43 protein-coding genes and 1 pseudogene are annotated in these 43,627 nt (G+C 72.4%); 21 read left to right on the top strand and 23 right to left on the bottom strand.

The annotated features are described in order from the left end of the window. Positions 1 to 69: 69 nt before the first annotated feature. The 5 genes from ACWDYJ_RS26535 to ACWDYJ_RS26515 all read right to left on the bottom strand — a co-directional run bounded on the left by ACWDYJ_RS26535 (position 70) and on the right by ACWDYJ_RS26515 (position 4,717). Positions 70 to 1,368, bottom strand: coding sequence for a DUF6986 family protein (locus ACWDYJ_RS26535; protein ID WP_451568094.1), 1,299 nt, complete (start codon positions 1,366 to 1,368; stop codon positions 70 to 72). A 162-nt stretch (positions 1,369 to 1,530) separates the two neighbouring features. Next, positions 1,531 to 2,505: an electron transfer flavoprotein subunit alpha/FixB family protein gene (locus ACWDYJ_RS26530; protein ID WP_451568093.1), complete on the bottom strand. Its 975-nt coding sequence runs from the start codon at positions 2,503 to 2,505 to the stop codon at positions 1,531 to 1,533. Between the two features lie 58 nt (positions 2,506 to 2,563). After that, the gene (locus ACWDYJ_RS26525; RefSeq protein ID WP_451568092.1) at positions 2,564 to 3,358 is read right to left on the bottom strand and encodes an electron transfer flavoprotein subunit beta/FixA family protein; all 795 of its coding nucleotides are present in this window, start codon (positions 3,356 to 3,358) and stop codon (positions 2,564 to 2,566) included. A 200-nt stretch (positions 3,359 to 3,558) separates the two neighbouring features. Continuing rightward, positions 3,559 to 4,086 carry a flavin reductase family protein gene (locus tag ACWDYJ_RS26520; RefSeq protein ID WP_451568098.1) on the bottom strand — a complete coding sequence of 176 codons (528 nt, stop codon included), beginning with the start codon at positions 4,084 to 4,086 and terminating at the stop codon, positions 3,559 to 3,561. A 259-nt stretch (positions 4,087 to 4,345) separates the two neighbouring features. Then, a complete protein-coding gene (locus ACWDYJ_RS26515; RefSeq protein ID WP_451568091.1) occupies positions 4,346 to 4,717 on the bottom strand; it encodes a thioredoxin family protein in 372 nt (123 codons plus the stop codon). A 241-nt stretch (positions 4,718 to 4,958) separates the two neighbouring features. Here ACWDYJ_RS26515 and ACWDYJ_RS26510 point away from each other — a divergent pair, with 241 nt between their 5' ends. After that, the gene (locus ACWDYJ_RS26510; protein ID WP_451568090.1) at positions 4,959 to 5,681 is read left to right on the top strand and encodes a lysophospholipid acyltransferase family protein; all 723 of its coding nucleotides are present in this window, start codon (positions 4,959 to 4,961) and stop codon (positions 5,679 to 5,681) included. A gap of 16 nt (positions 5,682 to 5,697) precedes the next feature. Here ACWDYJ_RS26510 and ACWDYJ_RS26505 read toward each other — a convergent pair whose 3' ends face one another. Beyond that, positions 5,698 to 6,273 carry a CGNR zinc finger domain-containing protein gene (locus ACWDYJ_RS26505; protein WP_451568089.1) on the bottom strand — a complete coding sequence of 192 codons (576 nt, stop codon included), beginning with the start codon at positions 6,271 to 6,273 and terminating at the stop codon, positions 5,698 to 5,700. Positions 6,274 to 6,355: 82 nt separating this feature from the next. Here ACWDYJ_RS26505 and ACWDYJ_RS26500 point away from each other — a divergent pair, with 82 nt between their 5' ends. Next, entirely contained in the window at positions 6,356 to 7,594 is a 1,239-nt protein-coding gene (locus ACWDYJ_RS26500) for an MFS transporter (protein WP_451568088.1), read from the top strand. Here ACWDYJ_RS26500 and ACWDYJ_RS26495 read toward each other — a convergent pair. The 4 genes from ACWDYJ_RS26495 to ACWDYJ_RS26480 all read right to left on the bottom strand — a co-directional run bounded on the left by ACWDYJ_RS26495 (position 7,530) and on the right by ACWDYJ_RS26480 (position 11,508). Continuing rightward, positions 7,530 to 8,129, bottom strand: a complete 600-nt coding sequence (locus tag ACWDYJ_RS26495) for a transglutaminase-like domain-containing protein (protein WP_451568087.1) — start codon at positions 8,127 to 8,129, stop codon at positions 7,530 to 7,532. The genes ACWDYJ_RS26500 and ACWDYJ_RS26495 overlap by 65 nt on opposite strands. 78 nt (positions 8,130 to 8,207) lie before the next feature. Next, positions 8,208 to 9,302 (bottom strand): threonine aldolase family protein, encoded by a 1,095-nt coding sequence (locus ACWDYJ_RS26490; RefSeq protein WP_451568086.1) that lies wholly within the window; start codon positions 9,300 to 9,302, stop codon positions 8,208 to 8,210. After that, positions 9,281 to 10,042 carry an SDR family NAD(P)-dependent oxidoreductase gene (locus ACWDYJ_RS26485; RefSeq protein WP_451568085.1) on the bottom strand — a complete coding sequence of 254 codons (762 nt, stop codon included), beginning with the start codon at positions 10,040 to 10,042 and terminating at the stop codon, positions 9,281 to 9,283. Before ACWDYJ_RS26485 ends, ACWDYJ_RS26490 begins: the two co-directional genes overlap by 22 nt. A gap of 26 nt (positions 10,043 to 10,068) precedes the next feature. Next, complete coding sequence (locus ACWDYJ_RS26480; RefSeq protein WP_451568084.1) at positions 10,069 to 11,508, bottom strand: DUF6421 family protein; 1,440 nt, start codon at positions 11,506 to 11,508, stop codon at positions 10,069 to 10,071. Between the two features lie 380 nt (positions 11,509 to 11,888). Between ACWDYJ_RS26480 and ACWDYJ_RS26475 the strand changes: the two genes are divergently transcribed. Continuing rightward, a complete protein-coding gene (locus ACWDYJ_RS26475) occupies positions 11,889 to 12,572 on the top strand; it encodes a glycerophosphodiester phosphodiesterase (protein ID WP_451568083.1) in 684 nt (227 codons plus the stop codon). Positions 12,573 to 12,588: 16 nt separating this feature from the next. On the opposite strand, the gene ACWDYJ_RS26470 is transcribed toward ACWDYJ_RS26475, so the two are convergent. Then, positions 12,589 to 13,128 (bottom strand): GNAT family N-acetyltransferase, encoded by a 540-nt coding sequence (locus ACWDYJ_RS26470; RefSeq protein ID WP_451568082.1) that lies wholly within the window; start codon positions 13,126 to 13,128, stop codon positions 12,589 to 12,591. Positions 13,129 to 13,333: 205 nt separating this feature from the next. On the opposite strand from ACWDYJ_RS26470, the gene ACWDYJ_RS26465 reads away from it, so the two are divergent. From ACWDYJ_RS26465 to ACWDYJ_RS26450, 4 genes are all read left to right on the top strand, one after another. Next, complete coding sequence (locus ACWDYJ_RS26465) at positions 13,334 to 13,903, top strand: DUF5134 domain-containing protein (RefSeq protein WP_451568081.1); 570 nt, start codon at positions 13,334 to 13,336, stop codon at positions 13,901 to 13,903. 88 nt (positions 13,904 to 13,991) lie between these two features. Next, on the top strand, positions 13,992 to 14,930 hold the full coding sequence (locus ACWDYJ_RS26460; RefSeq protein ID WP_451568080.1) for a M56 family metallopeptidase: 939 nt from the start codon (positions 13,992 to 13,994) through the stop codon (positions 14,928 to 14,930). A 45-nt stretch (positions 14,931 to 14,975) separates the two neighbouring features. Continuing rightward, on the top strand, positions 14,976 to 15,641 hold the full coding sequence (locus ACWDYJ_RS26455) for a phosphatase PAP2 family protein (protein ID WP_451568079.1): 666 nt from the start codon (positions 14,976 to 14,978) through the stop codon (positions 15,639 to 15,641). Between the two features lie 37 nt (positions 15,642 to 15,678). After that, positions 15,679 to 16,326 (top strand): TetR/AcrR family transcriptional regulator, encoded by a 648-nt coding sequence (locus ACWDYJ_RS26450; RefSeq protein ID WP_451568078.1) that lies wholly within the window; start codon positions 15,679 to 15,681, stop codon positions 16,324 to 16,326. A gap of 1 nt (position 16,327) precedes the next feature. Here the strand turns inward: ACWDYJ_RS26450 and ACWDYJ_RS26445 are convergent, their stop codons facing one another. Then, complete coding sequence (locus ACWDYJ_RS26445) at positions 16,328 to 17,812, bottom strand: LVIVD repeat-containing protein (protein WP_451568077.1); 1,485 nt, start codon at positions 17,810 to 17,812, stop codon at positions 16,328 to 16,330. A gap of 85 nt (positions 17,813 to 17,897) precedes the next feature. Here ACWDYJ_RS26445 and ACWDYJ_RS26440 point away from each other — a divergent pair, with 85 nt between their 5' ends. Genes ACWDYJ_RS26440 through ACWDYJ_RS26430 form a run of 3 tightly spaced genes read left to right on the top strand, consistent with a single transcriptional unit; the run spans position 17,898 to position 20,445 of the window. Then, positions 17,898 to 18,581, top strand: coding sequence for a DUF305 domain-containing protein (locus ACWDYJ_RS26440; RefSeq protein WP_451568097.1), 684 nt, complete (start codon positions 17,898 to 17,900; stop codon positions 18,579 to 18,581). A 52-nt stretch (positions 18,582 to 18,633) separates the two neighbouring features. Beyond that, on the top strand, positions 18,634 to 19,995 hold the full coding sequence (locus tag ACWDYJ_RS26435; RefSeq protein ID WP_451568076.1) for an FAD-dependent oxidoreductase: 1,362 nt from the start codon (positions 18,634 to 18,636) through the stop codon (positions 19,993 to 19,995). Between the two features lie 36 nt (positions 19,996 to 20,031). After that, the gene (locus ACWDYJ_RS26430) at positions 20,032 to 20,445 is read left to right on the top strand and encodes a hypothetical protein (RefSeq protein ID WP_451568075.1); all 414 of its coding nucleotides are present in this window, start codon (positions 20,032 to 20,034) and stop codon (positions 20,443 to 20,445) included. Positions 20,446 to 20,631: 186 nt separating this feature from the next. On the opposite strand, the gene ACWDYJ_RS26425 is transcribed toward ACWDYJ_RS26430, so the two are convergent. Together ACWDYJ_RS26425 and ACWDYJ_RS26420 are read right to left on the bottom strand one after the other, a co-directional pair. Then, entirely contained in the window at positions 20,632 to 20,976 is a 345-nt protein-coding gene (locus tag ACWDYJ_RS26425; protein WP_451568074.1) for an ArsR/SmtB family transcription factor, read from the bottom strand. A 108-nt stretch (positions 20,977 to 21,084) separates the two neighbouring features. Beyond that, positions 21,085 to 22,185, bottom strand: coding sequence for an NADH:flavin oxidoreductase/NADH oxidase (locus ACWDYJ_RS26420; protein WP_451568073.1), 1,101 nt, complete (start codon positions 22,183 to 22,185; stop codon positions 21,085 to 21,087). A 211-nt stretch (positions 22,186 to 22,396) separates the two neighbouring features. Here ACWDYJ_RS26420 and ACWDYJ_RS26415 point away from each other — a divergent pair, with 211 nt between their 5' ends. Beyond that, entirely contained in the window at positions 22,397 to 23,485 is a 1,089-nt protein-coding gene (locus tag ACWDYJ_RS26415) for a WD40/YVTN/BNR-like repeat-containing protein (protein WP_451568072.1), read from the top strand. A gap of 92 nt (positions 23,486 to 23,577) precedes the next feature. On the opposite strand, the pseudogene ACWDYJ_RS26410 reads toward ACWDYJ_RS26415, so the two are convergent. Further along, positions 23,578 to 23,655, bottom strand: a pseudogene (locus tag ACWDYJ_RS26410) (RidA family protein); the annotation flags it as partial. 280 nt (positions 23,656 to 23,935) lie between these two features. On the opposite strand from ACWDYJ_RS26410, the gene ACWDYJ_RS26405 reads away from it, so the two are divergent. From ACWDYJ_RS26405 to ACWDYJ_RS26385, 5 genes are all read left to right on the top strand, one after another. Then, positions 23,936 to 25,438: an aldehyde dehydrogenase family protein gene (locus ACWDYJ_RS26405; protein ID WP_451568071.1), complete on the top strand. Its 1,503-nt coding sequence runs from the start codon at positions 23,936 to 23,938 to the stop codon at positions 25,436 to 25,438. An 86-nt stretch (positions 25,439 to 25,524) separates the two neighbouring features. Continuing rightward, complete coding sequence (locus tag ACWDYJ_RS26400) at positions 25,525 to 27,078, top strand: GMC family oxidoreductase (RefSeq protein ID WP_451568070.1); 1,554 nt, start codon at positions 25,525 to 25,527, stop codon at positions 27,076 to 27,078. After that, the gene (locus tag ACWDYJ_RS26395; protein WP_451568069.1) at positions 27,078 to 28,142 is read left to right on the top strand and encodes a quaternary amine ABC transporter ATP-binding protein; all 1,065 of its coding nucleotides are present in this window, start codon (positions 27,078 to 27,080) and stop codon (positions 28,140 to 28,142) included. The genes ACWDYJ_RS26400 and ACWDYJ_RS26395 overlap by 1 nt, the downstream gene beginning before the upstream one ends. Continuing rightward, a complete protein-coding gene (locus ACWDYJ_RS26390) occupies positions 28,142 to 30,130 on the top strand; it encodes an ABC transporter permease (protein WP_451568096.1) in 1,989 nt (662 codons plus the stop codon). Before ACWDYJ_RS26395 ends, ACWDYJ_RS26390 begins: the two co-directional genes overlap by 1 nt. Then, positions 30,127 to 31,089, top strand: a complete 963-nt coding sequence (locus tag ACWDYJ_RS26385; RefSeq protein ID WP_451568068.1) for an ABC transporter substrate-binding protein — start codon at positions 30,127 to 30,129, stop codon at positions 31,087 to 31,089. Before ACWDYJ_RS26390 ends, ACWDYJ_RS26385 begins: the two co-directional genes overlap by 4 nt. 54 nt (positions 31,090 to 31,143) lie before the next feature. Here ACWDYJ_RS26385 and ACWDYJ_RS26380 read toward each other — a convergent pair whose 3' ends face one another. Both ACWDYJ_RS26380 and ACWDYJ_RS26375 read right to left on the bottom strand, forming a co-directional pair. Continuing rightward, positions 31,144 to 31,821, bottom strand: coding sequence for a uracil-DNA glycosylase (locus ACWDYJ_RS26380; protein ID WP_451568067.1), 678 nt, complete (start codon positions 31,819 to 31,821; stop codon positions 31,144 to 31,146). Positions 31,822 to 31,876: 55 nt separating this feature from the next. Further along, positions 31,877 to 32,101: a hypothetical protein gene (locus ACWDYJ_RS26375; protein ID WP_451568066.1), complete on the bottom strand. Its 225-nt coding sequence runs from the start codon at positions 32,099 to 32,101 to the stop codon at positions 31,877 to 31,879. A gap of 176 nt (positions 32,102 to 32,277) precedes the next feature. Here ACWDYJ_RS26375 and ACWDYJ_RS26370 point away from each other — a divergent pair, with 176 nt between their 5' ends. After that, entirely contained in the window at positions 32,278 to 33,207 is a 930-nt protein-coding gene (locus ACWDYJ_RS26370) for a hypothetical protein (protein ID WP_451568065.1), read from the top strand. Positions 33,208 to 33,284: 77 nt separating this feature from the next. Here ACWDYJ_RS26370 and ACWDYJ_RS26365 read toward each other — a convergent pair whose 3' ends face one another. The 3 genes from ACWDYJ_RS26365 to ACWDYJ_RS26355 form a co-directional block, all read right to left on the bottom strand. Continuing rightward, positions 33,285 to 34,352 carry a lactonase family protein gene (locus ACWDYJ_RS26365; RefSeq protein WP_451568064.1) on the bottom strand — a complete coding sequence of 356 codons (1,068 nt, stop codon included), beginning with the start codon at positions 34,350 to 34,352 and terminating at the stop codon, positions 33,285 to 33,287. A gap of 53 nt (positions 34,353 to 34,405) precedes the next feature. Beyond that, positions 34,406 to 35,545 (bottom strand): nitric oxide synthase oxygenase, encoded by a 1,140-nt coding sequence (locus tag ACWDYJ_RS26360; protein WP_451568063.1) that lies wholly within the window; start codon positions 35,543 to 35,545, stop codon positions 34,406 to 34,408. Between the two features lie 232 nt (positions 35,546 to 35,777). Beyond that, the gene (locus ACWDYJ_RS26355) at positions 35,778 to 37,271 is read right to left on the bottom strand and encodes an FUSC family protein (protein ID WP_451568095.1); all 1,494 of its coding nucleotides are present in this window, start codon (positions 37,269 to 37,271) and stop codon (positions 35,778 to 35,780) included. A gap of 346 nt (positions 37,272 to 37,617) precedes the next feature. On the opposite strand from ACWDYJ_RS26355, the gene ACWDYJ_RS26350 reads away from it, so the two are divergent. Further along, a complete protein-coding gene (locus tag ACWDYJ_RS26350) occupies positions 37,618 to 38,415 on the top strand; it encodes a hypothetical protein (RefSeq protein WP_451568062.1) in 798 nt (265 codons plus the stop codon). A 10-nt stretch (positions 38,416 to 38,425) separates the two neighbouring features. Here the strand turns inward: ACWDYJ_RS26350 and ACWDYJ_RS26345 are convergent, their stop codons facing one another. From ACWDYJ_RS26345 to ACWDYJ_RS26335, 3 genes are read right to left on the bottom strand one after another with little or no spacing between them, the layout of a single operon-like run. Next, positions 38,426 to 38,848, bottom strand: a complete 423-nt coding sequence (locus ACWDYJ_RS26345) for a universal stress protein (RefSeq protein ID WP_451568061.1) — start codon at positions 38,846 to 38,848, stop codon at positions 38,426 to 38,428. Between the two features lie 10 nt (positions 38,849 to 38,858). After that, the gene (locus ACWDYJ_RS26340; RefSeq protein WP_451568060.1) at positions 38,859 to 40,400 is read right to left on the bottom strand and encodes an APC family permease; all 1,542 of its coding nucleotides are present in this window, start codon (positions 40,398 to 40,400) and stop codon (positions 38,859 to 38,861) included. Positions 40,401 to 40,449: 49 nt separating this feature from the next. After that, positions 40,450 to 41,043 (bottom strand): histidine phosphatase family protein, encoded by a 594-nt coding sequence (locus ACWDYJ_RS26335; protein WP_451568059.1) that lies wholly within the window; start codon positions 41,041 to 41,043, stop codon positions 40,450 to 40,452. Between the two features lie 87 nt (positions 41,044 to 41,130). Here ACWDYJ_RS26335 and ACWDYJ_RS26330 point away from each other — a divergent pair, with 87 nt between their 5' ends. The 3 genes from ACWDYJ_RS26330 to ACWDYJ_RS26320 all read left to right on the top strand — a co-directional run bounded on the left by ACWDYJ_RS26330 (position 41,131) and on the right by ACWDYJ_RS26320 (position 43,501). Then, on the top strand, positions 41,131 to 41,610 hold the full coding sequence (locus ACWDYJ_RS26330) for an Lrp/AsnC family transcriptional regulator (protein WP_451568058.1): 480 nt from the start codon (positions 41,131 to 41,133) through the stop codon (positions 41,608 to 41,610). A gap of 46 nt (positions 41,611 to 41,656) precedes the next feature. Beyond that, entirely contained in the window at positions 41,657 to 42,337 is a 681-nt protein-coding gene (locus ACWDYJ_RS26325; RefSeq protein WP_451568057.1) for an HAD family hydrolase, read from the top strand. 72 nt (positions 42,338 to 42,409) lie between these two features. Then, positions 42,410 to 43,501, top strand: coding sequence for an FAD-dependent oxidoreductase (locus ACWDYJ_RS26320; RefSeq protein WP_451568056.1), 1,092 nt, complete (start codon positions 42,410 to 42,412; stop codon positions 43,499 to 43,501). Positions 43,502 to 43,627: the final 126 nt, after the last annotated feature.

Below are 43,627 nucleotides of genomic sequence, written 5' to 3'. Positions count from 1 at the left end.
CCCCGATGTCGGGGGCCGGCGGACGCCGGCCGGGACGTCCCGGCCGGGCCTCGCCGTACGTACGCGGGATCAGGCGGTGGCCGTCAGGGTCGCCGAGCGGCGGGGGATGGCGAAGGCGTCGAGCTCGGCGCGGGTCAGGCCGGTCAGGGCCGTGACCTCCTCGGTGCCGACGGCGCCGCAGTCCAGGCCGCGGACCAGGTAGCCGGCCAGGGCCTTGGCGGTGGCCGGCTCGTCCATGACATCGCCCTCGATCTTGGCGACGTACGCCTTCAGGCGCGCGGCGGCGGTCTCCAGCCCCTCGCGGTAGAAGGTGAAGACGGCCGCGTAGCGGGTCGGCAGGTGCGCCGGGTGCATGTCCCAGCCCTGGTAGTAGGCGCGGGCCAGGGCGCGGCGGGTGAGGCCGTAGTGCAGCTTCCAGGCCTCATGGACGTGCTCGGTGGTGCCGATCGGCAGGACGTTCGTCGAGCCGTCGGAGACGCGTACGCCGGTGCCGGCGGCCGCGACCTGCATGATCGCCTTGGCGTGGTCGGCGGCGGGGTGGTCGCTGGACTGGTAGGCGGCGGAGACGCCGACGCAGGCGCTGTAGTCGAAGGTGCCGTAGTGCAGGCCGGTGGCGCGGCCCTTGGCGGCCTCGATCATGCGCGCCACGGTGGCGGTGCCGTCGGAGGCGACGATCGACTGGCTGGTCTCGATCTGGATCTCGAAGCCGATCCGGCCCGGGCGCAGGCCGCGGGTGGTCTCGAAGGCCTCCAGCAGCTTGACGAAGGCGCTGACCTGCTCGGCGTAGGTGACCTTCGGCAGCGTGAGGACGAGGCCCTCGGGCAGGCCGCCGTGCTCCAGTAGGCCGGAGAGGAAGATGTCGGTGGTGCGGATGCCGCGGTCGCGGACGTTGGACTCCATGCACTTCATGCGGATGCCCATGTACGGGGCGTTCGTGCCGTTGGCGAACGCCTCCGAGACGAGGCGGGCGGCGCGGGCCGCGGCCTGGTCCTCCTCCTCGTCGGACCGGACGCCGAAGCCGTCCTCGAAGTCGACGCGGAGGTCCTCGACGGGCTCGCTGAGCAGCTTGGCGCGGACGCGGTCGTAGACCGGTACGGCCAGCTCGTCGGAGATGCCGAGCACCTTGGCGAAGGTGGCGGCGTCCGGGGCGTGCTCGTCGAGGGCCGCGAGGGCCTGGTCGCCCCAGGAGCGGATGGTGTCGGCCGCGAAGACGTCACCGGGGACGTAGACCGTGTGGATGGGCTGACGGGTGCCGGGGTCGCCCGGGTAGTGCCGCGCGAGTTCCGCGTCCACCGGCGCGAGGGAGGCGCTGATGCCCTCGCTGACCGCGCCTGCGAGGCTCGTCGCCACCTTCTCCTGCTGACCCATCGTGCACTCTCCTCTTTTCCGCTTCACGGAAGCTTAGATCCGCATTGCAGAATTTAGTCACGGGGTTCCGCTCAGTCAATGGTCCCTCGGCCGGGGGCGGCAAACGACTCGGGGCCGTGCGGTGACAATCACCACACGGCCCCGGAGAAGACTCGGCGCAGGTCAGCCCTTGCGCGCCTTGATCTCCTCGGTCAGCTGCGGGACGACCTGGAAGAGGTCGCCGACCACGCCGTAGTCGACGAGGTCGAAGATCGGGGCCTCGGCGTCCTTGTTGACGGCCACGATGGTCTTCGAGGTCTGCATGCCGGCCCGGTGCTGGATCGCGCCCGAGATGCCGGAGGCGATGTACAGCTGCGGGGAGACCGACTTGCCGGTCTGGCCGACCTGGTTGGAGTGCGGGTACCAGCCGGCGTCGACGGCGGCACGCGAGGCGCCGACCGCCGCACCGAGGGAGTCCGCGAGCTCCTCGATGATGTGGAAGTTCTCCGCGCCGTTGACGCCACGGCCGCCGGAGACGACGATCGCGGCCTCGGTCAGCTCGGGGCGGCCGGTGGCCTCGCGCGGGGTGCGGGAGACGACCTTGGTGCCGGTGGCCAGGGCGCCGAAGGTGACGGCGAGCGCCTCGACGGCGCCGGCGGCCGGGGCGGCCTCGACCGGGGCCGAGTTCGGCTTCACGGTGATGACCGGGGTGCCCTTGGAGACGCGGGACTTGGTGGTGAACGACGCGGCGAAGGCGGCCTGCGTCGCGACCGGGCCCTCGTCACCCGCCTCCAGGTCGATGGCGTCCGTGATGATGCCGGAGCCGATGCGCACGGCGAGGCGCGCGGCGATCTCCTTGCCCTCGGCGGAGGACGGGACGAGCACGGCGGCCAGGGAGCCACCGGCGGACGCTGCCTCGTACGCGGCCTGGAGCGCGTCCACCTTCGGTACCACGAGGTACTCGGTGAACTCGGGGGCGTCGGCGGTGAGGACCTTGACGGCGCCGTGCTCGGCGAGCACGGCGGCGGTGGCCTCGGCGCCGGCGCCCAGGGCGACCGCGACGGGCTCGCCGATGCGGCGGGCCAGCGTCAGCAGTTCGAGGGTGGGCTTGCGGACGGCGCCGTCCACGTGATCGACGTAGACGAGAACTTCAGTCATGGGACTGCTCTCCTGCGATTGCGAAGTGTCTGGGGGCTAAGAGGGATGACCGAAGTTCTTAGATGAACTTCTGGCTCGCGAGGAACTCCGCGAGCTGCTTGCCGCCCTCGCCCTCGTCCTTGACGATCGTGCCGGCGGTGCGGGCCGGGCGCTGCGCCGCGGAGTCCACCACGGTCCAGGCGCCTTCGAGGCCGACCTCGTCGGACTCCAGGTCCAGGTCGGACAGGTCCCAGGACTCCACCGGCTTCTTCTTGGCGGCCATGATGCCCTTGAAGGACGGGTAGCGGGCCTCACCCGACTGGTCCGTCACGGAGACGAGCGCGGGGAGGGAGGCCTCCAGCTGCTCGCTCGCGGAGTCGCCGTCGCGGCGGCCCGTGACGATTCCGTTGGGGCCCCCCTCGACCTTGACCTCGGAGAGCAGGGTGACCTGCGGGATGCCCAGGCGCTCGGCCAGGATGGCCGGCAGCACGCCCATGGTGCCGTCGGTCGAGGCCATACCGGTGATGACCAGGTCGTAACCGGCCTTCTCGACGGCCTTGGCGAGCACCAGGGAGGTACCCATGACGTCGGAGCCGTGCAGGTCGTCGTCCTCGACGTGGATGGCCTTGTCGGCGCCCATGGACAGCGCCTTGCGCAGCGCGTCCTTGGCGTCCTCGGGACCCACGGTCAGGACGGTGATCTCCGCGTCGTCCGCTTCGTCGGCGATCTGCAGCGCCTGCTCGACGGCGTACTCGTCGAGCTCCGACAGCAGGCCGTCGACGTCGTCACGGTTCACGGTCAGGTCCTCGGTGAACTGCCGGTCGCCGGTGGCGTCGGGCACGTACTTCACACAGACAACGATCCTCAGGCTCACGCCGGCTCTCCTACCGCATCGTCATTTTTGGTACCGCCTTGTGCAGGCAGCATAGGCGCCATTCCGGGCGGATCCCGGTCGGGGCGGCCCGCGCTCCGATGGGAATGTTACTCGTCAGTACATCGTGGGTCCCACCAGGGTGCAAGGCCACCGAACTGTGATGTGGCCAACGCCGCCCGAACCGCCCCAGCAGGGACGATTCAGTCCCGCAAGGCGTTGAAGCGTCCCTGGTGGTACAGCAGCGGGCGGCCTTCCCCGGCCGGGTCCCCGGCCACCGCCTCCGCGATGATCACACGATGCGCACTGGCGGGCACCCTCGCCACCACCCGGCACACCAGCCACGCCAGCACCCCGCCCAGCAGCGGCACGCCGTGCGGGCCCTCGGCCCAGTCCGTGTCCGCGCCGAAACGGTCGGCGCCGCTGCGCGCGAAGAGCCCGGCGAGCTCCCGCTGATGCTCGCCGAGTATGTGCACGCCCAGGTGCTCGGAGTCCCGTACCGCCGGCCAGCTGGAGGCCCCGGTCCCGATGGTGAACGAGAGCAGGGGCGGGTCGGCGGAGACGGAGTTGAGCGAGGTCGCGGTGAAACCGGCGGGCCTGCCGTCCGTCTGGGCGGTGATCACCGCGACTCCCGCCGCGTGGCGACGGAAGACGGAGCGGAGCAGCTCGGGAGAGCCGGGGGTGCCGGGCAGGCCGGAGCCGCCGGGGCCGAAAGGTGCGGGCCAGGTCATCGGGACCGTCGGGGCCGTCATGGGAGGACTTCCTTCTGCCGCGGGAAGCGCGGACGCGGTGGGGATCGGGGGCGGGGCGTTCAGTGATCCCAACAGCGCGCGCTCGCGTGGCGGACGAGGTCCACATGGACCCGCCCGTAAAGCAGGAGTTCATACCGCATGCCGCCAGCCTGGCGATCTCCCGTGTACACAGTCAAGCCGCAGCGGGCAGATGTCAGGCGCGTCACGCTGCGTACGGGCGCGCGCACCGGCGCGCCGGTCATACCGCCGCTCCGAGTGCGGCGATCACATCCGCGGTACGGGGCATCCCGGCGGCCCGGCGGACGATGCCGCCGGCGGCGTCCAGGACGAGCACCGTCGGGGTCTTCTCGATGCCGAGGGCCCGCACCAGTTCCAGGTGCTGTTCGGCGTCGATCTCGATGTGTTCGACCCCGTCGACCATGGCGGCGACCTCGGTCAGGATCCGGCGCGTGGCCCGGCAGGGCTGGCAGAAGGCGCTGGAGAACTGGACCAGGGTGGCCCGCTCCCCCAGCGCCCGCCCCAGCTCGCCGGCGCCCAGCGGCCCGGCCGGGCCGGGGCTGCCGGGGCCCCCGCCGCTCGCTTCGCGACCGCCTTCTCCTTGCCCGCGCACGCGCGCTCCCCTCTGCCTCTGTTCGCATGTCCGTATGCCCGAGTCCGCTGGGCGGTGCTCCCTGTCCGAGCACCCGTCCGGCTTCCGGCATTCCCCGCGTGACGAGAATCTCCCCGGGCACGGGCGTCTGGGCTGGCCAGCGGGCCGTGTTTGGGGCACGATCCCCATGGTCGCGTACCTACGCTTCCGTAACTTCCGGCCGGGAGCACCTCCCCAGGACAGAAAGCGGGATCTCCCCACCATGGCTGAGCTCATCTACCCCCCAGTGATCGGCGCCGCGCACGCCCTGTTCCGTGCGCTGGACATCCGAATCGACGTGCAGGGCACGGAGAACATCCCGCGCAAGGGCGGGGCGGTCCTCGTGTCGAACCACATCGGCTACCTCGACTTCATCTTCGCCGGCCTGACCGCGCGGCCGCAGAAGCGTCTGGTGCGCTTCATGGCCAAGGAGTCGGTCTTCCGGCACAAGGTCTCCGGTCCCCTGATGCGCGCGATGAAGCACATCCCCGTGGACCGCACGCAGGGTGAGACCGCGTACGAGCACGCCCTCGAATCGCTGCGTGCCGGTGAGATCATCGGGGTCTTCCCCGAGGCGACGATCTCCCAGTCCTTCACGCTCAAGAGCTTCAAGTCGGGTGCGGCGCGCATGGCCCAGGAGGCCGGGGTCCCGCTGATCCCGGTGGCGCTGTGGGGTACCCAGCGCCTGTGGACCAAGGGCCGCCCGAAGAACCTGGGGCGCAGCCACATCCCCGTGACGATGCGGGTCGGCGAGCCGATCGAGGCTCCCACCGACCAGTACGCCGGGGCCATCACGCGCCGGGTGCGCGAGCGGGTCCAGGAGCTGCTGGAGGCGGCGCAGCGCGCGTATCCGGCCCAGCCGAAGGACGCCGAGGACTCCTGGTGGCTCCCGGCGCACCTGGGCGGCACCGCGCCGACGGCGGCCCAGGTCAAGGAAGCCGGCTGAGCCACCCCTGAGGCGCTCAATTCACGGCGCCGTCCCTCCTGCGGCGCCGGTGGGCCGCGACCCGGGCCCGCGCGCCGCAGGTGGTGGAGCAGTAGCGCCGTGCGCTGCCGGGCCCGGTGGCGAGGAAGAGCCGCCCGCAGCCCGGAGCGGCGCAGGCGCCCCAGGCGATGCGTCCGTACTCGGTGAGCAGCTGCGCGAGTACGAGGGCGCCGGAGGCGAGGAACCAGTCGCTCCAGCCGGCCCCGTCGCCCCGGTCCACGTGCAGGTGCCAGGGGTGGCCGTCGTGCCGGGTCAGCCGGGGCCGCGTGCCGCACTCCTCCAGCAGCGCGTTGAGGGCTTCGGCCGCGCGGTCCTCGTCGCTCTCGGCGAGCACGAGCGCCATCCGGCGTGCGGCGGCGCGCAGTTCGGCCGCGTCCGCCTCGCCGAAGGCCTGCGGGGCGAGGTCCGCCGGGTGCTCCCCGTGCCGGGCGAGCAGTTCGGCGAGGTCGGCGCGCGGCAGGTTGGGTTCGGCGCGTACCGCCTCCGCGAGGTCGATGAGCCGCTGGGCCGCCGAGAAGCCCCTGCCGTCCGCACCGGAGTCCCCGACCGCCATCCGTTCTTCCTTTCGGCCTGCACCCTCATGACGTAACGTCTTGTTCGGTTATCACGTTACCGAACGCGGAGGGGGTTCGTCGGTGGGCGGGTTCGGGCGGTATCTGGGGGCGGCGCTGGCCGCGCGCTTCGCCTCCGAGGGCATGGGCATGGCGGTGGTGCTGCTCGCCCTCGAACGTACCGGCAGCGCGGCCCACGGGGCCTTCGTCCTGACCGCCTGGCTGGCCCCGCACGTGCTGGCCGCTCCCCTGGCGGGGGCCGCCGCCGCCCGCGCGAGCCGACCGCGACTGTTCTACGTGGGCTCACTGGCCGGGTTCGCGGCCGCCGTCGTGGGGCTGGCCCTGCTGCTCGGCCGGGCCCCGGCGCCGCTGGTGTTCGCGGTGGCGGTGCTCGGAGGGACCTGCGGGCCGATGGTGACGGGCGGGCTGTCCAGTCTGGTCGCGGGGCTCGTACCGGCCGGTGCGGGCCGCGACCGGGCGTACGGCTGGGACGCGTCCACCTACAACGCGGCGGCGGTCACGGCACCGGCGGCCGTCAGCCTGGTAGCCGCACTGGCGTCGGCCGGACCGGCGATGCTGGCGCTGGCGGCTTCCGGGGCGCTGGCGGCGACGCTGGCCGCCACCCTCCCGTACGAGGACCCGGGCGCGGGCCCGTCCGACGACGGGCCCCGAGCCGGGCTCGGCGCGGGGCTGGCCGCCTTGTGGCGGGTCCCGCAGCTGCGGGCCGTCACCTCGGCGACCACCCTGGCGTTCGTCGGCATGGGCGCGCTGACCACCACCTCGGTGCTGCTGGCCACCACCATCGGCAGTCCGGGCGCGAGCGGGGTGCTGATGACGGCCTTCGCGGTGGGTGCGCTGGGCGGCTCGCTGACGCTGGGCCGGATGACGGCCGTGGCGCCGGGCCGGCTGGTGCGCTGCGCGCTGGCGGGGACGGGGGTGGCGCTGGCGGCGGCCGCCTTCACGCCGTCGGTGGCCCTGACGGCGGTGGCGTTCGCGGTGGCCGGGGTGTGCGACGGGCCGTTGTTGACGGCCACGCTGCGGATCCGCTCGGCGCACGCCCCCGACGCCGTCCGGGCCCAGGTGTTCACCCTCGGGGCGGGGCTCAAGCTGACCGCCGCCTCGGCGGGCGCCGCCCTCGTGGGGCTGGTGGCCGCCGCTCCGCCGTGGACGCTGCTGCTCGGGATCGCCGGGCTCCAGCTCGCGGCCGCCGCGGTGCACGTGCTGGCTGCGGCGCGGGGGCCCGTACCGGTGGCGGGGGTTACAGAGCCGTCGGCAGGTTCCGCCACAGCTCAGGCCGGTCCACGGACTCCTGGAGGGCCTTGAGCGCGGCCGGGTGCGGAGCGGCGTACAGCTCGGGGTAGTCGATCTCGCCCAGCTCCGGGCGGACGGGGAAGGCGAGTTGCTCGCGGTCCAGGCTGAACCGGGCGTCGACTCCCGGCTTGTTGCCGCGCGGGTCCACCCGGGACCAGCGCGCGCTGCCGGGCAGGCGGAGGGCGACCAGGCCGTGGACGGCCGGGTTCGAACCCTCGTCGTCGGTCAGCCGCTGGTAGCACAGGGCCGCGGGGATGCCCTGGGCGCGCAGCAGGGCTGCGAGGGCGTGGGACTTGGCGTAGCAGATGCCGTTGCGGGTGCTCAGCACGTCGGAGGCGCGCCAGGTGACGCGGAGGTCGCCGGAGTCGGCGGAGTGCGGGACGGTGTCGCGGACGAAGTCGAAGGCGACCTCGGCGTAGGCGCGGGCGTCGCCGGTGGCCGTCCAGAGCGCGTCGGAGGTCTCGAGAACGAAAGGGTGGTCATGGTCGATCGCCTCGTCCGCCGCGAGGTAGGCGGCGAGGTCGGGTTGCTCCTGGATCAGTTCCATGATCCAGGAGCATAGCTATGCAGCATCCCGTATGGCTATCGACTTTTGCGACAGTGTGATCGGGCGTCGAGGGACGTCCTAACGCGCCAATTCTTCCTTCAGCGCCTGGAGGAAACCGTCCACGTCCTCCTCCTGGGTGTCGAAACCGCACATCCAGCGGACATCGCCGGCGGCCTCGTCCCAGAAGTAGAAGCGGTAGCGCTCCTGGAGCCGGCGCGTGACCTCGTGCGGCAGCCGCGCGAAGACCGCGTTGGCCTGCACCGGGTAGAGGATCTCCACCCCGTCGGTCTCGCGCACCCCCGCCGCGAGCCGCCGCGCCATCGCATTGGCGTGCCGGGCGTTGCGCAGCCACAGGTCCTTCGCGAGCAGCGCCTCCAGCTGCACCGACACGAAGCGCATCTTGGAGGCGAGCTGCATCGACATCTTGCGGATGTGCTTCATCTGCCGGACCGCGTCCGGGTTCAGCACGACCACGGCCTCGCCGAACATCATGCCGTTCTTGGTGCCGCCGTACGACAGCACGTCGACGCCGACGGCGTTCGTGAAGGTACGCATCGGCACGTCCAGCGAGGCCGCCGCGTTGGCTATCCGGGCACCGTCGAGGTGCACCTTCATGCCCAGGCCGTGGGCGTGGTCGCAGATGGCCTTGATCTCGTCCGGGGTGTAGACCGTGCCCAGTTCGGTGTTCTGGGTGATCGAGACGACCTGCGGCATCGCCCGGTGCTCGTCCTCGAAGCCCCAGGCCTCCTGGTCGATCAGCTCCGGGGTGAGCTTGCCGTCGGGTGTCGCCACCGCGAGCAGCTTGAGGCCGGCCATCCGCTCGGGCGCGCCGCCCTCGTCCACGTTGATGTGGGCGCTCTTGGCGCAGATCACGGCGCCCCACCGGTCGGTCATGGCCTGGAGGGCGACGACATTGGCGCCCGTGCCGTTGAAGACCGGGAAGGCCTGCGCGTACGGTCCGAAGTGGCTGCGGAAGATCTTCTGCAGGTGTTCGGTGTACTCGTCCTCGCCGTACGAGACCTGGTGGCCGCCGTTGGCCAGCGCTACGGCGGCGAGCACCTCGGGGTGCACGCCGGCGTAGTTGTCGCTCGCGAAACCACGCACCGCCGGGTCGTGGTGGCGGCGGGCGTCGGTCTTGCCGGCATCGGTTCTCACGGTTGCGGAGTGAGCCACAGACGCTGTCCGTTCACATCGGAGGCGGGCCGCTCCCAGACTCCGGCGATGGCCTCGGCCAGCTCCGCGACGTCGGTGAAGCCCGCGAACTTCGCATTGGGTCGCTCGGCGCGCATCGCGTCGTGCACCAGTGCCTTGATGACCAGGATCGCAGCCGCGGCGCCCGGGCCGTCCTCGCCCCCCGCCTTGCGGAAGGAGTCCGCCATCGCCAGCGTCCAGGCCTCGGCGGCCGCCTTGCCCGCGTTGTACGCGGCGTTGTTGGCGACCGGCTTGTGCGCGCCGGACTGGCTGACCAGGACGAAGCGGCCGCGGTCACTGCGCAGCAGCCCGTCGTGGAAGGCGAGCGAGGTGTGCTGGACGGTGCGGATGAGGAGCCTCTCCAGGAAGTCCCAGTCCGCGAGGTCGGTGGCGGTGAAGGAGGTGCTGCCGCGCCAGCCGCCGACGAGGTGGACCAGCCCGTCGATGCGGCCGAACTCCTTCTCGGTGCGGTCGGCCCAGGCCTTGGTGGCCTCCAGGTCGAGCAGGTCCACGGTGTCACCGGTGACGGTGGCGCCGCCGTGGGCGTAGCGGGCCGCGTCCACGGCCTCCGCGAGGCGCGCGGGGTCGGCGTCGGACGCGACGACGACCGCCCCCGCCTCGGCGAGGCGGAGCAGGGCGGCGCGACCGGCGGGCCCGCCGGCCCCGGCCACGGCCACCACCGCTCCCTGGAGCTTTCCGTTGCCGTTCCCGGAGCCGTTCATCCGTGCAGCCTCCTGAGGGCGAGTGCTCACGCGGCGACCCGCGCGGCGCTGTGAACGTGCTCTGCCTGGACGTGCTCTGCCTGCTCTGCGCCGCGGGCGGTGATGCCCTTGGCCGAGGCGATCACGCCCTTGAGCTTCTTGGCGAGGGCCTCATAGAACATGCTGAGCGGAAACTCGTCCGGAAGCACGTCGTCCACGAGCTTGCGCGGAGGCTGCGTCAGGTCCAGGGCGTCGGGGCCCTTGGCCCAGCGGGATCCCGGGTGCGGGGCGAGGTACTCGGCGACCAGCTCGTACGCCTTGAACCAGTGGACCAGCTTCGGGCGGTCGATCCCCGCCCGGTAGAGGTCCTCGATCTCGGCGCACAGCTGGTTGGTGACCTGCGGGGCACGCATCCAGTCGATCTTCAGCTTGTTGTCCGTCCAGCGCACCACGTCGTGCTTGTGGAGGTAGGCGAAGAGCAGCTGACCGCCGAGGCCGTCGTAGTTGCGGTTGCGGTCGCCGGAGACCGGGAAGCGGAACATCCGGTCGAAGAGGACGGCGTACTGCACGTCACGGCCGTGCTCGTTGCCCTCGGACTCCAGCTTCACGGCCTCCTTGAAGGCGGTGAGGTCGCAGCGCAGCTCCTCCAGGCCGTACATCCAGAACGGCTGGCGCTGCTTGATCATGAAGGGGTCGAACGGCAGGTCGCCGTGGCTGTGGGTGCGGTCGTGGACCATGTCCCACAGGACGAAGGCCTTCTCGCAGCGCTCCTGGTCGGTGACCATGGCGGCGATGTCGCCGGGCAGCTCGATGCCGAGGATGTCGACGGCGGCCTCGGTCACCTTGCGGAAGCGGGCGGCCTCGCGGTCGCAGAAGATCCCGCCCCAGGTGAAGCGCTCGGGGGCCTCGCGGACGGCGATGGTCTCCGGGAAGAGCACGGCCGAGTGGGTGTCGTAGCCCGCGGTGAAGTCCTCGAAGGTGATGCCGAGGAAGAGCGGGTTGTCGTACCGGGTGCGCTCCAGCTCGGCGAGCCACTCGGGCCACACCATGCGCAGGGCGACGGCCTCCAGGTTGCGGTTCGGATTGCCGTTCTGCGTGTACATCGGGAAGACCACGAGGTGCTGGAGCCCGTCGACGCGCTCGGCGGCCGGGTGGAAGGCCAGCAGGGAGTCGAGGAAGTCCGGCACCCCGAAGCCGTCGGCGGCCCACTTGCGCAGGTCGGCGACGACCGCCTGGTGGTACGCCGTGGCGTGCGGCAGCAGCGGGGACAGCGCCTCGACGGCGTCGATCACGCGCTCCACGGCAGCCTCGACCGCGGCCCGGGCGGGGGCGCCCTCGGCCTCGAAGTCGATGGAACCGTCCTTGGCCTGCCAGGGGCGGATCTCCTCCACGGCGGCCTTGAGCTCGGGCCACGCCGGGTGGTCGACCACCCGCGCCCCGGCGGTTTTCGCGGCCCCGCCGGCACCCGGCACAAGAGTTTCCGTCATGTCACTTCCTCCACAGGAGAACCTCACGTTAAGACAGCGTATGCATGTCGGGCTCTTCTACTCAAGAGGAAACTCGGGAAATTATCCTGTGCGACCCCCTTCTTCACCGAAAGTCTTCCCGTTCTTCAGTGTGGAGACGCTCGAGACCGCGCCCCGTCAAGGTGGCGGGGACGCGCCCACCCCCGGGTGACGCGGCGGTGCGCCCGCGGCCCGTCCGGCGGCGCGCGCCCCTGGCGGGAACCGGCCGGACGGCCGTTTCGGGCTGCCGCACGGGCGGTCCCTTCGTACCCCCGGCGCACTAACATGCGTCCTCACCGCGCGCGGCCGGTCGGGACACCGCGACCGCGCGGAGAGCCGCCGTCGACGGAAGCGAGAGAACCTTGACTTTCCTCACCATCGGTCACCGCGGGGTCATGGGCGTCGAACCGGAGAACACCCTGCGGTCGTTCGTCCACGCCGAGCGTTGCGGGATGGACGTCATCGCACTGGACGTCCGCCTGAGCAAGGACGGCGCCCTCGTCGTCCTGCACGACGCCGAGGTGGACCGCACCACCGACGGCGTGGGCGCCGTCGCCGATCTGACCCTCGCCGAGCTGCGCGAACTGGATGCCGGTCAGGGCGAGCGCGTACCGGTCCTGGAGGAGGTTCTGGACGCCGTCCGGACCCCGCTCCAGGTGTCGGCGCAGGACCAGGGCGCCGCCGAGGCGCTGGCACGGCTGATCGCGCTCCGGGACCTGACCTCCCGCGTCGAGGTGGCCTCCTTCCACGGCCCGGTGCTCACCGCGGCCGCCCGGTCGGCCCCGGGCGTACGGACCACCCTGTACGCCGACCCGCACGGGGAGGACATTCTGGACCGGGCCGCGGCGGCCGGGGCGCGGACCCTCGCGCTGGACATCCGCCGGCTCACCCTGGAGACGGTGGAGTCGGCGCACGCGGCCGGCCTGCGCGTGACCGGCTGGACGGTCAACACCCTCGACCAGCTGAGGCTGGCGCGGGCCCTGCAACTGGACGGCGCGGCCACCGACTTCCCGGAGATCCGCAGCACCGGCCGCTTCACCGCATGAGCCCGCGGCGCCCGCGCTACAACGGCTTGACCAGCAGTTCGAAGGCCAGGTCGGCGCGGAGCGGAATGCCGAAGCGCTCGTCGCCGTAGGGGAAGGGGCTGAGTTCGCCGGTGCGCCGGTAGCCGCGTCGCTGGTAGTAGGCGATGAGCTCGCCCCGCACGTTGACGACCGTCATCCGCATCTCCGTGGCGCCCCACGTCGCGCGGGCGCGGCGCTCGGCCTCGGCCAGGATCTCCTTGCCGAGGCCGCCGCCCTGGAGCCCGGGGCGGACGGCGAACATCCCGAAGTAGGCGTGGTCGCCGCGGTGTTCGAGCTGGCAGCAGGCGACGAGCTCGTCGGCGCGCTCGACCACCAGGAGGGTGCTGTCCGGGGCGCCGATCACCGCGCGGACGCCGTCGGCGTCGGTGCGCTGCCCCTGAAGGAAGTCGGCCTCGGTGGTCCAGCCGGCCCGGCTGGCGTCGCCCCGGTAGGCCGACTCGACGAGCGTCACCAGTTCCGGTACGTCCGCCTCCACGGCGCTGCGGAAACTCAGGGCGGCGGGGTGGACGGTCGACATCGGACGCTCCGTTCAGTGCGGCGGCACGTGACGTGCCTCGTGCGGCACGCAAGAGCCTAATGGGTGTCGCGCGGGCCGGGTCGAACAGTCGGGCGCAGCGGCCGGGCCGTGATCCACGGGATACCGGCCGCCGGACGGGGGCATCTCTTCCGGTGACGCCGACGACGCCGACGAACCGGGAGGTTCCGCCGTGCACGGTCCCGCGATGTCCGTCTCCCCTCTCTCCGCCTCAGCCGTCCCCTCCTGGCTTCTCGTACTGCTCTGCGCCGTGAGCGGTGCGTACTGTCTGCTGCGGGCGCGCAGAGCGGGCCGGGAGGCGCGCGGCGCGGCGGCGGGCGAGGCCCTGATGGGCTTCGGGATGGCGGCGATGGCCGTGCCCTCGGGGACCGGACCGTGGGGTCCGGAGGTTTTGCTGGCCGTCTTCTGCGGGGCGGCGGTGCACGCCCTGTGGCTGCTGCGCGGCGGGGCGCACCACGCGCACCACCTGGTCGGCTCGCTGGCGATGGCGTACATGGCGCTGTCGATGACCGCCGGGCACGCGCACGGCCGGGCGGGGCTGCCGGTGGTGACCGGGGCGCTGCTCGTCTACTACGCGGGGTACGTGCTCCTCGGCGGGGCCCGGCTGGTGACGGCGGGCGACGGCGCGCCGCCCGCCGCCATGGCCACGGCCACGGCCCTCGCGCCGGCGGCGCTCGCGCACGGGCCCGGCGACCTCACCCGTGCGTGCCGACTGGCCATGGGTACGGGCATGTTGGCGATGCTGTTGACCATGTGACCGGTCGAAGAGCACCCCGGAGGTGACCCGCGTCACCAATGCCTCTGACCCTACCCGTAGGTAGCTCCCCGCTCGTAGGCTGGCGGCCATGATGGTCCCCGCCGTTCTCCTCCTGCTCGGCGCACTGACCGCGGTGCTCGCCCCCCGCCTCCTGGCCCGCGCCGAGTGGCCCGAGCGCGAGCCCGTCGTCGCGCTGTGGGTGTGGCAGTGCGTCGTGGGCGCGACGCTGCTGTGCCTGGCGCTGTCGATGCTGCTGAGCGCTGCCGCCGCCTGGTACGCGGTACGGGGCCGGCTCTTCGCGGTCGCTCCGCACGGGGTGGTCGACGCGTACGCCCTGGGGGCGGCGGGGGGCCCCTGGGCCGCCGGTACCGCCCTCGCGCTGGCCTGCGGGGGGCTGTGGACGGGGGCGATGCTCACCCGGGAGGTGCTGCGGGCGCGGGCCCGGCGGCGTGCCCAGGGGGCCGAACTGCTGGTGCGCTCACCGCTGCTGCCCGGCGAGGACCCTCGGGCCGGGCGGCTCGTGGTCCTGGAGGGCCCGCGGCCGCAGGCCTGGTGGCAGCCGGGTGCCGTCCCGCAGCTGGTGGTGACCACGGCGGCGCTGGGCCGGCTCAAGGGCAGCCAGCTGGACGCCGTACTGGCGCACGAACAGGGGCACGTGGCGGCCCGCCATGACTGGCTGCTGCACTGCTCGCGGGCCCTGTCCGGGGGGTTTCCCCAGGTGCCGGTGTTCGCCGCGTTCGAGGCGCAGATGCACCGGCTGGTGGAGCTGGCGGCCGACGACGTGGCCTCGCGGCGCTACGGTCGGCTGACGATCGCGCTGGCCCTGGTCGGACTGAACGAGGACCGGGGCGTCTTCGGCCCCTGCCCGACCCCGCAGGCCCATGTCCCGCAGCGGGTACGGCGGCTGCTGTCCGCCGCCCCCCGGTTGTCGCCGGTGCGCCGGCTGCGGCTGACGGCGCTGGCCACCCTGGTCCCGGCGGTGCCGCTGGCGGTGGCCTTCGTGCCGGGGCTCAGCGCGCTGGCGTAGCGAGCGCGGTCGGGAACGGGTCCCACCCGGTGCGAGGATCGTGCGATGCGCATCAACCTGCTGGGGAAGACCGGGTGGGGCTGCGCCCTGCTGGCGGCCGTGCTGACCGTCCTGGTGGTGATCCGGTGGCAGCCTCTGGCCGGCTACGACGAGCAGGTCGCGCGGGACCTGCACCCGTACGCCGTCTCCCACCCCGGGGTCACGCAGCTGATGCGCGTGCTCACCGACTGGGTCTGGGATCCCTGGGCCATGCGGGCCGTGGCCGCGCTGGTCTGCCTGTGGCTGTGGCGGCGGGGGGACCGCTCCCGCGCCCTGCGGGTCGCGGCGGCGACGCTGGTGGCCTCGGCCGTGCAGCAGGGGCTGAAGGCGCTGACCGGGCGGGAGCGCCCGTGGTGGCCGGATCCGGTGGACTCGGCGCAGTACGCGGCCTATCCCTCGGGGCACGCGATGACGGCCACGGTGGTGTGCGGGCTGCTGCTGTGGCTGCTGCCTTCGACAACGCCGCGGGGCGTGGTGTGGGCCGCCTGGGCGGTAGCCGCCGTCTCGGTGCTCGGGGTCGGCTTCACGCGGCTCTACCTCGGCGTCCACTGGTTCTCGGACGTGCTCGCGGGCTGGCTCCTGGGGGTGGCCCTGGTGGCGCTCACGGCGTTCCGATATGCCTGCTCTGGGCGATCCCCCGCGTCGCCCAGAGCAGACGATCCCGTGCGCTGAGTATATTGGCTCGGAGCCAGTCAACGCAGGAGTAAGCATGTCCCCGCGCAGCGCAACGGTCAATGAGGAATTGCGCAGACGTTCCCGGGAGCGGCTGCTGCAGGCGACGGTCGAACTGGTGGCCGAGCGCGGCTTCGAGGCCACGACACTCGCCGACATCGCCGACCGGGCGGGCGCCGCCCGCGGCCTGGTCTCGTACTACTTCCCGGGCAAACGGCAGCTGTTGCAGTCGGCGGTGCACCGGCTGATGCACCTGACCTTGGAAGAGGCGCTGGAGCGGGAGCCGCGCGGTGACGACGGCCGCGAGCGCCTCGCCCGCGCCGTCGACGCGATCCTCGGGCTGGCCCGGGACCATCCGCGGCTGATGCGCACCCACATGGCGGGCATTCTCCAGGCGGAGGGGTTCATCCAGTGCCCCGAGCAGCAGCGCCTGGCGGAACTGCTGCGGGACACCGTCGTCCGGTACGGCTCGGCGGACGTGGACACCGACTACCCGCTGCTGCGGGCCCTGCTGATGGGCGCGGTGGTGGCGGTCCTGCTGCCGGGAGCGCCGATGCCGGCGGCCCGGCTGCGGGCCGAGTTGTTCCAGCGGTACGGGCTGGACTGGGAACTGGGAGTCCCGCCGGACGGCGGACCGCCCGGCGGAACCTTTCCCTCATACCGCTCGGGTCCGGACGCCCCCTAGATCAGCGGTACTCGGGCTGGGTCTGTACGTTGAGGCGGTCCATCCACACCCACTTGGCGCTGTCGGTACGCCGGTCGTCGAGCCTCAGCACGTCGAGGCCCTTGGCGATGTCGTTCGAGTAGATGTGGCCGTTGTAGTAGTACGCCGACCAGGATCCGCCGAGCCCGATCCGGTCCGTGGTCAACGGGCCGCGCTCGAAGTAGCCGATCTCCTTGGGGCTGGTGGAGTCGGTGAAGTCCCAGACGGAGACGCCGCCCTGGTACCAGGCCTGGACCATGATGTCGCGGCCGTCGCCGACCGGGATCAGCGAGCCGTTGTGGGCCACGCAGTTCTCGGTGTCGGCCTGGTGGCGCGGGATCTTGAAGTAGCTCTTGAAGGCGAGCTCGCGCTCGTCGCCGCGGCCGGTGATGTCGTAGATGCCGTCGGCGCCCCGGTTCGGTCCGGTGGCCTCGTTGCAGGTGGCGCCACCACCGCCGCCGAGCTCGTCGGTGAACACCACCTTGTCGGCCCGCTCGTTGAACGTCGCCGAGTGCCAGAACGCGAAGTTCACGTTGTCCTGCACCCGGTCGATGACCCTGGGCTGCTCGGGCTCGCTGATGTCGAAGAGGATGCCGTCACCCATGCAGGCGCCGGCGGCCAGGTTCTTGGACGGCAGCACGGTGATGTCGTGGCAGCCCGTGGTCTTGGAGACGCCGGGGTTCGTCGGCCCGCCCGGGTTGCCGCCGTCCGGGAAGAGGATCGGGAAGCCGACGACCGCGGCCTGCGTCGGGGCCTTCTTCGGGACCTTCACCACCGAGATGCCGTCGTGCGGAGGCTTGCAGTCCGGGAAGGCCTCGTTCGGGGAGTAGGAGGCGACGTAGACGTAGATGTCGCGGCCGTCCGGCACCAGCGTGTGGGTGTGGGAGCCGCAGGCGGTCTCGACGGACTTGATGTACCTGGGGTTCTTCTTGTCCTTGATGTCGAAGATCTTGATGCCCTCCCACGAGGACTTCTCCGTCGCCGGCTGCGAGACGCTGTTGCAGGAGTCGTCGCTGCGCGAGGAGTCGGTGGAGAGGACGAGTAGGTCCCCGTGGACCGAGATGTCGTTCTGGCCGCCGGGGCAGAGCACCTGGCTGACGGTCTTCGGGGCCTTCGGATTGCCGATGTCGTAGATCGTGAAGCCGTTGTAGTTGCCCGCGTAGGCGTACTTGCCCTGGAAGGCCAGGTCGGTGTTGGTGACGCCTTGGAAGCTGCTGGGGATGTTGGCCAGCGGTGTGATGTTGCCGCTGTGGACGATCTCGTCCTGGCCGGGTATGTCGCCGGGGGCGAGTTCCCTGCCCTGGGCGATGCCCGTGTTCGGGCCGGAGCTGTTTCCGGGAGTCAAGTCCCCCGGGTCCGGGGTGGCGGCGGCCGGACCGGCCGCCAGCAGCGTGGTGAGGAGCCCGGCCGCGGCGACGGCCACTCCCAGACTCCTGGTCCGCACTCTGGTGGTGTGCAACGAGGTCACTGTGTCCCCTCCATGGGAGTCCGATCAGTTCCGTTCGTGGTGGGAACAGAACCAGGACCCCGGCAGTATGTTCCTTTCCATGGACATGGCAAAAGACCCCCGGGTCCGAAAGGCATCGCAGGCGCGCCTCCGTCGATTCCTTGCGGCGGCCACGACCGCCGGCCTCCTGTACGCGGTCGCCGGCTGCCAAGGCGACAGCGCGTCGAACGCGGCGAAAGACGCGGAGGGCGGACAGGGCACGGTGATCGCACCGGGCAAGCCGGGCGAGAAGTCACGCACCCTCTCCCCCGAACAGGCCGCCAAGGCCCAACCGGACGACAGCCCGAACGCGGCCGACCACGCGTACGTGCGGAACATGATCGAACACCACCGGCAGGCCCTGACGATGAGCGCGCTCGCGCCGACGCGCGCCTCGGCGGACGGGGTCAAGCGGCTCGCCGAGCGGATCGCGGCCGCTCAGGGACCCGAGATCGGGGCGATGGAGAAGTGGGTGGACCGCTACCCGGCGCCGGCCGCGGGCTCCGCGGGCCACGACCACGGGGCGATGCCCGGCATGGCGACGGAGCAGCAGCTCAAAGAACTCGCGGAGGCCTCGGGCGCCGATTTCGACCGGCTCTTCCTGACGCTGATGACCGCCCACCACCAAGGCGCGCTGAAGATGGCCGGCGAGGCGCTGGCGGGCGGAAACAACGTGATGGTCGAGGAAATGGCCAACGAGGTCGTGGCCACCCAGAGCGCCGAGATCCACCGGATGCGCGCGATGGGCTGACGGCGGCAAGGGCTGGTGTCATGCTGGGACCACCTGCGGGAGGAGCTCCGCCGTGCTTCGTGTCGCCGTCGTCGGATCGGGCCCCAGCGGGGTCTACGCCGCCCAGACGCTGATCCAGCAGCGCGAGGTGCCGGGCGTGCGGATCGACGTACTGGACCGGCTGCCCGCTCCGTACGGGCTCGTACGGTACGGGGTGGCCCCCGACCACGAGAAGATCAAGTCGCTGCAGGGCAGCCTGCGCACGGTCCTGGAGGACGAGCGGATCCGCTTCCTCGGAAACGTCGAGGTCGGCGGGGAGCAGCTGTCCACGCGGCGGCTGCTGGAGCTGTACCACGCGGTGGTGTACTGCGTGGGCGCGGCGCGGGACCGGCTGCTCGGGATCCCCGGCGAGGAGCTGTCCGGGGTGCATTCCGCGACGGCCTTCGTGTCCTGGTACAGCGGGCACCCGGATGCCGCCGCCGAGGCCTTCGAGCTGGCCGGGGTCGACTCCGCGGTGGTGGTCGGGGCGGGCAACGTCGCCGTGGACGTGACCCGGATCCTGGCCCGGGGACTGCCGGAGCTGACGCCCACCGACATGCCGCAGACGGCGCTCGGCGCGCTGGCCGCCAGCGGGGTGCGCACGGTTGCGATGGTGGCCCGGCGCGGCCCTTCCCAGGGCAAGTTCACCACCAAGGAGCTGCGGGAACTGGGCACCCTGCCCGGCGTGGACACCGTGGTGGACCCGGCCGAGCTGGCCCTGGACCCCACGTACGCCGACCCGGGCGCGGCGGCCGCGCTGCCCGCGGTGGCACGGCGCAACCTGGAGGTGCTGCGCGGCTGGGCGCAGCAGGGCCCCGGTGACGCACGGCGCCGCATCGCCCTGCGGTTCTACCTGCGCCCCGTGGAGGTACTGGGCGGGCCCGACGGCCGGGTCACGGCGATGCGCTTCGAGCGGACCGCGCCCGACGGCCGCGGCGGTGTGACGGGGACGGGCGTGTACGAGGACATCCAGGCGCAGCTGGTGCTGCGGTCCGTGGGGTACAAGGGCGTCCCGCTGCCCGGGCTGCCCTTCGACCCGGAGCGGGGGACGGTCCCGCACGCGGCGGGCCGGGTGCTGCGCGACGGGCGGGCCTCGCTCGGCGAGTACGTGGCGGGCTGGATCAAGCGCGGTCCGACCGGCGTGATCGGCACCAACCGGCCGTGCGCCAAGGAGACCGCGTCCTCGCTGCTCCAGGACGCGGGGGCGCTGCTGGCGGGCCGGGACCGGGAGCGGGATCCGCTGGAGGCGCTGCGGGAGGCGGGGCTGCGCCCGGTGGAGTGGCCGGGCTGGCTGGCCATCGAGACGGCCGAGGCGGACCTCGGGCGCTCGCTGGGACGCCGTTCGGTGAAGATCCCCGACTGGGCCGGCCTGCGGGGTGCCGCGGGGCTGCCGTAGGGTGACCTGTTCCGTTACGGGACAGGGGAGTTGGCGATGGGGAAGCCGTTGAGCCGGGGTACCTGTGTGGCACTGGTGGCGGTGACGTGCACCGCGCTGCTGTCCGGATGTACGCAGGAGTCGACCAGCCCGGAGCCCGTGCGGGGCCCGACGGCGACGACGACGGCCGCGCCACCGGACGCGCTCGCGCTGGCCGAGCGCTACCGGGCCACCGGCGGGGACGCCGACGTGTACGGCATCCAGCAGGAGTCGGGGCAGGGAGGGGCGCCGCTGCTGATCGTCCGTACGCGCAACGCAGACTCGGACGGCCGGCTCTTCGACAAGCAGTCCGCCTCGATCGTCGTGTACCTGACGGCCAAGGAAGGGCTCTCGCTGAGCAAGGGCTACCTGATCGACGTGTTCGGCCCGGACGGCGCCCTCATCCACCGACAGGATTCGAGGCGGCCCTAAGGGCTGTCCCGTAATCCCCGGCGGGCGCACGACGACAGCTACGGCACCTCGCCGCGTTGTCGGAACGCCCGAATACGCCCAGTATGAGGACGCCCCTCCGCCCGGGGGCACCTCCCAGCGGTAGCTGGGGGAGATGCACCGCATCTGACGCCGTGCGCCGATCCACCGGGGATTACGGGACGGCCCTTAGGCGAGGCGGGACTCCTCGGCGGCGGCGGCCGTGAGGACGCTGTCGAGGAGGCCGGGGAAGAGGGTGTCCAGGTCCTCGCGGCGCAGGCCGTTGAACTTGGTCGTGCCGCGGTAGGTCTGGCGTACGACACCGCTCTCGCGCAGGACGCGGAAGTGGTGGGTGGTGGTGGATTTGGTGACCGGCAGCTCGAAGTGCGAGCAGCCCAGTTCGGCTCCGGAGGCGGCGAGCTCGCGGACGATGGACAGCCGGACCGGGTCGGAGAGCGCGTGCAGCACGCCCTCCAGGCGGATGTCGGCCGCCTCGGGGTGGGCGAGGGCACGGGCCGCGTCACGTTCCGTCATGTCCCTGCTCCACTCGTTCGGTTTGCTTGAGGTCCCATCGTACGAGAGTCGTCGTAGGACGGGGGCCGGGAGCGGCCCAGGCACGGGGTGGCCTGAGCCGCTTCCGGTTCACCAGGACCGGTGGTACTGGTCGGGCGTACGGATCTCCGCGCCGAGTTCGGCCGCCGCGCGGCGGGCCCAGTACGGGTCACGCAGCAGTTCCCGGCCCAGCAGGACGGCGTCCGCCTCACCGTTGGCCAGGATCTTCTCGGCGTGCTCCGGTTCGGTGATGAGGCCCACGGCGGCCACCGGGAGCGTGGTCTCCGCCTTGACCCGGGCCGCGAAGGGCACCTGGTAGCCGGGGCCGAGCGGGATCGTCACCTTGGGGGCGAGGCCGCCGGTGGAGACGTCGAGGAGGTCCACCCCGTGCTCCTGGAGCAGCCGGGCCAGCCGGACGGTGTCGTCGGCGGTCCAGCCGTCCCGCTCCAGCCAGTCGGTGGCGGAGATCCGGAAGAACAGCGGGAGCTCCTCGGGCCACACCGCCCGTACGGCGTCCACGACTTCGAGGGCGAAGCGGGTCCGGTTCTCGAAGGAGCCGCCGTAGGCGTCGGTGCGCTTGTTGCTGTGCGGGGAGAGGAACTCCCCGATGAGGTAGCCGTGTGCGCCGTGGATCTCGACGACCTCGTAGCCCGCGGCGAGCGCGCGCCGGGTGGCGTCCGCGAACTGGCCGGTGATCTCGTGGATCTCCTCGGTCGTGAGTGCGTGCGGGACCGCGTGGCCCTCGGCGAACGGCACGGCGCTGGGGGCGACGGGCTGCCAGCCGTGCGCCTCGGGGCCGACGGGACGGCCGCCCTTCCAGGTCCGGTCGGTGGAGGCCTTGCGGCCGGCGTGGGCGATCTGGATGCCGGGGACGGTGCCCCGGGCCTTGAGGAAGGAGGTGATCCGGCGCAGCGCCTCGACCTGGGTGTCGTTCCAGATGCCGAGGTCGTAGGGGCTGATTCGCCCCTCCGGGGAGACGGCGGTGGCCTCCTGGATGATCAGGCCCGTGCCGCCGGTGGCGCGGGCCGCGTAGTGCGCGAAGTGCCAGTCGTGGGCCACGCCCGCGTTCGGACCGAATGCCTCGGCGCTGTACTGGCACATCGCGGCCATCCAGACGCGGTTCGGGATGGTCACGGAACGAAGGGTGTAGGGCTGGAAAAGGGCGGCAAAGGCAGCAGGGGCGGCGCTCATGAGGCTCTCCAGATGTCACCGGACGCACACCGGGGATCGGCGGCTAAGTACGAGAGTCACCGTACTACGAAATCTCTCGTAGTACGAGATCTCCCGTACAACTACTTCGTGCCGTGCGCGCCGCCCGCTCCCTGTCAGTGGCCGGGTGCACACTGGCGGGAAAGCTGCCGAAAGCTGCCATGCAGGACATAGACGTGCGGAGGTGTCGGCCATGACCGACGTGCTACTGCTCGCGGGTACCCGAAAGGGGCTCTTCATCGGCCGGCGCCGGGAAGCCGGTTCGTGGGAGTTCGAGGGGCCCCAGTTCAACGCCCAGGCCGTGTCCGCGGTCGCCATCGACCGGCGGGGGCCCACCCCCCGGCTGCTGGTCGGCGGGGACAGCTTGCACTGGGGGCCGTCCGTCTTCAGCTCGGACGACCTCGGGGCGACGTGGCACGAGCCCGCCGCGGCCGCCGTGAAGTTCCCGCCGGACACCGGCGCCTCCCTGGAGCGGGTCTGGCAGCTGCACCCGGCCGGCCCGGAGGCCCCGGACGTGGTGTACGCCGGGACGGAGCCGGCCGCGCTGTTCCGCTCCACCGACCGCGGCGAGTCCTTCGAGCTGGTCCGGCCCCTGTGGGAGCACCCGACCCGGCCGGACTGGATGCCCGGCGGCGGCGGCGAGTGCCTGCACACCGTACTCACCGACCCCGCCGACCCGGACGCGGTGACGGTGGCCGTCTCCACCGCCGGGGTGTTCCGGACCCGGGACGGCGGTGCGAGCTGGACGCCGTCCAACCACGGGGTCTCGGCGGTGTTCCTGCCCAATCCGCACCCCGAGTTCGGTCAGTGCGTCCACAAGATCGCCCGGGACGCCGGGAACAAGGACCGGCTCTACCTCCAGAACCACTGGGGGGTGTACCGCAGCGACGACGCGGGCGGCGAATGGACCGACATCGGCGCCGGGCTGCCCTCCGACTTCGGTTTCGCCGTGGCCGCGCACCCGCACCGGCCCGACACCGCCTATCTCTTCCCGCTCAACGCCGACTCCGACCGCGTCCCGGCGGAACACCGCTGCCGGGTCTTCCGCACCCAGGACTCGGGTGCGAGCTGGGAACCGCTCACGAAGGGCCTGCCGGCCGAGGACCACTACGGCACCGTGCTGCGCGACGCGCTGTGCACGGACGACGCGGACCCGGCGGGCGTCTACTTCGGCAACCGCAACGGCGAGCTCTACGCCAGCCACGACGACGGCGACAGCTGGCAGTTGCTGGCCGAGCACCTGCCGGACGTGCTGTGCGTGCGGGCGGCGGTACTGAGCTGACGCGTCGCGTCCGGTCGGCGGAAGTCGAGCCGATCGCCGCCCCGCGAAGGTCCTTCGTCATCGCGTTGGGGCGGCGATCGGTGCCGTGTGTTCCGTACCGCCACCGCGTCCACCTCGAACAGCATCCCCGGCAGCGCGAGGGAGGCGACGCCGCTCAGCGTCTGGGCCGGCGTACTGACCGGCGATGAAGACGCGCTCGCCCGGTGACGATGCGGCGTGGAGCTGATCGGTCGTCATGTCCCTGGAGCGTCCTCGCGCGCCCGCCCATTCCGTGCGCGGCCCGGCGCGCGACATGCTCCTGCCGCCGGACAAACGGGTCACTACATGAGATCCGCACATGACACATCTCACTTTGCGAAGACCAGACGCATGCTGCTCCAGGCCACGGGCAGACGCGCCAAGCATCAAAGGACCGATGCCGACCAATCGGAAAAAGAAGGCCTTCAGCTCTTGCCCATACAAAGAACCATCCACACTGACGGAAGCTGGCGAACCGCCCTCGCAGGCGGCACGCGCGAGATCCTCGATCCGGCGGACGGACTGACCTTCGCCGTGGTCGCCGAAGGCGGCGCCGAGGACGCCGACGCCGCTGTCGCCTCCGCGCGCACCGCGTTCGACGCCGGAGCGTGGCCGGGTACGCCGGTCGCCGAGCGGGCCGCGCTGCTCCGCCGGGTCGCGGATCTGCTGATCCGCGACCGCGAGGAGCTCGGCCTGCTGGAAAGCCGCGACACCGGGAAGACCCTGCGGGAAGGGCGCATCGACATCGACTGCGTCGCCGACGCCTTCCGGTACTTCGCGGATCTCGTCATCGCGGAAGGCGCCGGGCGGGTCGTGGACGCCGGAACCGACACGATCCACAGTGTGGTGGTGCACCAGCCGGTCGGCGTCTGCGCCTTGATCGCACCGTGGAACTACCCGCTGCTCCAGGCCAGTTGGAAGATCGCTCCGGCGCTCGCGGCGGGGAACACCTTCGTCGTCAAGCCGAGCGAGCTCACCCCCCTGACCACGGTCGCGCTCATCCGCCTGCTGGTGGAGGCGGGCCTCCCGGCCGGTGTCGCCAACATCGTGACGGGCGCCGGCCACACCGTGGGCGCCCGCCTGGCCGAGCACCCGGACGTGGACCTCGTGTCGTTCACCGGCGGACTCGCCAGCGGGATCAAGGTGGCCCAGGCCGCGGCGCCCGGCGTCAAGAAGGTGGCGCTGGAACTGGGCGGCAAGAACCCCAACATCGTCTTCGCGGATGCCTGCGCGACACCGGACGGCTTCGACACCGCCGTGGACCAGGCCCTGAACGCCGCGTTCATCCACAGCGGGCAGGTCTGCTCCGCGGGTGGCCGCCTCATCGTCGAGGAGCCGGTGCGCGAGCGGTTCGTGGCCGAGCTGAGCCGCCGGGCCGGCCGGATCCGGCTGGGCCGGGGTACCGAGGAGGGCGTCGAATGCGGACCGCTCGTCTCCCTCGGCCAGTTGGAGCGCACCGAGGAGTACGTGGCCTCCGCGCTGGCCGAGGGCGCCGTCCTGCGCAGCGGCGGCGCCCGCCCCCGGCCGGGCGACGTCCGTCCGGCGGGCGGGTACTTCTACGAGCCGACGGTCCTCGACCGGTGCCACCGCGCGATGCGCGTGGTCCGCGAGGAGGTCTTCGGCCCGGTGCTGACGGTGGAGGCCTTCCGTACCGAGGAGGAGGCCGTGGCCCTCGCCAACGACACCGAGTACGGGCTGGCGGGCGCGGTGTGGACGGCCGACGCCGGACGGGCGCGCCGCGTCGCCGGACGGATGCGGCACGGCACCGTCTGGATCAACGACTACCACCCGTACCTGCCGCAGGCCGAGTGGGGCGGATTCGGGAAGTCGGGCACCGGGCGCGAGCTCGGTCCGGCGGGCCTGGCCGAGTACCGCGAGGCCCAGCACGTCTACCAGAACCTGGCGCCCCGCCCCGTGCGGTGGTTCTCGGGGTGACCCGGCAGCGCGACCGGCGCCGCCCCACCGCGCGCCCGGTCCGCGACCGCCCCCGCAGACACCCGCACCACCTGGAGAAACCCCCCATGCCGAAACCCCCCACGCCCCACCACACCTACGACTACGTCGTCGTCGGCGGCGGCACCGCCGGCTCGGTGATCGCCTCCCGCCTCACCGAGGACCCGGACGTCACGGTCGCCGTCATCGAGGGCGGCCCGAGCGACATCGACCGGCCCGACGTCCTCACCCTGCGCCGCTGGACGGGCCTGCTCGGCGGTGAGCTCGACTACGACTACCCCACCACGGAGCAGCCGCGCGGCAATTCCCACATCCGCCACAGCCGGGCCCGGGTGCTCGGCGGCTGCTCCTCGCACAACACCCTGATCGCCTTCAAGCCCCTGCCGTCGGACTGGGACGAGTGGGCCGGTCACGGGGCCGAGGGCTGGGACGCGGCGTCCATGGACCCGTACTTCGACAGGCTCCTCAACCACATCGTTCCGGTCGCCGAGAAGGACCGCAACGCCATCGCCCGCGACTTCGTGGACGCCGCGCGGTCCGCGCTCGGCGTGCCGCTGGTGGAGGGGTTCAACGCGAAGCCCTTCCACGAGGGCGCCGGCTTCTTCGACCTGGCGTACCACCCCGAGGGCAACCAGCGCTCCTCCGCCTCGGTCGCCTATCTGCACCCCTTCCTCGACCGGCCGAACCTCCACCTGCTGCTGGAGACCTGGGCGTACCGGCTGGAGTTCGAAGGCACCCGGGCCACCGGCGTGCGGGTACGCGGCAAGGACGGCGCGGAGACCTTCGTACGCGCCGAGCGCGAAGTGATCGTCTGCGCGGGCGCCGTGGACACCCCGCGGCTGCTGCTGCACTCCGGGATCGGGCCGCGGGGCGACCTGGAGGAACTCGGGATCGAGGTCCGCCACGACCTGCCCGGTGTCGGCGAGAACCTGCTCGACCATCCCGAATCCGTCATCGTCTGGGAGACGAACGGTCCCCTCCCCGACAACTCCGCGATGGACAGCGACGCCGGCCTGTTCGTACGGCGCGACCCCGGGTCACCGGGTCCCGACCTGATGTTCCACTTCTACCAGGTTCCCTTCACCGACAATCCGGAGCGCCTGGGCTACGAGCGCCCCCCGCACGGCGTGTCGATGACCCCGAACGTCCCCAAGCCGAAGAGCCGCGGCCGTCTCTACCTCACGAGCGCGGACCCACAGGTCAAACCCGCCCTGGACTTCCGGTACTTCACGGACGAGGACGACCACGACGGCCGGACCCTCGTCGACGGGATCAAGATCGCCCGTGAGATAGCCAAGGCCGAACCGCTGGCGGCGTGGCTCGGCCGTGAGGTCTGCCCCGGCCCCGAGGTGACGGGCGACGAGGAGCTGAGCGAGTACGCGCGGAAGGTCGCGCACACCGTCTACCACCCGGCCGGAACCTGCCGGATGGGCGCCGCCGACGACGAGCTGGCCGTGGTGACCCCGGATCTGGCCGTCCGAGGACTGAGCGGGATCCGCATCGCCGATGCGTCCGTCTTCCCGACCATCCCCGCGGTGAACCCGATGATCGGCGTGCTGATGGTCGGGGAGAAGTGCGCCGACCTCCTCGTCTCGGCCCTCGCACAGGGAGGTGCCGTCTGATGGACGCCGCCACCGATCCGGTCTTCTCCGTACGCGGCCTCTGGAAGGTCTTCGGGCCGAAAGCCGACCGCATCCCCGGCGACCCCAGGTACGCGGGCCTGTCCGCCGAGGAGATACGCGCGCGCACCGGCTGCACCGCCGCCGTCCGTGACGTCTCCTTCGACGTCCGCAAGGGCGAGGTCTTCGTCGTCATGGGCCTGTCCGGCTCCGGCAAGTCCACGCTGGTCCGCTGCCTGACCCGGCTGATCGAGCCCACCAGCGGCTCCCTCTCCATCGACGGCGAGGACGTTCTGGCCATGGACGGGAACCGGCTGCGTGAACTGCGACGGCGCCGGGCCGCGATGGTCTTCCAGCACTTCGGCCTGCTGCCGCACCGGTCCGTCGTCGACAACGTCGGCTACGGACTGGAGATCCAGGGGATGTCCAAGGCCCGACGCCGCGCCCGGGCCCTTGAGGTCATCGCCAAGGTGGGGCTCACCGGACTGGAGGACCGCCGTCCCGACCAGCTCTCCGGCGGCCAGCAGCAACGCGTGGGGCTGGCCCGCGCACTGGCGTCCGACCCCGAAGTCCTGCTGTTCGACGAACCGTTCAGCGCACTCGACCCGCTGATCCGCCGCGACATGCAGGAGGAGGTCGTCCGCCTGCACCGCGAGGAGGGCAGGACCATGGTGTTCATCACCCACGACCTGTCCGAGGCCCTCAAGCTCGGCGACCGGATCGCCCTGATGCGTGACGGAGCCGTGGTGCAGCTCGGCACCCCGGAGGAGATCGTGACCCGGCCCGCCGACGACTACGTACGGGACTTCGTCCGTGACGTGCCCCGCGAGCAGGTCGTCACGGTGTCGCGGGCGATGCGTCCGCCGGTCGTGGGCGAGTGCGCCACCGGAACGGCCCTCGCCCCGGACGCCACCGTCGCCGAGGCGATCGCGGCCGTCGCCCGTGACGGCGTACCGGCCCGGGTGATGGCGGACGGCAGGCTGCTCGGTGTCGTCGACCACGAGCGGCTCCTCGCGGTCGTCGCCGGGATCGACCTGCCCGCCACCGCCGAGGTGGTGACGGCGTGATCACCACCGTCCCCGCCCCGGCCGTCGAAGGCGACGACCGTCCTCGGACCAAGGAGGCGGCCGTGGCGCGGCGGCGCACCTGGCGCCCGTCGCGGCCGTCCGCCCGCACGGCGCTGCTCGTCCTTGCCCTGGTGCTGCCGCTCAGCGCCCTGCTGTGGGACGGCGGCTGGCCCACGGCCCTGCGCGTCGATCTGGTGCCCACCCTCGATTCCTTCGCCGACTGGGTCGTGGCCAACCGGGACACGCACCCGCTGTTCCTCTACTTCCTGCTGCACCTGTCGAACACCGCCACGGACGCGGTGGACCTCGTGCAGGAACTGCTCACCGCCGTCGGCTGGACCGGGGTGCTCGCGTGCGCGGCGGCTCTCGCCTGGTACGTGTCGGGCGGCGGACGCAAGGGCCTGAGGCAGGCGGGGGTGGCACTCGCCGCGCTGGGCGGCTGCGGCCTGCTCGGCCTGTGGGAGCCGGCCACCGGCACACTCGCCCTGATGCTGGTGGCCGTGGCCGCCGCCGCCGCGCTCGGACTCCTGCTCGGGCTCGCGGCCGGACTGTCCGACGCCGCCCAGCGGGTGCTGCGCCCCGTGCTGGACACGATGCAGGTGCTGCCGTCGTTCGCGTACCTGCTGCCGCTCGTCCTGATCTTCGGCATCGGCACTCCGTCCGCCCTGATCACGACGGTGATCTACGCGACTCCGCCGATGGTACGGATGACCGCGCTCGGACTGCGGGGCGCCGACCCCTCGGTGCTGGAGGCGTCCCGGTCGCTCGGCTCGACCCGCCGGCAGCGGCTGCTCACCGCCCGGCTTCCGCTGGCCCGCCCGCAACTCCTGCTGGGGCTCAACCAGACGATCATGATGGCGCTGTCGATGGTGGTCATCGCCTCCGTCGTCGGTGCGGGGGGCCTCGGCGAGAGCATCTACCAGGCGCTCAGGACCCGGGACTTCGGGCAGGGCCTCACCGCGGGCCTGGCGATCGTGCTCATCGCGGTGTGGCTCGACCGTACGACGGCCGCCGCGGGTGCCCGTACGGCCCGTGCGGGCGCCGACGCCGTCCGGGCGGCAGGTGTCGCCGCCGCGGTGGCGGCAGCCGGCATCGTACTGGGCCAGATCCTGACACGGGGCTGGCCCGAGGGCCTGAGCGTGGACTTCAGCACCCCGCTGAACACCGCCATGGACTGGGTCGTGGGCACCTTCTACCAGGACGTACCGGTAGTCGGCGGCACGGACGTCTGGGCGGGCGCCTTCACCACGTGGGTGCTCAACCCTCTCGACGCCGGCCTCCAGGCGCTGCCGTGGTGGTCGGTCCTGATGCTGGCCGGCGCCGTCGCCTGGCTGGTCGGCACCTGGCGCGGCGCCGTCACCGCCGTCCTGGCCCTGTCCTGCATCGGCGTGCTGGGCATCTGGAGCAAGTCCCTGTACACCCTGTCCCAGGTGCTGGTGGCCGTGGCCGTCACGCTGCTGCTGGGCTTCGCGCTCGGCATCCTCGCGGCCCGCGTCGGCTGGGCCGAACGGCTGCTGCGACCGGTGTTCGACGGCATGCAGACGCTGCCTCAGTTCATCTACCTCATCCCCGTGGTGCAGCTCTTCAACGCGGGCCGGGTCGCGGCGATCACCGCCGCGGCCGTCTACGCGCTGCCCGCCGTGGTGCGCATCACCACCCAGGGGCTGGGGCAGGTCAGCCCGGCCACGATGGAGGCCTCGCGCTCGCTCGGCGCCACCACCTGGCAGCAGATCCGCCAGGTGCAGTGGCCACTGGCCCGGCCGGCCCTGCTGGTCGCCGCGAACCAGGGCGTCGTACTCGTCCTCGCGGTCGTCGTCATCGGCGGCCTCGTCGGCGGCGGTGCGCTCGGGTTCGACGTGGTCAAGGGCCTGACCAGCAGCGAACTCGGCACCGGCCTGGTCGCGGGCGCCGGCATCGTCTGCCTCGGCCTGACGCTCGACAAACTCACCCAGCCCCGTCCCCCGTCCACGAAAGGCACTCCCTCATGACCAGGAACACCCGCACCGCCGCCCGCAGAACCGCCGTCGCCGCCGCGGGCGTGGCGGCCCTGCTGACCGTCAGCGCCTGTGGCGCCGCCGACACCGGCTCCGGCGCCGGCTCCAAGGTCGTCAACCTCCACACCCCCTCGTGGGTCGGCGCCGAAGTGAACACCGCCGTCGCCGCGTACCTGCTGGAGCACGAGCTGGGCTACACCGTGAAGACCAGACAGATGGACGAGACCCCGGCCTGGGACGCCATGAGCCAGGGGCAGATCGACGCCATCCTCGAAGACTGGGGCCACCCCCAGGAGCAGAAGCGGTACGTCGAGGGCAACAAGAGCGTCGTCTCCGCCGGCGGGCTCGGCGTCACGGGCCACATCGGATGGTTCGTTCCGAAGTACGTCGCCGACCAGAACCCGGACGTCCTGGACCACAAGAACCTGAACAAGTACGCCGGTCTCTTCAAGACCCCCGAGAGCGGCGACAAGGGCCAGTTCATCAAGGGCGACCCGTCCTACGTCTCCCACGACAACGCCCTGATCAAGAACCTCGGCCTCGACTACAAGCCGGTCGAGGCGGGCGCCGAGGCGACCCACCTGGCGCAGCTCGAGCAGCTGTACAAGAACAAGAAGCCCTTCCTCACCTACTGGTGGACGCCGCAGTGGATGAACGCCACGATGGACCTGGTCGAGGTGAAGCTGCCCGAGCACAAGGAAGGCTGCGACCAGGACAAGAACGCCGTCGCCTGCGCCTACCCGGACGTCCCGCTCCAGAAGTGGATGAACGCCGAGTTCGCGCAGAAGGACGGCGAAGCGGCGCGGTTCCTGAAGAACTTCACGTGGACGACCGACCAGCAGAACCTCGTCGCCAAGTACGTGGCCGCTGACAAGATGACGCCGGAGAAGGCCGCCGAGAAGTGGGTCAAGGAGAACGAGGCCACCTGGAAGGCCTGGATCCCCAAGAAGTAGGCTCCGCGGCAGTCCGCGCCCCTCCGGAAGCCGGACCCGCCTCCTCCTGAAAAGCTAGGGCAGCTGCCAGTTCACCGGCTGCGCTCCCTGGCGGAGCAGGAGGTCGTTGGTCCGGCTGAAGGGCCGCGAACCGAAGAAGCCGCGGTCCGCCGACATCGGCGAGGGATGGGCGGATTCGATCGCCGGGAGGTCGCCGAGGAACGGCCGCAGATTGCGGGCGTCCCGCCCCCACAGCACCGACACCAGCGGCTTGCCCCGCGCGACCAGAGCGCGGATGGCCTGCTCGGTCACTTCCTCCCAGCCCTGGCCGCGATGGGCCGCCGGCTTGCGGGGTGCGGTGGTCAGAGCCCTGTTCAGCAACAGCACGCCCTGCCGGGTCCACGGCGTCAGGTCACCGTTGGAGGGACGGGGCAGTCCGAGGTCCGTGTGCAGCTCCCGGAAGATGTTCTCCAGGCTGCCGGGCAGCGGATGGACGTGGGGCGCGACCGCGAAACTGTGCCCGATGGCCATGCCCGGAGTCGGATACGGGTCCTGCCCCACGATCAGGACACGCACCTCGTCGAACGGCTGCTGGAAGGCACGCAGTACGTGCCCTCCGGCAGGTAGGTACGTACGACCGGCGGCGATCTCGGCACGCAGGAAGTCGCCCATGGAGGCGACGCGCCCGGCCACAGGACGCAGGGCCTCGGCCCAGCCGGGCTCGACGAGTTGGTTCAACGGAAGAGCTGCCACGAAGGGTCACCCTACTGGCGTAGGCGGCCTGCTTCCGAACCCGGTGGCGAGGCCCTTAGTCCGGCGGTTCCGGGGACGTCCGGTCCTGGGCTCCGGCCTCGTCGCCCGCGCCCGTGTCCTCGCCGGCCGTCGGGTCCTTGTCGCGTACGTCCTCGTTCTCCGGCGCCTTCCCCAGGTCCAGATCGGGGGCCGGCGGCTCGGGCTCCGGCAGGTCCGGGGTCACGGCGTGGTCGCTCTCGGGGACGGGGGGCGGTGACTCGAATTCCGCTTCAGAGCTCATCCGTCCAGCCTGCCCTCGAACGGGTCCGCCCGCTAGTGCGGCACGGTGCGTCGACTGGTGCTCGCCGTTAGTCAGTTGAACCGTGTATGACATTCAACGGATAAAAGAGGACAGATGCCGCCTGACCAGGCCCTGCCCGAACACCCGGTTCCGATAAGCCAGTAGCATGCGACGCCATGAGCTCTCCCACTGGGCCCGCAAATGGCCTGCCCGTACGAATGCCGCGACCCCGCCAGACCGGACGGCACCGCCGGCCCGAGCCCGCGGTGGCGCCGGAGGGCGCGCCCGCGCTGGTGCTCGCCGTGCCCGGTGCCCCTTCGGCCGGCTCGCGGTCGCTCGCGGAAGAGATCATCAGCATCGGCCGCTCCGAGCTGCCCGGCCTGGACGCCCGGATCGGTTACCTCGACGGCACGGACGCCGACGACCCGGCGGGCTGGGAATTCCCGTCCCTGTCCAGCACGCTGACCGCCGTCGCGAACGAGCGCGCCGCGCGCGCCGACTTCGCCCGCGCCGCGGGCCACGAGGTGCCCGCGCCGACCGGCCCGGACGCCGTGGTCGTGCCCCTGCTGGCCGGTCCGGACGCCGACCTGCTGCGCCGCGTGCGCCAGGCGCTCATGGACTCCTCGGCCGCCGCCGAGCTGGCCGACGTACTGGGCCCGCACCCGCTGCTCGCCGAGGGCCTGCACGTGCGGCTCTCCGAGGCGGGTCTGGCCCGCGCCGACCGGGCCCGGCTGTTCACCGTGGCCACCGCCGCAGACGGCATCATCCTGGCCACCACCGGCGGCGAGGAGGCCGTCCAGGCCGCCGGGATCACCGGCATGCTGCTGGCCGCCCGGCTCGCCGTGCCCGTGATGGCCGCCGCGCTGGACCAGGAGGGTTCGGTGGCCTCCGTCGCCGCCGAGCTGCGCGGCTCCGGTTCGGCCCAGCTCGCGCTGGCCCCGTACCTGATCGGCCCGGAAGCGGCCGAGGGTCTGCTGGACACGGCCTGCAAGGAGGCCGACTGCGCCGCCGCCGAGGTGCTCGGGGCCTACCCGGCGCTCGGCAAGCTCGCCGTCGCCCAGTACAGCGCCGCCCTCGGGATCACCCTGGGCGCCTCTGCGCACTGACCCGTCGTCCCGTACGCGCGAGGCCGCCCCCGGCATTCCGGGGGCGGCCTCGCGCGTACGCCGGACGGCGGCCGTGGTCAGCGGAAGACGACGCAGGCGGCGGCGGGCACCTCCAGCTGACCGGCCCGGCTCAGCTGTCCCGTCGCCGGGTCGACGTCGAACCAGGTGACATTGCCGGACCACTCGTTGGCCACGTACAGCCGCCGCCCCGAGGGGTCTGCCACGAGATCTCTGGGCCAGCTGCCACCGCACGCCACACTGTCGGTGACCTGGGGCTTCTCCGCGCCGTCGGAGAGCGAGAGGGTGACGATGACGTCGGCGCCCCGGACCGCCGCCCAGACGAAGCGCCCGTCCCGCGAGACGACCACCTCCGAGGGGTAGTCCCGTACGGCCCCCTGAGCGCCCGCCGGGACGACCGGAACCTCGACCACCGGCTCCAGCCGCCCGGCCGCCGGATCCCAGCGGCAGACGGTCAGCTGCGGCTCCAGCTCGTGGAGTACGTAGATCACCTCGCCGTCCGGATGGAAGGCCAGGTGGCGGGGCCCGGTCCCGGCGCGCAGCACGGTCTCAGCGTGGAGCCGCAGGGCTCCGGTGGCCGGGTCGAGCGAGCAGACCCGTACCGAGTCGGTGCCCAGGTCCACGCTGAGCACCCACCGGCCGGACGGGTCGGGCAGCACCTGGTGGGCGTGCGGCCGGTCCTGCCGGTCGGCATCGAGCCCGGAGCCCTCGTGCGCGAGGACGGACTCCGGGCTGCCCGGGGTGCCGTCGGGCGCGATCGGGAGGCTGCTGACGCTGCCGGAGGTGTACTGGGCGGTGAGCAGCCGGCGCCCGGCCAGGCTGAGGTGCGTCGGTCCGCAGCCCCCGACGCCGACGGGCGGGCCGAGGGGGATGAGGCCGTCGGCGGTGGGCCGGAAGGCGGACACCGCTCCCCGCTCCGTCTCGCTGACCGCGTAGAGCACCCCGGTGTCGGGGTCGAGGGTGAGGCAGGAGGGGTTTTCGGAGGCCTCGGTGACCGCGAGGGCGGTCAGCTCCCCCGTGGCCGGATCCACTGCCGCGGTGGTGATGCCTCGGCCGCCTCCCGAGGTGAACGAGCCGATGTAGGCGCGCTGTCCGCCGCCCTGTTCCGTAGTGTCCGCGCCGCCCACCGGGGTGTCCTCTCCGCCGCTTGGTGTCCGTCGGGGCGACGCTAACAGAAGGTCTAGACCAAATCCCGCCCTTGTGCCCTTTCCGGCGCGCCGGGGTGGTGGACGTACGCCGGACGGCTCTGCCGGTCCTCGTAGGTGCGGTGGAAGACCGGGGTCGCGGAGCCGGAGATGGGCGGCACGATCCAGGACCAGTCCGCGCCCACGTCGCGGCCCTTGCGCTCTTCCCGCTCCAGGTGGGTCAGGAAGCGCTGCGATTCGGTGTGGTGGTCGGAGATGGTGACGCCGGCCCGGTCGAAGGAGTGCAGGACCGCCCTGTTGAGCTCGACGAGCGCCCGGTCCTTCCAGAGCGAGCGGTCGCTGGAGGTGTCCAGGCCCAGCCTGCGGGCGACGGCCGGGAGCAGGTGGTAGCGGTCGGTGTCGGCGAGGTTGCGGGCACCGATCTCGGTGCCCATGTACCAGCCGTTGAAGGGCGCGGCGGGGTAGTGGATGCCGCCGATCTCCAGGCACATGTTGGAGATGGCGGGTACGGCGTGCCAGCGCAGTCCCCAGTCGGCCCAGTCGTCTTCGCCGTCGGGATACCGGATCGGCACCTCCAGCACGGCGTCCGCGGGGGTGTCGAACCAGCGGGGCTTGTCGTCGACGCCCTGGACGACGAGCGGCAGGAGGTCGAAGGGCGTACCCGGGCCACCGGACCAGCCGAGCTCCAGCAGGGCCTCGGTGAGCGGTCGGTTGCGGGCGTCCCCCACCGTGACGGAGGGGTGGTCGCCGTAGCCGGCGTAGCGGACGAGCTGCTCGCTCCAGATCAGCGGTCCGGGGCGGTCCGGGGCGTCCGGGGCGAAGACCGTGATCGTGGGCCGGACCCTGCCGCCGTTCGTCGCCTCGCGCAGGTGCTCGAAGCACTCGTCGGCTATCTCCTGCCCCTCGGTCAGCCCTCGGCGGTCGCGAACGCGCAGCGAGTTCCAGTAGAGCCGGCCTATGCAGCGGTTGCTGTTGCGCCAGGCCACACGGGCTCCGTGGGCCAGCTCCTGCGGCGTGTGCCGGTAGGTGCCGCTCTCCACGAGCTCGTCCCGCACGGCGGCGAGCCGGGCACGCGGATCACCGGCTTCCGGATTCTCCCGGTGGAAGAGCCGGATGAACTCCTCGGCTTCCTCCCACACCTGAGCGGTGCTCGCGTGCCGTTGACGTATGTCCATCCCGGGCGGTTACCCCCTGTCCGACTGCGCGGCTGTGCCGCTGTGCCGCTGTGCGGATGAATGTGCCATGAACCCTCACCCGTTGTACATCTCGCAGGTCAGCGGCGGACTTCACGCTCGCCCCTGAACACTCGACCGAGTGGTCTTCGCCCGTCGGCCCGTGGAGGAGGAGGGGCAGGCGTACTATCCGCCGCTGTCCGGGAGTTGGGGTCCGGCGGGCACGAGCCTGTCCCTACGCGCTGACCAGCGGGGCCTTCGGGTCGGATCGCAAGGGGGTGGCCAGCGCGGCCAGGGCCTGCTCAAGGCCGTGCAGGTGGGCCAGGGCGGGCTCGGCCGCGGCGGGCCGGGGCAGGCTCGCCAGGGCGGCGGGCTCCTCGGCGCCCTGCGGGGCGGTGAGCGCCTCGACGGCCGCTTCCACCCGCCAGCAGGCGGCGGCCAGCCGGGCGTCGTGCGAGGCCTGCGGATCGGCGGCGACCGCCACGAGCCCGCGCACCTCCCGGGCGCAGTCGTCGAGCAGGGCCAGCACCTGGCGGGCGCGGGCCTTGCGGGCGCGCAGCGGGCTCAGGGGGTGGACGAGGGGCGCGAGCGCCATCCGGACGCGGCCCAGCAGCAGTTCCAGCTCGGCGGCGTGAGGGGCCGGATCGGCGGCCGGGTCTCCGGCGAGACGGTCGAGGGAGGCCGCCGTGGAGGCCCGTACGCAGTGAAGCGCGCGCTGGATCCAGGCGGCGTTGGCGGCGTGCGTGGTCACCGGCAGCACCACCAGTACGGCGAGGGCGGCGCCCAGCGCGCCGACTGCGGTCTCCTCGAAGCGCAGGAACAGCAGCCCGGGGTGCAGGACGCCGAGCAGTCCGTAGAGCAGGCCGGCCATGACGGTGACGAAGAACATCATCCAGGAGTAGGAGGGCGCGGCGGTGTAGAAGATGCCGAAGACGCAGACGGCGACGAGGGCGGCGGTCGGCGCGGGCGCGCCGTGCAGCGGTACGGCGATCAGCAGTCCGGCGGCGATGCCGAGGACGGTGCCGAGGACCCGGCGGAAGCCCCGCACCAGGGTCTCCCCGCGCGAGGCGGTGTTGACGAAGATCCACCAGGCGGTGCCGACGGCCCAGTACCAGCGGTCCTCGGACAGCGCCTGGCCGATGGCGAGGGCGAACCCGCAGGCCACCGTGGCCTGGAAGGCCTGCCGGGTGGTGGGGCGGGCGAGCCCGGTGCCCGGCAGCCCGGGCGGGGCGGCGGCGGGCGGGGTACGGCGTTCGATGGGCCACAGCACGAACCGCACGGCGCCGGCCGCGAGGAGCGCCAGCGCGACGGCGGCGAACAGCTCGGGCAGCTGGGCGGGGACGGCGTGCAGGAACTGGGTGACGAAGAACATCATGAAGGCGAAGATGCCCAGCGCGTGGCCGCGCGCCCCCCATCGGCGGGCGTAGACCCCGGCGAAGACGACGGCGAGGAAGGCCGCGTCGCGGGCGGGCGTCACCCCGTGCAGGGTGGTGGCCAGTGCCAGGACGGGGAAGCCGACGGCCGGCAGCAGTGCGGTGGTCACCCGCTGGGCACGTACGTCCGGGTCGAGGACGGTGAAGAGCGCGAGCATGGCGGCGAGGCCTCCGGTGATGGAGGCGGTCAGCGAGAGACCCGCGAGTTCGGCCACGGCGACGGCGAGCCCGACGCCGATCACGGCGCGAGTCGAGTTCCTGAGCCTGAGCCGCCCCGGGTCCGGAGCCACGAACATTCTCTTCACGGCGGTGTGCCGCCCCCCTTGCGATGGCGCGGGCCGGGCCCCCTGCCGCCCGTGGGTGGTGGGCAGTGTGGGGGCACGGCGAAGGCACCACGGTCCGGAGCGGCCTCGTTGCCGTCCGGCGCTGCGTGGCGCCGTAAGTACATGGATACGCCACAGATAAGCATCTTCGGGGGCAATGGCTCAAGTGAGGCCGGAAGCACTGCGCCATTGGCCCAGGGATCGGGTGACATCTCCGGCCGTATTCGTACCAACGGCCCCGCAGTGGCGAGCCTGTCGCCGTACTGCACAATCAGGGCCTCGACGACGATTCTGGGGGGACGGCATCACCATGCACAGGGTGGGGAACGGCAAGAGAGTCCGGCGCGCCGCGGTCGCGGTCATGGGTGCGGCGCTGCTGGCCGGGACGGCCGCGTGCGCGGATGGCGGCAAGGCGGCGGCCGGGACCGGCGAGGGCGCCTCGGCGGCGCCGGCCGGCGCGAGCGCGAGTCCGAGTCCGAGTCCGAGCGTCGCCGGTACGCCGGGGCCGGGCACGGACCTGCTGAAGCAACTGGCCCTCGCGCCCGGCACCGAGGCCGGGCGGTACGAGGTCTCCGAGCCGCTCCTCGACGAGCCGTTCAACGAGCTCTACGAGGCCGCCCCGGCGCTCTGCCAGCCGCTGACGAGCCTCGGCAAGGCGGGCCACACCGGGCAGGCGTACGCGGCGCTGCGTGTGCCCGGCGAGTTCCAGGAGATCGACACCGACATCCTGCTGCGGTCGTACAAGGACGGAGCCGCCGCCGGGGCGGTCATGAAGTCGCTGGCGGAGGCCGGCAAGCAGTGCGCGGGCGGCTACACCGAGGACCGCGCGCTGGTCGAGGCCAAGGTCCTGCGGGTGGAGCCGGTCCAGGCGCCCGCCCTCGGTGACGAGGCGCAGGCGTACCGGATCGTGGTGCGGGACGTGAAGAACGAGAACATCTCCCTCTACAGGTACCTGACCCTGGTGCGCTCCGGTTCGGTGACGCTCTCCTTCTACTCCGACATCCTCGACCTCAAGGACTTCGGCGGGGTACCGCGGGAAGTCGTCACGGCGCAGTGGGAGAAGTTCTCCCGGGGCATCGGCTCGGGGATGGGCTCGGGGATCGGCTCGGGGCCCTAGCAACCCTCCTCTACCTGTCGTTGTCGGTCGGTACGCACAGGACCGGGACCGGCGACAGGTGCAGCAGTTTGTGCGGGGTGGAGCCGAGCAGGGCGCCGCGGATCGGGCTGTCGCCCCAGCTGCCCACGATGATGACCCGCGCGCCGTGCCGCCGCGCCGCGTCCAGCAGCGCCTGGGCCGGCTTGTCGTCCACCACCTCGACCGTCGAGGGGACGCCCGCCTCGTCGGCGGCCTCGACGGCACGGGCGAGCGCGAGGCGGCCGGCCTGGTGGACGGCCTCCCGGTGGGCGCGGGACTCCTCCCCCGTGGGGCCGGGGGCGGCCGCTCCGTAGACGAGCACCAGGGGCTCGCCGAAGGCGGCGGCCACCTCCAGCGCCACGCGCAGCGCCCGCTCGGCACCGGGCGACTCGTCGTATCCAAGGACCACGGACATCGGGGGCTCCTCAGGGCTTGCGGGCGTGGACGAGGGCGGGGTCGGCCACCCCGCGCCGCTCGCGCCAGAACGTGCCGTCGCGCAGCCGCCAGAAGCCCATGACGAGCACGCCGACGACGGCGATCGCGATCCCGATGACCAGCGGCGGGCCGAGGCCGAACCAGGAGACGCCGCCGGCGGAGTTCTCGGGGTTCGACATGTCTGCGATCGACTCCACCAGCAGCCAGCCCAGCAGGCCCGCCCCGAGCACCGGGCCGAGGCCGATGAGCAGGAAGTTGTGCGCGTTCTCCAGCAGGTGGCGGCGGTAGTAGATCGCGCAGGCCAGACCGGTGAGGGCGTAGTAGAAGGTGATCAGCAGGGAGAGGGCGGTCAGTGAGTCGAGGAGGGCGTCCTCGCTGATCCGGTTGACGACGAGGTACCAGCCGATCGCGATGCCCGCCACCCACCACGTGCTGACGTCCGGGGTCCGGAAGCGGGGGTGGATGTGCGAGAGCCCGGGCGGCAGCGCGTGCCGGCGGGCCATGGACAGCGCGGTGCGGGAGGCGGGGATGATCGTCGTCTGGGTGGAGGCGAGCGCGGAGGTGCAGACGGCGAGGAGCACCACCCAGTCCCAGCCGCCCAGCACCTCGTGGGCGAGGACGGCGAAGACGGCCTCCTCCTCCGCGGCGTTCTCGGCGAGGAAGCGGGTCCCGGAGTAGCCGACGACGGCGAAGCCGACGGACAGGTAGGTCACCAGCAGCACCACGGTCGACCACATGCCCGCCTTGCCGGGCGCGGTGGCGGAGTCCTCGACCTCCTCCGTGAGGTTGACCGCCGACTCCCAGCCCCAGTAGATGAACACGCCGAGCAGCAGTCCGCCGGTCAGCGCGGCCCCGCCGGCGCCGAAGGGGTTGAGCCAGCCGATGGACGGTCTGATGCCTTCGAGGCTGCTGGTGCCGGCGTAGACGCGGTAGATGGCCACGACGGCGAAGACCAGCAGGAAGAAGACCTGGGCGAGGATCAGTACGTTCTGGAGCTTGGCCGACATCTCGGTGCCGATGACGCAGACGGCGGTCATCAGCAGGATGACCAGGACGGTGAGGCTCTGGCGGATCAGCTCGTCGGCCGCCCAGTCGTCGAGGCCGGCGGCGAGCAGGCCGAACTGCACCGCGACGTCGGCCAGCGAGCCGATGACCAGGACGCCGGTCATGGCGATGGCCCAGCCGCCGAGCCAGCCCGCCCACGGGCCCATGGCCCGGGTCACCCAGGAGAACGTGGTGCCGCAGTCCTGGTCGACCTTGTTGAGGTAGTAGAAGGCGGCGGCGATCAGCAGCATGGGCACGAAGGACGCCAGCATCACGCCCGGCGCGTAGATCCCGGCCAGCGCCACGATCGGGCCGATGACGGCGGCCAGGGAGTAGGCGGGCGAGGTGGAGTTCAGGCCGATGACGAGCGCGTCGAGGAACCCGATCGCGTTGGCCTTCAGGCCCGTGTCGGGGCCGGTGTCCGCGGCCGCGTCGACCGGTCCTCCAACGCCGCCACCACCGGCGCGGTCGTCGTCGCCGTCGTTCATGTACGCATCGTCACGTACCCGGGCCCCCCGCGCGAGGCGGGATCCCGGCTCAGGGGTGGGTGTTCCAGCCCGCCACCACCGGGAGCCCGTGTTCCGTGGACAGGACGCTGAGGGTGCCCGTGCGCAGGAGGAAGAGCCGGCCGTCCGCCGGGGCCAGGCCCAGGTAGCGGGCCGTCAGGACGCGCAGGAGGTGGCCGTGGGCGACCAGCACCACGGTGCCCCGGCCCTCGCGCAGGACCTCGCCGACCCGGGCCAGGACCCGGTCCGCGCGGGCGCCGACCTGGGCGGCGCTCTCGCCGGGGTGGTGCGCGTCGCCCGCCGGGACCCCGTCGGTCCACAGCGACCAGTGGGGCCGGGTCCGCCGGATCTCGGCAGTGGTGACGCCCTCGTAGCCGCCGTAGTCCCACTCGCGCAGGTCGGGCTCGGGGACGCCCTCGGTCAGCCCGGCGAGCCGGGCCGTGGCCACGGCCCGGCTCAGCGGGCTCGTCAGCACCAGGGCCGGGCGCCCGTCGCGGAAGAAGGGGGCCAGGGACACGGCCTCCTCGACCCCGCGCGCGGTCAGCGGCACGTCGGTCAGTCCGGTGTGCCGCCCGTCGGCGCTCCAGGCCGTCTCCCCGTGCCTCACCAGCAGCAGATCACCCATGCTGAGGACCTTAAGGGGACGGGTGGGTGCCGGCGGGACCGCGCAACGGCCGATCCGGGCGAACCGGGCCATTGGTACAGTCACCGCATGTCGGTGGACGAGCTCGACACCCGAATCCTGCGCCTGCTGATCGAGCAGCCGCGCACCAGCGTCCGCGAGTACGCCCGGCTCCTGGGGGTGGCGCGCGGGACCCTCCAGGCCCGGCTGGACCGGCTGGAGCGCACCGGGGTGATCACCGGGACCGGTCCGGTACTCTCCCCCGCGGCGCTCGGCCATCCGGTGCTGGCCTTCGTGCACATCGAGGTGACCCAGGGACATCTGGACGAGGTAGGCGACGCCCTCGCCGCCGTGCCCGAGATCATCGAGGCCTTCTCCATCACCGGCGGCGGGGATCTGCTGACCCGGGTGGCGGCCCGGGACAACGCGCATCTGGAGGACGTGATCCAGCAGCTGATCCGGCTCCCCGGCGTGGTCCGCACCCGTACGGAAATCGCCCTGCGGGAGCGGGTCGCGCACCGGCTGCTGCCGCTGGTCGAATCCGTGGGACGGGCCGCCCGCACATCATGACAAGACGACACGGACAGCCGCACAACCGGCAGGACGGGTACACCGGATGATTTCCGTCATCTTCGATCTCGACGGCACTCTCGTGGACAGCGAGCCGAACTACTACGCGTCGGGTCGCCTCGTCCTGGAACGCCACGGCGTCTGCGATTTCACGTGGGAACAGCACGCCCGCTTCGTCGGCATCGGCACCCTGGAGACGCTGGAGATCCTCAAGGAGCGCTACGGCCTGCCGGCGCCGGTGGAGCAGCTGCTGGCGGAGCAGAACGCCGCCTACCTGGAGCTGGCCCGGGCCCGGACGGAGGCCTACCCGCAGATGCGGAAGTTCGTGGAGCGGCTGCACGCGCAGGGCGTCCCGATGGCGGTGGCCTCCGGTTCCTCACGCGAGGCGATCGACGCGGTGCTGGAGGGCACCGGGCTGGACGTGCTGCTGACCACGGTGGTCTCCGCCGAGGAGGTCGCGCACGGCAAGCCCGCGCCGGACGTGTTCCTGGAGGCTGCCCGCCGGCTCGGCGCCGTGCCCGCCGACTGTGTGGTCGTCGAGGACGCGGCGCCCGGGGCCGTGGCGGCCCGTGCCGCCGGGATGAGCTGCATGGCGATCCCCTACATGACGGACACCGCCGGGGATCCGGCCTTCGCGGCCGCCGACCTGCTCTTCGCGGGCGGCCAGCCGCAGTTCAGCGCGGACGCGGCCTGCGACTGGCTGGCGGCCCGCCGGGCTACCGCCTGACGGCCCTCGGCCCATGCCGGCCGGGCCGGGAAGATCCCGCCGCCAACGCGAGTTAGTAGAACCGTGAACGAAATGGCGACGCGGTACGCGGCGGACGTGGACGTGGTGGTGATCGGCGCCGGTCAGGCGGGGCTGGCCGGGGCCTACCACCTGGCGCGGGCGGGGCTGGATCACGTGGTCCTGGACCACTCCCCCCGCCCCGGCGGGGCCTGGCAGTTCCGCTGGCCCTCGCTCACGTACGGCAAGGTCCACGGGATGCACGCCCTGCCCGGCATGGAGCTGACCGGCGCCGACCCACTGCGGCCCTCCTCCGAAGTGATCGGGGAGTACTTCGCGGCGTACGAGGACCACTTCGGCCTGGACGTACGGCGCCCCGTGGACGTCTCCGCCGTACGCGACGGGGGCGAACGGGCTCCCGGGCGGCTGCTGGTGGAGTCCTCGGCCGGCACCTGGTCGGCCCGCGCCCTGATCAACGCCACCGGCACCTGGGACCGGCCGTTCTGGCCGCACTACCCGGGCCAGGAGCTCTTCCGGGGCCGCCGGCTGCACACCGCGAGCTACCCGGGGCCGCAGGAGTTCGCCGGAGCCCGGGTCGTCGTGGTGGGCGGCGGCACCTCCGCGGTGCAGCACCTGCTGGAGATCTCCGGGGTGGCCGCGGAGACCACCTGGGTGACCCGTCGGCCACCGGTGTTCCGCGACGGCGGGTTCGGCGAGGCCGAGGGCCGGGCGGCGGTGGCCCTGGTGGAGGAACGGGTCCGCCGGGGCCTGCCCCCGCGGAGCGTGGTCAGCGTGACCGGGCTGCCCCTGACCGAGGCGGTCCGGGCCGGGCTGGAATCCGGGGTGCTGGACCGGCTGCCCGCCTTCGACCGGATCACCCCGACCGGCGTCGCCTGGGCGGACGGGCGGCGCGTGGACGCCGACGTGATCCTGTGGGCCACCGGCTTCCGGGCCGCCATCGACCACCTGGCCCCGCTGCGGCTGCGCGAGCCGGGCGGCGGCATCCGGGTCGAGGGCACGCGGGCGGTGCGCGACGAACGCGTCCACCTGGTGGGCTACGGCCCCTCGGCGTCCACCATCGGCGCGAACCGCGCGGGCGGCGCCGCCGTCCGCGCGATCCGGCGCCTGCCGGCCCTCGTACGCACGCCGGCGACCGCCGCGACCTGAGGCGGCCCTAGGGAGTGTCGTCAAAGTAGCTCCGGCCGCCCGAAGGGCGGGGCCGGTGGGGCCTGGTGCGTGCGATCGCAAGGCGGAGGAGGGAGTCGACGCGGAGCGTCGGCGACCGACGACAAC

This window comes from Streptomyces sp. NPDC003042 (assembly GCF_053591315.1).
Note: the sequence above shows the minus strand (reverse complement) of the source record. Positions and strands in the feature narration are given on the sequence as shown.

What these genes read in the sequence shown, in the direction of transcription:
- ACWDYJ_RS26355 (WP_451568095.1), bottom strand. Translation starts at nt 37,271, where the DNA reads ATGTTCGTGGCTCCGGACCCGGGGCGGCTCAGGCTCAGGAACTCGACT.
- ACWDYJ_RS26345 (WP_451568061.1), bottom strand. Translation starts at nt 38,848, where the DNA reads ATGTCCGTGGTCCTTGGATACGACGAGTCGCCCGGTGCCGAGCGGGCG.
- ACWDYJ_RS26450 (WP_451568078.1), top strand. Translation starts at nt 15,679, where the DNA reads ATGTCCCCGCGCAGCGCAACGGTCAATGAGGAATTGCGCAGACGTTCC.
- ACWDYJ_RS26530 (WP_451568093.1), bottom strand. Translation starts at nt 2,505, where the DNA reads ATGACTGAAGTTCTCGTCTACGTCGATCACGTGGACGGCGCCGTCCGC.
- ACWDYJ_RS26535 (WP_451568094.1), bottom strand. Translation starts at nt 1,368, where the DNA reads ATGGGTCAGCAGGAGAAGGTGGCGACGAGCCTCGCAGGCGCGGTCAGC.
- ACWDYJ_RS26455 (WP_451568079.1), top strand. Translation starts at nt 14,976, where the DNA reads ATGCGCATCAACCTGCTGGGGAAGACCGGGTGGGGCTGCGCCCTGCTG.
- ACWDYJ_RS26340 (WP_451568060.1), bottom strand. Translation starts at nt 40,400, where the DNA reads ATGAACGACGGCGACGACGACCGCGCCGGTGGTGGCGGCGTTGGAGGA.
- ACWDYJ_RS26400 (WP_451568070.1), top strand. Translation starts at nt 25,525, where the DNA reads ATGCCGAAACCCCCCACGCCCCACCACACCTACGACTACGTCGTCGTC.
- ACWDYJ_RS26470 (WP_451568082.1), bottom strand. Translation starts at nt 13,128, where the DNA reads ATGTCGACCGTCCACCCCGCCGCCCTGAGTTTCCGCAGCGCCGTGGAG.
- ACWDYJ_RS26330 (WP_451568058.1), top strand. Translation starts at nt 41,131, where the DNA reads ATGTCGGTGGACGAGCTCGACACCCGAATCCTGCGCCTGCTGATCGAG.
- ACWDYJ_RS26465 (WP_451568081.1), top strand. Translation starts at nt 13,334, where the DNA reads ATGTCCGTCTCCCCTCTCTCCGCCTCAGCCGTCCCCTCCTGGCTTCTC.
- ACWDYJ_RS26420 (WP_451568073.1), bottom strand. Translation starts at nt 22,185, where the DNA reads ATGAGCGCCGCCCCTGCTGCCTTTGCCGCCCTTTTCCAGCCCTACACC.
- ACWDYJ_RS26385 (WP_451568068.1), top strand. Translation starts at nt 30,127, where the DNA reads ATGACCAGGAACACCCGCACCGCCGCCCGCAGAACCGCCGTCGCCGCC.
- ACWDYJ_RS26395 (WP_451568069.1), top strand. Translation starts at nt 27,078, where the DNA reads ATGGACGCCGCCACCGATCCGGTCTTCTCCGTACGCGGCCTCTGGAAG.
- ACWDYJ_RS26325 (WP_451568057.1), top strand. Translation starts at nt 41,657, where the DNA reads ATGATTTCCGTCATCTTCGATCTCGACGGCACTCTCGTGGACAGCGAG.
- ACWDYJ_RS26320 (WP_451568056.1), top strand. Translation starts at nt 42,410, where the DNA reads ATGGCGACGCGGTACGCGGCGGACGTGGACGTGGTGGTGATCGGCGCC.
- ACWDYJ_RS26460 (WP_451568080.1), top strand. Translation starts at nt 13,992, where the DNA reads ATGATGGTCCCCGCCGTTCTCCTCCTGCTCGGCGCACTGACCGCGGTG.
- ACWDYJ_RS26505 (WP_451568089.1), bottom strand. Translation starts at nt 6,273, where the DNA reads ATGGCGGTCGGGGACTCCGGTGCGGACGGCAGGGGCTTCTCGGCGGCC.
- ACWDYJ_RS26480 (WP_451568084.1), bottom strand. Translation starts at nt 11,508, where the DNA reads ATGACGGAAACTCTTGTGCCGGGTGCCGGCGGGGCCGCGAAAACCGCC.
- ACWDYJ_RS26430 (WP_451568075.1), top strand. Translation starts at nt 20,032, where the DNA reads ATGGGGAAGCCGTTGAGCCGGGGTACCTGTGTGGCACTGGTGGCGGTG.
- ACWDYJ_RS26520 (WP_451568098.1), bottom strand. Translation starts at nt 4,086, where the DNA reads ATGACCTGGCCCGCACCTTTCGGCCCCGGCGGCTCCGGCCTGCCCGGC.
- ACWDYJ_RS26360 (WP_451568063.1), bottom strand. Translation starts at nt 35,545, where the DNA reads ATGGACATACGTCAACGGCACGCGAGCACCGCTCAGGTGTGGGAGGAA.
- ACWDYJ_RS26485 (WP_451568085.1), bottom strand. Translation starts at nt 10,042, where the DNA reads ATGAACGGCTCCGGGAACGGCAACGGAAAGCTCCAGGGAGCGGTGGTG.
- ACWDYJ_RS26510 (WP_451568090.1), top strand. Translation starts at nt 4,959, where the DNA reads ATGGCTGAGCTCATCTACCCCCCAGTGATCGGCGCCGCGCACGCCCTG.
- ACWDYJ_RS26370 (WP_451568065.1), top strand. Translation starts at nt 32,278, where the DNA reads ATGAGCTCTCCCACTGGGCCCGCAAATGGCCTGCCCGTACGAATGCCG.
- ACWDYJ_RS26375 (WP_451568066.1), bottom strand. Translation starts at nt 32,101, where the DNA reads ATGAGCTCTGAAGCGGAATTCGAGTCACCGCCCCCCGTCCCCGAGAGC.
- ACWDYJ_RS26495 (WP_451568087.1), bottom strand. Translation starts at nt 8,129, where the DNA reads ATGGAACTGATCCAGGAGCAACCCGACCTCGCCGCCTACCTCGCGGCG.
- ACWDYJ_RS26440 (WP_451568097.1), top strand. Translation starts at nt 17,898, where the DNA reads ATGGCAAAAGACCCCCGGGTCCGAAAGGCATCGCAGGCGCGCCTCCGT.
- ACWDYJ_RS26335 (WP_451568059.1), bottom strand. Translation starts at nt 41,043, where the DNA reads ATGGGTGATCTGCTGCTGGTGAGGCACGGGGAGACGGCCTGGAGCGCC.
- ACWDYJ_RS26425 (WP_451568074.1), bottom strand. Translation starts at nt 20,976, where the DNA reads ATGACGGAACGTGACGCGGCCCGTGCCCTCGCCCACCCCGAGGCGGCC.
- ACWDYJ_RS26415 (WP_451568072.1), top strand. Translation starts at nt 22,397, where the DNA reads ATGACCGACGTGCTACTGCTCGCGGGTACCCGAAAGGGGCTCTTCATC.